We start from the raw sequence: 56,100 nt of genomic DNA, 5'->3' as shown, positions 1-56,100 counted from the left end.
TGTGCCGCTGAAAGAGCTGGTGGACGAAGGGCTGTTCCTGCCCGAGCTTTACGAAGCGCTTTCACAAGTCACGGTGACTCTGGCCCCCCTGCGGGAGCGGATCGGCGATATTCCCGCATTGTGCCGCCACTTCCTCGCCAAGATCGGCGAGCAGCCTGGCCTCCGCTCGCTAGGCATCACCGATGGCGCGCTGTCTTTGCTGGCGGCGTACGACTGGCCGGGCAACGTCCGCCAATTGCAAGCGGTGCTGTTTCGCGCGGCGGTGTTCTGTGATGGGGATGCATTGACGGGGGAAGATTTTCCACAGCTTCTCAACATCGTTGGCCCCAGCCAATCCACAGCGCCATCCACACCGATACCAAACCATTCGGGCGTCATGCTCTACACAGCGGATGGAAACCTTCGTCCATTGGACGAGATCGAGGCGGACGTGATCCGGCTGGCGATCGGCCTGTATCGCGGCCGGATGACTGAAGTGGCGCGGCGGCTGGGAATCGGCCGATCGACGCTGTATCGCAAGCTCAGCGAGCTGGGCATCGATAACGCCGCATGACGGAGCCGCATGAAAAGGCGGGCCCGGTTTCCCAGGCCCGCCTGCCTCGTTCAATCTCCGACGTAAACCTCCGGCGCACGGTAACCTTTCTTGGCCATGTGCTCTACGTAGGTGATACGCTCATGACGCAGTTCGCTGCCGTATTCGTCCCATGCGTCGCGCTTGTCTTCCGTATCGCTGGCATGACGCAGATCGCTGGCAAGCTCTTTGCGGGTTTCGTTGACATTTGTGCGGTAATCGAACCAGCGGCTGTTCTGGATCCCGCCGATCGGTGAGCGCAGGATGCGTGCCTCTTCCCGATGGGCCACGGCTTCCTCGTACATCACAGGCAACGCGAACGCCGTCGTCGGCACGGCAACCAGAGCCAGAGCGGCGAGCATGGTGTTCTTGTTCATGGTCGATCTCCTTCACGATGCTGCCGGGCGTTCGGACCCGGCGCTTGAAGGGACAAACGGCGCAGGCGGCAAATCCCTCCCGAGAAGTCGATCAGCCGGGCCTCCGAATGGATAGGTTGAGGCTGTTCATGCGCGGGAAATCGAAGCTTCATCGGGGGTTTAGGTAAAGTGATGCCCTCACCCGTTCGTTTCGGGTGAAATCGAGGCGCGTCAATGCGAGAACTCGTGTCTCGACTTCGCTCGATACGAACGGAGGTGGCTCTTACGCTCTAGACGCGCCGATCTTCCTTAGCGCAGGGCCTCAAGGCAGTTGCACAAAGTCCGTCAGCGCCGCATCCCGCAATCCGCGCCAGACCCGGATGGCCTGCACCGTCTCGAACACATCATGCACGCGCAGCAGATGCACGCCGGCATCCAACGCCTTGAGCGCCAGGGTCAGCGAGCCGCCCAGCCGTTGCCGGGCCGAAGCCTCGTTCGAAAGCGCGCCGATCATGCGCTTGCGGCTTGCCCCTATCAGTAGCGGGTGGCCCAAGGCGTGGAACAGGGGCAGCGCATTCATCAGCGCCAAGTTGCTGGCGATCGTTTTGCCGAAGCCGATGCCGGGATCGAGGATGATCCGCTCCGGCGCGATGCCGGCGGCGATCGCCGCGTCCCGGCGATCGGCCAGCCAGTCGAACACGTCCAGCACCACGTCGGCGTAGTCCGCCCCGGCGTGAAGATCCTCGCCCTCGCCCGGAGCATGCATCAGGACTACGGGCACTGCGGCAGCGGCGGCGAACGACAAGCTGCGGGGATCGTGGCGCAAGGCAGAGACATCGTTGATCAGGTGCGCGCCCGCCGCCAGCGCCGCTTCCATCACCGCGGGGCGGCGGGTGTCCACGCTGATCGCCGCGCCCATGCCCGCCAGGCTCTGGACAGTGGGCACCACGCGCTTGATCTCATCACCCTCCCATACCGCCGCCGCGCCAGGCCTAGTGGACTCCCCACCGACATCGATGATCGCCGCCCCAGCCTCCAGCATCGCCGCGCCATGCTCGGCAGCGACCTGCGGATTATCCAGAAACTCTCCCCCGTCCGAGAAGCTGTCAGGCGTGACGTTGAGGATGCCCATCACGTGGGGCTGATCCAGCCGGACCGTGCGCGAACCCAGCACCAGCGGCGCATGAACCTTACGCAAGGCCGACCACTGCGCTTCGGCTTGTGGGGCCAGGTGATCCGGCAACCGGGCAAGCGCCTCTGGCATGTCAGCCGCAGCCACGCGCTCCCGGCTGACCACCCGTGCACCGTCCCGCACGATCAATGCGAAGCGGCTGGCCCACACCAGCGATCCGCCAAGCCGCACTGCCTCGCCATGTTCGGTCTGCGGACTGTCGACCAGGGCGATCGGGCGGATATAGACCCGGCTCACGAAGCGATCACGGTTCGGTGGAAAGCAGATAGAGCTGGCGAATGGCGTCCAGCGGCTTCCACCCGCCCTGATGCTCCAGATGCCAGAACGTCCAGCCATTGCAGGAAGGTGCACCCTGCACCCCAGCGCCGACGCTATGGATCGAGCCGGTCAGCGTGCCGTTCAGCAGCGAACCATCCGCGCGCACCGAGGCCGAGAATCGGCGCTTCTTGTCGGTCAGCACTGTGCCGGGCGCGATCCAGCCTGTCTCCACCAGCGTGCCGAACGCCACCTTGGGCGCGGCGCGCTTGCTTTGCATGATCTTCAGCGCGCTTTCGTCCAGCGGCAGCGCCGCCTCGATCCGCTCCAGCGCGGCGTCACGATAGAGGCCTTCGCGTTCGCAGCCGATCCACTCCCGTCCGAGCCGCTTGGCGACCGCGCCGGTGGTGCCGGTGCCAAAGAAGGGATCGAGCACCACGTCGCCCTTCTTGGTGGTGGCCAGCATCACGCGATACAGCAGCGATTCCGGCTTTTGCGTCGGATGCACCTTGTGCCCGCCTTTTCGCAGCCGTTCCTGCCCGCCGCAGATCGGCAGCACCCAGTCAGAGCGCATCTGCAACTCGTCGTTCAGGGTCTTCATCGCGGTATAGTTGAAGGTGTACTTCGCCTTCTCGCCCATCGACGCCCAGATCAGCGTTTCGTGCGCGTTGGTAAAGCGCGTGCCCTTGAAGTTGGGCATGGGATTGGCCTTGCGCCAGACGATGTCGTTCAGGATCCAGAACCCCGCGTCCTGAAGGCTCGCGCCGACGCGGAAGATGTTGTGGTATGATCCGATCACCCACAGCGAACCGTCCGGCTTGAGGATACGGCGTGCCTCGGCCAGCCAGGCGCGGGTGAAGGCATCGTAGGTGGCGAAGCTGTCAAACTTGTCCCAGTGATCGGTCACCGCGTCGACATGGCTGCCGTCCGGGCGCGAAAGATCACCGCCGAGCTGCAGGTTATAAGGCGGATCGGCAAAGATCATGTCGATCGACGCATCGGGCAAGGACCGCATCGCCGCGATGCAGTCACCATCCAGAATCTGGCCTAGCGGCAGCAGTTCCTTGGGCACGGGCGCTGGTGCCCTGGCCCTGATCCGCTCCTTGGTGAGTAACTGCCCCATGCCTGCTCCATCGCACCCGTCAGCGCCTAGGGTGAGTCTTTCTGGAGTCCGCGTCAAGAGGCGACTCGCCAAAATTAGGCGAGTCGCTTGGCGGGAGTGGGCGTCTGAGAGCGCTTATCGAGTCTGCTCAGAGGGTTAGATCGACGCCGGTCAGCTTCTCCGAAACGTCCCAAAGCCGTCGCGCAGTCTCCGGATCGCGAGCCACAACCGTCGCCTTTGCCGGGCCTGACGGTCCCGCCATTTCGAACCGCTGCTGCGGGCCGTAATAATCGCCGCCCTGCGCGTCGGGCCAGGTGGCGCCTTGCAAAGCGGGCCACGCGCCTTGCTCGGCATCGTTGAGGAACACACCCGCCAGGGGCCATAAGCCGCGCAGCACCACCGGCAGATGCCGCGACAATTCCGTGGCCGCGACCCCGGGATGGCAGGCGATGGCGCGCACCGGAATGGAGGCCGCTCGCAGCCGGCGGTCCAGCTCAAAGGCAAACACCAGGTTCATCAGTTTGCTGGCCGCATAGCGATCGGAGCGGTTGTATGATTGGTGGGCGTCGAGATCGACCCAGTCGATCCGGCCCCGCTTGTGCGCCACGCTGGAGGTGACCACCACGCGGGAGCCTGGCGTCTCGGCCAGTTTGTTCACCAGCAGCAGGGAAAGCGCGTGGCAGGCCAGATGGTTGACGCCGAACTGCAGCTCATGCCCCTGCGCCGTGCGCTGCAAGGGTGGCAGCATGACCCCGGCATTGTTGAGCAGCACATCGACCCGCGGCTCGCGCGCGATCACCTCTGCGGCTGCCTTCACGCTGTCGAGGTCAGACTGGTCCAGCTTCACGAATCCCAGGTCGGCCCTGGGCACATTGTCGCGGATGCGGACCATGGCCGCGCGGGCCTTGTCTTCGTCCCGACAAGCCAGCAGGACACGCGCGCCGCGCTCTGCCAGCACTTTGGCGGCGGCAAAACCGATCCCCGTGTTCGCCCCGGTCACGACCATGCATTTCCCGGCTTGGTCCGGCACATTCGCTTGCGTAAAATCGGTCACACCGTGGGCTCCAATTGAAGGCTGAGCTGCGCGACGGGGGCGAAGCTGCGACGGTGATGTGGGGTCGCCCCATGGGCTCGCAAGGCGGCCAGATGCTGCGGCGTGCCGTAACCCGCGTTGCGATCCCAACCGTAATGTGGGTGGGCCGCGGCCAAATCACGCATCAGGCGATCGCGATGTTCCTTGGCAATGATCGAGGCTGCGGAGATACAAGGCTCGATTGCATCGCCGCCCACGATCGGGCGTGCTTGCCAGCACCATTCGGGGCGCCGACCGGCGGGCGTCAAATTCCCGTCGATCAGCACTTCGCGCGGGGATGAGCCCAGCTTCTCGCACAAGCCCTGCACCGCCAGCGTCATCGCCAGCATCGTCGCACCAAAAATGTTGAGGCGATCGATGTCCTCCACGTCCACCACGCCCACGGCCCACTGGCAGCGGCGCTTGATCGTGGCTTCCAGCACGGCGCGGCGTTCGCGCGTCAGCTTCTTGGAATCGTCCAGCCCCGATGGGCGCGGCTTGCACAGCACCACGGCGGCGGCCACCACCGGCCCTGCCAATGGCCCGCGACCGGCTTCATCGACGCCGATCACGTAGTCGCAGATTGTTTCAAAAGGTTGCGCGGGAACAGGTTGGGGAGAATGCGTTATTAACGGCATGATCGACTTCGGTGGCTCCGTTCGCCTGCTCGCCCTGTTATCGCCCCTCGCCGTCGCAGTCGCAAGCTGCGCCGGCGCCGCACCGGGGGAAAAGCGCGACGGCAGTGAGGCGAGCGTGAAGGACGGATTGCGCACCCAAGTCCTTGCCCAGTTCAAAGAGCCTTGGGCGATGGAGTTCGATCAAGGCACGGGCATCCTGTTGGTGACGGAGCGTGGCGGCACCATGAAGTTCCGCACGCCCGATGGCAAGATCGGGACCGTCTCTGGCCTCCCCAAGGTCGCCTATGGCGGACAAGGCGGCTTGGGCGATGTCGTATTCGCGCCCGGCCAAGCCGGGTCCGGCAAGACTTTGGATGGCCGCACGATCTATCTCAGCTGGGCAGAGGCCGGAGATGGTGACACGCGCGGGGCGGTGGTTGGCCGGGGCGCACTCGCTTGCGCCACGCCGCTCTCGTGCCAGTTGAATGGGCTGAAAGTGATCTGGCGGCAAACCCCGAAGGTCACCGGCCAGGGGCACTATTCGCATCGCATCGCCTTTTCGCCGGATGGCAAGTACCTGTTCGTCAGCTCGGGTGAGCGTCAGAAATTCACCCCGGCTCAGGACCTGACCGGCAACCTGGGCAAAGTGCTTCGCCTCAACCTTGATGGCACTCCCGCCGCCGGAAACCCTTTCGCGAACCGCGGCGCGCCGTCCGACCAGATCTGGAGCTATGGCCACCGCAATCTGCTGGGCCTCGCTTTCGATCCCCAGGGGCGCCTGTGGGACATGGAACATGGGCCTGCGGGCGGTGACGAGTTGAACATCATCAAGCCGGGCCAGAATTATGGCTGGCCTCTTGTCTCCAACGGCGATCACTATGACGGGCGCGCGATACCCCGTCATTCCACGCGCCCGGACCTGGCCGCGCCCGCGATCAGCTGGAACCCCGTGATCGCGCCAGGCAACTTCATGTTCTACACCGGGACGATGTTTCCGCAGTGGCGCGGCCAGGCGCTGGTCGGCGGGATGAAGCCCAATGTCCTGGTGCGCGTGGCGATCGAGGGGGAAAAGGCGCGCGAAGTAGCGCGTACGCCCATGCCGCACCGCATCCGCGATCTCGCGCAGGCGCCCGATGGGTCGCTTTGGGTGCTGGAGGACGGCAAGGAGAGCGGCGCTGGCCGGCTCCTGCGCCTGACGCCTGTCGACGCACGATAGAAAGCGCGATTAAGGTCGACATTTTCGCCCCCCGCCCCTATCGGCGCGCGGCCATGTCCGAAGCCGCGATCATCCCGCTCGACAATGTCGACCCCGCCCTCGTCGAGGAACTGCTCGACCGCGCCTTCGAGCCGGGCCGACACGCGCGCACCGCTTATAAGGTGCGTGACGGTATGGACTGGCTTCCCGCGCTCAGCTTCGCGGCGCTGGACAAGCGCGAGATGCTGGTGGGCACGATCCAGTGCTGGCCCGTGGCGCTGACCGCGCCGGACGGGCGGCCGCATCCCATGATCATGGTCGGCCCCGTCGCCGTCCTGCCCGAAAAGCAAGGTGAAGGTTTTGGCAAGGCGCTGGTCACCGCCAGCCTTTCCGGCATCGATTCGCGCGCGCCGCTGCCGCAAGTGATGATCGGGGACGCGGAATATTACGGCGAGTGGGGCTTCGTTGCCGATCATACGTCCGGCTGGGAACTGCCCGGCCCGTTCGAGGCGCACCGCCTGCTGGTTCGGTGTGACAATCCCGCCGTGCTTCCCGGAGCCGGCACGCTGGGGCCCTGGACGCGATAAACCGGGCGGCGGAGGAAAAGCCCTCTCCGCCCCTCTCGCCCCCTCTCGCCATTGTTGCGCGCGCTCCTATCTGGCATCGCGAAAGCCATGCCCTACGAACCGCCCCCCGAACTCGCCACTTTGTCCCTCGCCCAGATCGCCGAGCTGGTGGAATCGCGCAAGCTGCCGCCGCTCGACAGTTGGTCTCCAGCAGACCAGGGCGATAGCGAGATGCGCATCGCCGCGGATGGCCGCTGGTTCCACCAGGGTGGGGAAATCCGCCGCCCGGCCATGGTCCGCGCCTTCGCTTCACTGCTCACCCGTGATCCGGAGGGACAGCATTGGCTGGTCACCCCGGTTCAGAAGCTGTCGATCGCGGTGGAGGACGCCGCGTTCATCGCGGTGGACGTGCGGCAGGATGGGGACGCCCTGGCGTTTCGCCTGAACACCGATGATCTCGTGATCGCCGGCCCGGACCATCCGATCCACGTACGTGGCGACGCCGACAATCCCGCGATCTATCTGAGCGTGCGCCACGGCACCGAAGCGCGCCTCAACCGCAGCACCTGGGCGCAGTTGGCGGAAATCGCGCTGGCGGGCGATGGCACGTCCGTATCCAGCCAGGGGCAGAGCTTCCCGCTTCTTCCGGCATGAGCGATCTGTTCGACAGGGTTTCGGCGCTGTTCCATCAGGGGCAGGTGGATGGCGAGCCGCATATCTGGACCGATCCGCGCATCACCAAGTTCGACAGTTTTCGCCCGGCGGCGGTGCTGATGGCGATGACGGAGCGAGAGCGCCCCGGCTTCCTGTTCCTCCACCGCCCCTCGACAATGCGCGCTCATCCAGGACAAATCGCCTTTCCGGGTGGTCGGCTCGATCCGGGTGAAACCGCCGTGGAAGCCGCCTTGCGAGAAGCCTGGGAAGAGCTGGGCATCGCCCCACGCGATGTGCGCGTGATCGGCACCACGGACATCTATCGCACCGGCACCGGCTACGAGATCACGCCGGTCCTGGCCGTGATCCCGCCCGATCTTGAGATCGTGCCAAACCCCGCCGAAGTGGCCCAATGGTTCGAAGCTCCGGTCGACTTCGTGCTGGACCGCGAAAACCAGGTACAGAAAACCATCGAGGTGGGCGGCAAGGTGCATCCCTTCATCGAAATCGACTGGCAGGGCCACGCCATCTGGGGCGTCACCGCCGCGATCGTTCACAACCTGTCGCAAAGGCTGCGCTGGCATGGCTGAGCTTCCGTCCGTCGACTGGACCCGGCGAGAGGATCTGCGCGCCCTGTTCGCGGCGCTGGGCGATGGCAATGGCCGCTACGTCGGCGGGGCAGTGCGCGATACGCTGCTGGGCCTGCTGGTAAAGGACATCGACGTGGCGACGCCGCTCCCTCCGGCCGAGGTGATCGCGCGCCTCGATCAGGCCGGTATCCGCAACATCCCCACGGGGATCGAGCATGGCACCGTCACGGCGCTGCTGGCGGGCGGGCCGGTAGAGATCACCACCTTGCGGCATGACGTCTCCACCGATGGCCGCCGCGCCACCGTCGCCTTCGCCACCGACTGGCGCGAGGATGCCGCCCGGCGCGACTTCACGATCAACGCGCTCTACGTCGATCCGGTGACGCTGGCGATTTCGGACTGGTTCGGCGGACTGGATGATCTGGCGGCGCGGCGAGTGCGCTTCATCGGCGATGCCCGCCAGCGCATCCGGGAGGATCACTTGCGGATCCTGCGCTATTTCCGCTTTCAGGCGCGGTTCGGCAGCGAACCCGCTGATGCCGAAGCGGAAGAAGCCTGCGCCGAACTGGCCTCTACGCTGAAAGGTCTTTCGCGGGAGCGGATCGGGATGGAGATGATGAACCTCCTTGGCCTGCCGCAGCCCGCGCCCACTATCGCTCGCATGGCCGAGCTTGGCGTGCTGTCTCAGATCCTTCCCGAAGCCCAGCCCGAGACTTTGGCCGACCTGGTGGTTCAGGAGCAGACCCAAGGCGTTGCGCCTGATCCCCTGCGTCGTCTGGCCGCGCTGCTGCCGCCCGATCGGTCGCTGGCCGAACATATCGCCTCTCGATTTCGCCTCTCTTCGGCGCAGAAAAAGCGTCTGGCGCTGGCCGCCGCCCGTTCCGACGAGCCGGATGATGCGCGCGCGCTGGCCTATCGGCTGGGGCCGAGTGAGGCACTGGATCGGCTGCTCCTCGCGGGACAGTCGATCGCACCGCTGGACAACTGGGAGGTTCCGGTCTTTCCCCTGAAGGGCGGGGAGATCGTCGCGCACGGGATCGACGCCGGGCCGCAAGTCGCCCGAACCTTACGCGCCTTGGAAGACCGATGGATCGCGGAGGGCTTCCCCCCTCGCGAGCGGGTGCTGGCGATGTTGGACGAGGTTGCGCCACAGCCGCTGCAAAATCGTCCCTGACTTACTACTTCGGGATGATCAGCAAGCAGTCAGCTTGCCCTTGCTAGGAACCTTGGGTGGACTTCCCCGGACTGATACAATTCCTGACGCAGCAGCCGCTGCTGACATTGGCCTTCGTGTCGATATTCGTGACCGCGGTGGGCGGCGTACTGCGCGGCGCCTCGCCGGTTCTGGGCGGCTTCGTGCGCGGCGTGGGCAACCTCGGCCTCGTCGCGGCATTGCTGCTGACGATCGCCCAGGTGACGCGCTTTACCAGTGGAAACGATTTGGCGCTGCCGCAGATCGGCATGCCGGAGCAATCGGTTCAGGGCGGTGAGACGCGCGTGGCGATGGACCGCGATGGCCACTTCTGGCTGCGCGCCACGATCAACGGCGTGCCCAGCCGCTTCCTCATCGACACCGGCGCGACCCTGACGGCGATCTCCCCCGCCCTGGCCGAGGCGGCGCAACTGAAGGAGAAACCTTTTCCGCAAGCGATCATGATGCGCACCGCCAATGGCACCGTGCAGGCCCAGCTGACCTCGATCGACGAGCTGCGCTTTGGTAGCGTCGTCGCGCGCGATCTGGATGCCGTGGTCGCCCCGGGGCTGGGCGATGCCAACGTGATCGGCATGAACCTGCTTTCTCGCCTGGCCAGCTGGCGCGTGGAGGGCCGCACGCTGATCCTGGTGCCTCACCATCCGCAGGATGAGAACAGCTAGTATCGTTGACGAGGGCTGCGATGGCTAGGTTGGGCGAGTGATCGGGCGTCCATTTCCACCCAAAGGTCACATTTCCGTCACCCCGGACTTGATCCGGGGGCCCTCTACCTTGCAACCGCCGAAGAACGAAGCGGGGTCCCGGGTCAAGCCCGGGACGACGAGACTGGGGACTGGTAACTAACGCCCAGACCGCGCCATTCTGAGCCGCTCTGTGCGATACTGATTGCGGACGTTCAGCCGTCTGCGCATGCTCATACAATGAACCACGCCAGCCGTCTCTCGCTCGTCGCTGCCACCGGTATTGTGTTACTGTCCGGGTGCGATCTGAACCGGCGACCCACCCTGTCCAAAGAGGAGGTGAGCGTTTGTCTCGGTCGAGGCGGGCGCGAGAGTCGAGCACCATTCGGCTCGCCGATCTGCCAAGTATCTTATGGAGATGCAGGCAAGGCGTGCAGCGCGAAGGCCGATTGTCTCGGTCAGTGCTTGAGCGATGCCCCTGAGCACGCAGGTTCGATCAGCATCGGCACCCCTGTTGCAGGAAAGTGCGAGGCTGAAAGCAGCACTTTTGGCTGCTACGGAAGGGTTGAGGGCGGAAAGCTGGCAGATGCATATGCCTGCGTTGACTGACATGAAGGTCAGCTATCCGTGCTTCACACCCGAAAGCGGACGGCCGCAGTCCACCAATCCCGGCCACCTCAACCGGCACAGCCCGCCGCCCGGCCTAGAACTTGTTATCCCTGGGGAAGCCCTGAGGCGGCAATCGACCGGCTGCGCCACGTGCGACCTTCCAGGGCATGAGGTCCTTCTCGACCCGGGTCCGCCCGCTGTCGCCACCCATGGTCCAGGAAAGGCCGTCTTCCAGCTTCAACGTCACCGCGTCAGACATGCCGCCATCGCGATAGCGCTGCAGGGTGACGCCTTGGCCCTTCGCCATGATCGGCAGCTCTTCCAGGCTGAAGACCAACAGCTTGCGGTTATCCCCCACCACCGCAACGTGATCATGGGCGCTTGGGATTTCCCGCACGAGCGCTAGGCGCACGCCGGGCTTGGTGCTCATCACCGCCTTGCCGCGCCGGGTATCGGCGAGCAGCTCGTCCGTCTCCGCCGCGAAGCCGCGCCCCAGGTTGGAGGCGAGCAGCAGCTGTCCCTTGGGCCGATGCACCAGCAGTGCCACGACGTGCGCATCGGGATCGATGTCCAGCATCGTGCGGACCGGTTCGCCAAAGCCGCGCGCCCCCGGCAGCTTATCAGCGCCCAAGGTGTAGAACCGGCCGTTGTCCGCCGCGATCAGCAGCTTGTCAGTCGTCTGCGCGTGGAGCGCAAAGGCCGGCCCATCGCCTTCCTTGAACTTGAAATCGCTATCCAGCGCCACATGCCCGCGTGCGGCCCTGATCCATCCCCGCTGCGAGAGAACCACGGTGACCGGCTCCTTCTCGATCATGGCATCCATGCTGAACGCCACCGTCGGCGTTGCCTGGGCGATCGTGGTGCGGCGACGGCCGAGTGCGGTGTCCTCGGCATAATCCTTGCGCAGATTGGCCAAGTCGCGCTTAAGGCGCGTGCGCTGACGGGCCGGGCTGTCCAACAGGGCTTGCAATTCGCCCTGCTCCTTCAGCAGGTCCTCATGCTCCCGCCGAAGCTCCATCTCCTCCAGCTTGCGCAACGAGCGCAGCCGCATGTTCAAGATCGCCTCGGCCTGACGGTCTGTCAGCTCGAACTCCGCCATCATCACCGGCTTGGGCTCATCCTCCGTGCGGATGATCTCGATGATCCGATCGAGATTGAGGTAGGCGATGATGTAGCCGGCGACCAGTTCCAACCGCGCGGCGATCTTTTCCAGCCGATGCCGGGTACGGCGCAGCAGGATGTCGATCTGGCTGTACACCCACTCCTGCAACAGCAGCTTCAGGCCCATCACTCCGGGCGTGCGATGCGCGTCCAGCACGTTGAGGTTCAGCGTGAAGCGGGTTTCCATGTCGGTCAGCCGGTACAGGCTTTCCTTCAGCAATTCGGGATCGACGTTGCGGCTCTTGGGCACGAGGACGATGCGGATCGCCTCGTCGCTTTCATCGCGCACATCTTCCAGGATCGGCAGCTTGCGGTCGCCGATCAGGTTGGCGATCTGCTCGATCAGCTTGGCCTTGGGCAACATGTAAGGAATTTCGCTGATGATGAGCTGCCACTGGCCGCTGCCCAACTTCTCGATCCCGGTCGGTTCCCAGCCATCTCCCACGCGTCCGGCGGAGAAGCGCCCGCGCACGCGGAACGCGCCCTTGCCGCTTTCATAGGCCGATGAGATCAGCTCGGGGCTATCCACCACCAAGCCGCCGGTCGCGAAATCGGGCCCCTTGAACACCTGCATCAGGTCTGCATGCGTGGCTTCGGGCCGCTCGATCAGCAGCAAGGTGGCATCGATGATCTCGGCCACGTTGTGGCTGGGGATCGACGTTGCCATGCCCACCGCGATGCCGGTGGCCCCGTTCGCCAGAAGATTGGGGAAGATGCCGGGGAAGATCTCCGGCTCCTCATCCTCGCCGTTGTAGGTGGGGATGTACTTGACCGTGCCTTCGTCCAACCCGGCCATCAGCTGGATCGCGGTCTTGGTCAGGCGCGCTTCGGTGTAGCGATAGGCAGCGGCGTTATCGCCATCGATATTGCCGAAATTGCCCTGGCCCTGAACCAGCGGATAGCGCAGCGAAAAGTCCTGCGCCAGGCGCACCATCGCATCATAGACGGAGGCGTCGCCGTGCGGGTGGTACTTGCCGATGACGTCGCCCACCACACGGGCGCTCTTCTTATAGGCCTGCCCCGGATCGAGCTTCAGCTGGCGCATGGCCCACAACAACCGCCGATGCACCGGCTTCAGCCCATCGCGCAGGTCCGGCAGCGAACGCGCCGTGATGGTGGACAGCGCATAGACCAGATAGCGTTCGGATAACGCCGCATCGAACGGCGCATCGACGATGGCGTCGAAGGGATCTTTATCGTCGGACTTGCTCACCATTGCTGGAACGCCCTAGCAACGCCGTGAGCCGAGCGGAACTCCCGGAACAGAAGTTTTGCGCCGTTCATTCTCCCAGCACGCACATAAGCAGGAGATTACGAACATGGCTAAAAAGGTCCTCATCCTCGCAACCGACGGCTTCGAGCAGTCGGAATTGACCAAGCCGAAGCAGGCGCTGGAAGACGCCGGCATCGAAACCACAGTCGCCAGCCCCAACGACGGCGAGATCAAGGGCTGGGACATGACCGACTGGGGCGATAGCGTGAAGGTGGACAAGACGCTCGATCAGGTGAACGCCGCCGATTATGACGCGCTGCTGCTGCCGGGTGGGCAGATCAATCCGGATAAGCTGCGGATGGAAGAGAAGGCCGTGTCGCTGGTGAAAGACTTTGCCGATAGCGGCAAACCCGTCGCCGCGATCTGCCATGGGCCCTGGATGCTGGTCGAAGCCGATGTAGTGAAAGGCAAGACCATCACCAGCTGGCCCTCGATCCGCACCGATCTGCGCAACGCCGGCGCGAACGTGGTGGATCAGGAAGTGGCGATCGATGGCCAGTTCATCACCAGCCGCAAGCCGGATGACATTCCGGCATTCAGCAAGGCTTTGATCGAGGCAGTGAACGCGCCCGTAACCGCGTGATCCGGTATCGTCCCGGGCCCGGCCCGGGACGATCTACCCCGCCCGTCCTGTCAACCGAACTGCATATCGCGCGCGATGGTGGGGATCTTCACCGTCAAACCATCAAGCTCACCCGACAATTCGATCTGGCATGCTAGGCGACTGGTGCGCGTGACACCCGCCGCCAGGTCCAGCATGTCCTCTTCATCCGCAGAAGCCGGGGAAAGTTTCTCGAACCAGTCGGGCGATACGATCACGTGGCAGGTGGAGCAGGCCATCTGGCCTTCACACGTTCCTTCCAGGGGCATCCCGGCAGCCTGCGCCACCTCTAGCAGGCGTGCGCCTTGCCCGGCTTGCGCGGTGATCAGATCACCCTTGGTCGTGACGAAACGGACGTTCAAGACATCACACTCCCTGCGCCGCGGCTGCGGCCTCTATACGTGCGCAGGCATCCTCTATTTCCCGGTAACTACTATATCTCCCAAATCCGAGACGAACAGAGGATTTCGCCTCTTTCGGATTTAGGCCCAGCGCGGTCAGCACATGGCTGGGCCGGCCAGAGCCGCTGGCACATGCCGAACCAGCGGAAAACGCGATATCGCGCAAGTCCGACATCAGCCGGGCGACATCCAGGCCGTCCAGCCGGATATTGAGGTTGCCCCGCCAGCGTCGATCAGGCGAACCATTAAGCGTCCACCGGCTCAGCAGTTCCCGCGCGCGGTGCCAGAGGGCATCGATGTGCGCCGCGTCCGCCTCTGCGCGATCACGCGCCAGCACGGCCGCTGCGCCAAAGCCCGCGCACAGCGCCGGGCTGAGAGTGCCAGACCGCAAGCCCTGCTCCTGCCCGCCACCGTGGATCAACGGCGTAAGGGCAATCCCGTCCCGCACCCAAAGCGCCCCGATCCCCTTGGGGCCATAGAGCTTATGCGCCGAGAGAGCGATCATGTCAGCCGAGGCGGGCGGCGCGATCTTGCCTGCACCCTGCACGGCATCGCACAGGAACAGAGCCCCTTCCCGATGCGCGGCGGCGGCGAGCGTATCGATCGGCTGGACTGTTCCGATCTCGTTATTCACCTGCATCACCGCGACCAGATCGAGGCCCTTAAGGTCGGCCGCGCCGTCCACCACCCCGTCGCGATCGACCGGCAGGATGCGGGCGTCGGGCTGCACCCAGCGCGCGGTATCGAGCACTGCGGCATGTTCGATAGCCGACACCGCCAGCCGCTTCGCGCCCGAGCCTAGGATTGCCAGGTTCAACGCTTCGGTCGCACTGCCGGTGAAGATCACTCGCCCACCCGGCGGCAGAAGTCCGGCCACTTGCTCGCGCGCGAATTCGACGGCGGCGGCGGCGGCGCGACCGGGCCGATGGGGGCTGTGGGGATTGGCGAAACCCGCAGCTTCGGGGCCACCAAGCCAGGGCAGCATCGCGTCCCGCGCCTCGGGAGCGATCGGAGTGGTGGCCTGATAATCGAGATAGATCATGCCGCGGCTCGGCCCCGCGCCATGTCCGCCCACGCGGTTACGAAACGCGCGATATTCTCCCGCGTCGTCTCTGGCCCGATGCTGACGCGGACCACCTCTGACGCGCCTGCGACCTCCATCGCCGTCAGCACATGGCTGGCCTTCAGGCTGCCTGACGAGCATGCGCTGCCCGCAGAAACCGCGATCCCCTGGCTGTCGAAGCGGATCAGTTGGACGGCGGCGGGGACGCCGGGCATGCGATAAGCCCCGATCGTAGGCAGACGAGGCGACGCGCCGGCAATAACCTCGCCACCTGCCTGGACGATGGCCTGCTCGAGCTCCGCCCGCAACGCGGCAGCGCTCACCAGCCACTCGGCACCTGTATCCAGCGCGGCGACCATGGCCAGAGCGCCGGGCAGGTTCTCGGTGCCGGGCCGATAGCCACGCTCTTGCCCACCCGTCGGGCGCAGCATCGCCCAATCCTTAACCAGCAAAGCGCCCATACCGATCGGGCCGCCGAACTTGTGCGCCGAAATCGCGATCAGGTCCGCATCGGGAAGATCAAGTTTCCCCGCACTTTGGGCGCAATCCGCCAGCAGCAGGCCGCCCGCGTTCCGCACCATCGGCGCAATCGCGTCCAAAGGCTGGATCACGCCGGTCTCGTTATTGACCTGTTGTACCGCCACCAGTCCGGGCCGGGCAGCAGCCAGCGGCTCGACCAGCCCGTCTCGTCCGACCGGCAGGCGATCCGCATCGGGGGTCAGCCGCAGGACCGCATCATGCTCCACCGCACTGGTCGCGGCCACCTCCATCACGCAGCGCTGGAGCGCGATGGCCAAGGCCTCGCTCGCGCCCGAAGTGAAGACGACTTCCCCGCTCCAGCAGAAGGCGCTTTTCAGCCGCTCTCGCGCATCTTCCAAGGCCGCCCGCGCCGCGCGACCGGGGCCGTGCGGGCTGGAGGGATTGGCCCATATCCGCACGCCTTCCAGCCACGCATCGCGGGCTTGCGGCTGCAGCGGCGCGGAGGCCGCATGGTCGAGATAAAGGCGCTCGCTGGTCATCCTGCGTCTAAGTTGTTTTCTGAGGCAATAATTCTATATAGCGCCAGTTCATCGTTTCGCACCCGCCGCAAGCCCGTTCTTCGGGCATTGGCAGGTGACATGCAAAGTCAGGTCCATACACAGCAATGCCCGCAGTCATTTTTCCTGGTCCCGAAGGCCGGCTCGAAGGTCGTTTCCAGCCCGCCACCCGTCCCCGCGCACCGGTGGCGATGATTCTGCATCCCCATCCGCAAGCGGGCGGGACCATGAACGACCGTATCACCCAGCACCTCTACAAGACGTTCGTCAACCGCGGCTTCGCCACTCTGCGCTTCAACTTTCGCGGCGTGGGCCGCAGCCAGGGCAGCTTTGACAACGGCATAGGCGAACTGTCTGACGCGGCCGCCGCGCTCGATTGGGTTCAGTCGATCCATCCCGAAGCATCCACGACCTGGATCGCAGGATTCAGCTTCGGCGCGCTGATCGGCATGCAGTTGCTGATGCGCCGGCCGGAGATTCGCGGCTTCATCTCGGTCGCCCCGCCGGCCAACATGTACGATTTCAGCTTCCTGGCGCCTTGCCCGGCCTCTGGCATCATCGTGCAAGGAACCGCTGACACGGTGGCGACGCCCAACGCGGTGCAGAAGCTGGTCGACAAGCTGCGCACGCAAAAGCACATCACCATCCACCATGATGAGATCCCGCGGGCCAACCACTTCTTCGAGAACGAGATGCCCGACATGATGCGCTCGGTCGACAACTACCTCGACATGCGCCTTGCGCCGGATTGCCCGATCAAGTGACGCCATAAGCGACGCTGCCAGGCCGGCGGCGTCGCTTATCGAAAACGCAAGGTGTCGCCGCTAACACGAAGCGGTGACCTGCGATCCACGCGCCCTTCCTGCCCGAATGCCGCTGCTGGACGCCATGCGCGCGCTGGCCGCTTTGCTGGTTCTGCTGTTCCACGTCGACGTCATCTTCGGCGGGCTGCCGCTGTTCCGCCATACCGAGCTGGCGGTGGATTTCTTCTTCATGCTCAGCGGCTTCGTCCTGACCGCCAGTGTCGAGGGCAAGCAACGCGACGGTAGCGCCGCCACTGGCTTCATCGTCGCCCGGATCGGGCGACTTTGGCCGATGATGGCGCTGGGATCGGTGATCGGCCTTGGCACCGCCTGGATGCGCGGCGTTGACTCGCAAGCGCTGGCCCTTTCCTTCACGCTCGCCCTGCTCCTGCTGCCGTCGATGGTGGTGCGCAGCCCGATTTTCCCGCTCAATGGCCCGCAATGGTCGCTGCTGCTGGAGTTGATCGCCAACGTCGCCCATGCGCTGGAGCTGCGGCGACTGCCGGCGCGGATGCTGCTGCTGCTATCCACCTCGGCCTGGCTGATGCTGTTCGCGATCGCCGGAATGAAGGGGGAGATGACCTTCGGGCCGATGTATCCGGGGTGGCAGCTGGGCATACTGCGGATCGGCTATGCCTATACGCTGGGCTGCGTCATCGCGCGCCTGGCCCCCGCGATCATCGCTCGGATACGCGCGCCATGGTGGTTGCCGCTTGCCTTGCTGGCCGTTTTGCTGATCGGACCGGGACGCGCTCCTGCCCCGAACGGATTGCTGGATATGGCGGTTCTGCTGGCCTTCGGGCCGGTTCTGATCATCGCCATCGCTGCCGATCCACCCGAAGGCCTGCACCCGGCGATGCGCCGGGCCGGTGCCGCATCCTGGCCGCTCTACGCGCTGCATGTCCCGTTGATGGATGGGGCGAACACGCTGGCCGTAAAAGGTGTGTTGCCCCCGTCCCTGGCCCCCGTGGCGGCAATCGTCCTGACACTGGTGGCCGCGATGGTCTTGGCAAACAGCCGCATCGCGAAAGGGTTCACGCGATCCAAGCGGCAACCATCGCGCGCCGCCCCTACCCCTGCAAATTCCAGCGGCCAACCCGGCTATACCTGATCCACACCAGCGACTATGAGCGCTGGCATGTCAGACGCCATCTCCCCGCTCGCCACCCCCTTCCCCGATCTGCCCGCCATCGCTGGCGTCACCCCGCGCATCGCCCGCGCCGGATACAAGAACTGGGGCCGCTGCGACCTGACCTATGTCGAGCTGGCGGAAGGCACCACGGTTGCGGGCGTATTCACGCGCAACGTCTGCTGCTCCAGCGAAGTGGAGCTTGGCCGCCAGAACATCGTCCAGGGGCAAGCGCGCGCCTTGATCGTCAACGCGGGCAATTCCAACGCCTTCACAGGGTATCGCGGGCGCGAGGCGGTGGAGCAGATCATGGCGCAAGTGGCCGATCATCTCGGCTGCGCGAAGGAGCAGGTCTTCGTCTCGTCGACCGGTGTGATCGGCGTGCCGCTACCCAAGGACAAGGCGCGCGAAGGCGTGGCGAACGCGCTGGCCGTGCCGTCCTGCAGCTGGGAGGATGCCGCGCGCACCATCTCCACCACCGACACGTTTCCCAAGGGTGCCACCGCGACGGCGATGATCGGTGGCGTGAAAGTGACGATCAGCGCCATCATCAAGGGTTCGGGAATGATCGCGCCGGACATGGCGACGATGCTTGGCTATCTGTTCACCGACGCGGCCGTGACGCCGGGCTTCCTTCAGGAGTGCCTCTCCGCCGCAAACACGCGCACATTCTCGTGCATCACGGTCGATAGCGACACCTCAACCAGCGATACCGTGCTGGCCTTTGCTACCGGGCACGCGGGCAACGCGCCGCTCTCCAGCGTCGATGATGCGGGTGCCGATGCCTTCGCCGCCGCGATGCATGACGTGTGCCGCCAGCTCGCCCACCTCGTCGTGCGCGATGGCGAAGGCGCCAGCAAGTTCATCGCCGTCACGGTTTCGGGCGCGGTGTCGGATGAAAGCGCGCACCGCGTCGGCCTGGCCATCGCCAACTCGCCTTTGGTGAAGACCGCCATCGCGGGTGAGGATGCCAACTGGGGCCGCGTCGTCATGGCTGTGGGCAAGGCCGGCGAACCCGCCGATCGAGACAAGCTTTCGATAGGCTTCGGCGGCGTCTGGGCCGCGCGAGACGGGCTGCCGCTGGCCGACTATGACGAGGCCCCGGTGGCCGCGCATCTCAAAGGGCAAGACGTGACCGTGGAGGTCGATCTGGGCTTGGGCGAAGGGCGCGCCCAGGTGTGGACCTGCGACCTGACGCATGGCTACATCTCGATCAACGCCGATTATCGGAGCTGACGCGATGCTGACGATCTGGGGCCGGCTGAACTCGCACAACGTCAAGAAAGTCGCGTGGCTGGCCGATGAGATCGGCTTGGACTCTCAGCGTATCGATGTGGGCGGTCCGTTCGGGATGGATGCGAATTATCTCGCAAAGAACCCGAACGCGCTGATCCCCACGATCGAGGACGGCAAGGTAACGCTGTGGGAATCGAACGCGATCCTGCGCTATCTGGCGGCGGAGTACGGCGGTGACCGATGGTGGCCCGCCGATGCTGCAACGCGCGCCATCGCCGATCGCTGGCTGGACTGGCAGTTCACGTATGCGGACGCGCAGCGCGATGCCTTCAAGCAGCTGGTGCGCACGCCCGAGGATCAGCGTGACCCGGCCCGCATCGCTGCGTCGGTTGGCAATTGTTTACCGCTGTTGGCCATCGTGGAGCGCTATCTGGGCGAGACGCCATGGCTTTCGGGCGCGGATTTCGGCATCGGCGATATCCCTATGGGCGTCTATGCCTACACATGGTTCAACCTGCCGATCGAGCGCCCCGAGTTTCCCGCGATCGCCGACTGGTACCAACGGCTGAGCATTCGAGCCGCCTTCCGCGCGCAAGTGGCGATCCCGCTGACATGAACAAGCCCGATATCACCCCAGCCTTCACCGCCCAGGTCGAGGCGATCATGCGCCACGCCTCGCAAACCGCGATCGTGCCCCGTTATCGCACGCTGGCAGAGGGGCAGATCATCAGCAAGGCAGCGGACGACGTCGTCACCATCGCCGATACCGAGAGCGAGACGCTGTTGAGCGGCATGCTCGCCGATTTGCTGCCCGAAGCGCAGGTGGTCGGAGAGGAAGCGACCTTCGCCGACGCCGCCGTGTTCGAGCGACTGCGCGATGGCCTGTGCTGGATCATCGATCCGCTGGACGGCACCAACAACTTCGCGGCGGGCAAGCCTCCGTTCGGAGTGTTGGTGGCGCTGGCCGATAGCGGGCAGGCGATCGGTGGCTGGATACTGGATTGCCTGACGGGCCGATTCTGCCATGCCGCACGGGGCGGCGGCGCGTTCATCGACGGTGAACGCATGACTGCAGCGGCGAGTGGTGAACAACCGCCCGTCGTGGCGCTTTCCACCGTTTATCTGGAGCCGGTCGAGCGAGCCCTGGTACTGGAACACATCGCGCCGCATTATCGCATGGTGGACATCCCGCGTTGCGCGGCGGAGCAGTATCCCCGGCTGGTGCTGGGCACCAACGATGTATCAGTGTTCAATCGCACCTTGCCCTGGGATCATGCCGCCGGTGTCCTGTTTCTCAACGAGGCCGGCGGTCGCGCCGCACGGCCGGACGGCAGCGCCTATCGGGTGGACGAGTGGGAACGGCGCGGCATGATCGGCGCGGCCACGCCCGCCTTGTGGGACGACCTGGCTGAGCGCTTGGCGAACCTGCCGGGAAGCTGACCAAGGTAGAAGAACATCCCTAAATTCGTCACTCTCGCGACGGTGGGAATGGAGAGGTTCAGGGTTCAGGCTTAAATCACGGCATGCAATCAAGAACACCCGCCCCCTTGTAACCGGAGGAGACGGGTGTCGTTTTAGACCTTAAAGCTCGCTTTCCAGCCAGCCCTTCAGCGCGCTCTTGGGTGCAGCGCCAAGCTTTTGGGCGACCGGCTTGCCATCCTTGAACAGCACCATCAGCGGGATCGACTGCACGCCGATGCGGCCCGGAACGTCGGTGTTGGCCATGATGTCCATCTTGGCGATCGTCACCTTGTCGCCCAGTTCCTCGCTGATCTCTTCCAGCGACGGGCCAATCATCTTGCACGGACCGCACCATTCCGCCCAGAAGTCGACCAGAACGGGCTTGTCGGACTTCAGGACGTCGGCTTCGAAGCTGTCGTCGGTCACGGCAACGGTGGGCATTGTATGTTCTCCAATAGAAATGTCGGGCAGCAATTTAGGAACGAACGGCCGTGAGGCAAAGATGCCGCGGCTAAACCTTTACTCCGATGTCGCCAAGGCCGGCTTGTGGCTTTCGAGCCAGTCCGCTGGAATGGCGATGAGGCGAGGCGTAGCGGTGTAGAGCACCGCCGCCTCCACCGTGCGCCCGGGATAGATCGCCGCCAGCGCGGCGGCATAGGCGGCCATTTGTCGCAAGGTCGCCACGGGCACGTCATCCAACGACGCCGGCGGCCGTCGCGCCGTCTTGTAGTCGATGATGCGGATGGCCTTGTCGTCCACCAGCAGACGATCGACGGTTCCGGCAATCACCTGCCCGCCGACGATCGCGGAAAACGGCACTTCGGCCAGACTGCTCGGGCCGAACAGCGCCGCCCATTGCGGGTCCGCCACGATGCCCAGCGTTGCGCGGACCATGTCCTGGCGGTCCTCCCCGCTGAACTCCGCCGCATTGCGCTCAAGCCACTGCATCGCCGCGGCCTCCTGCCGATCGACCGCGATCTCGGGGAGCCGTTCGAGCAGGCGATGCATCAGGCTGCCCCGGCGAGCCGCGTCCAGCGCCGCTCCGGGTGGCAGTGGCGGATCGGGCGCGGCCTCTTCCCCCAAAGCAGACGGGGCGAGCGGACGTGGCGGCAAAGGCTCTGCCGGCGGCGGGCGCAGCAACAGCGGCGGCACCGGATCGGGCAAAGGCAACTGCGGAAAGTCGCCGTGGGGCTGCGACGACATGGGCTGCGGCGGCGTGCCCCAATCCCGGCGGCTATCCCAGATCGGATCGGCCACGGCGGCGTCCGCCGGATACAGCGCCTCCAGCCGCGCATACCAGCTGTTCGGCGCGGCCTGGCCCTTGTCCTTGGGGCCCAGCGCGCCGCCGATGAACAGGGCTTCCTCCGCCCGGGTCATGGCCACGTAGAGCAGCCGCCAATGCTCCTGCATCTCGGCGATCTTTACACGCTCAAGCTCGGCGGCGATCCGGCCGATCTTCTCGTCCTTGCGCAGCGGCGGCAGCGGGATCAAGCGGGCGGCATCGAAGGGATCGGGCAAGTCCAGCCCGCGATCGCGGCTTTCGTCCGGGTTGCCGGTGGCATCGGCCAGAATGACGATCGGCGCCTGCAATCCCTTCGACCCGTGGACGGTCATCACCCGCACCAGCCCGGTGGCGTTATCCGCCTCGCGCTTCAACTCGCCATCGCCGGCATCGAACCACGCCAGGAAGCCCACGACGCTGGGGGTGGCGGTCAGGGTGTAGGCCATTGCGGCGTTCACAAGTTCGTCGATCGGATCGTTGGCCTCCGCCCCCAGCCGCGCCACCAGCTTGCGCCGCCCCTGCCAGGGTCCGGACAGCAGCCATTGCAACAGCACATGCGGCGGCTCGAAATCAGCCAGATCCAACAGGCCGAACAGCCGCGCCACGCTCTCGCGTACGAGCGGATCGGGCGAGGCCCGCAGATGCGCCCACAACGCGCGGCGTGGGCCAGGCGGGCGGTAGCCGTGCTCCAGCAGCATCTCCTGGCTCCACCCCATCAACGGAGAGACCAGGAGATTCGCCAGGTTGAGATCGTCCAGCGGTTGCGCGGCAAAGCGCAGCGCGGCCACCAGGTCCTTCACGGCCAGCGGCGCACCCAGCCGCAAGCGGTCTACGCCGGCCACGGGTACGCCCAAGGCGTGCAGCCGCGCCACGATTAGCCCAGCCAGTTCCTTGCGCTTGCGGACCAGCACCATGATGTCGCCCGCTTCGGCCCGGCGCTGCCGATCCTTGTGCAGGCGAAAGCCAGGCCCGGAAGGATCGACCCATGCCTTCACCTGCTGCGCGATCCGGTCTGCCAGCTGCCGATCCGGGCGCGAAAGCCACGTCTCCGCGCCTTCCTCGGGCTCATCCTCCGGCTCGTCCGATGCGGCTCCGATCGGCTGCCATAGCGTGACCACGCCGGGCCTGTCCTGGCCGACATGGCGCTCTGCTGGACGGTCCAGCCCCACCCCGTCGTGCCCGATCGCCTGAAGTGCCTTGTCAACGAAATCGAGCACGACTTGCGCCGTGCGAAAGCTGCGATCAAGGCCCAGGTCCTGCAGCTCGCGCGGACGGCGGCCCTCCGGCTCCCAGTCCCCATCCAAAGCCGCCGCGCGCATGGTGGCACGCACGCGATCGGCGGCATGGCGGAAATTCTCGGGGCTGGTGCCCTGGAAACGGAAGATCGCCTGCTTGTAATCTCCCACTACGAACAGCGTGCTCAGGCGATCGGCACGCTGGCCCTCGCCCGCCCAGAACTCCTCGGCCATGGCGAAGACGATGTCCCACTGCGCCGTGTTGGTGTCCTGCGCTTCGTCCACCAGGATATGATCGAAGCGCCGGTCCAGCTTGTAGCGTATCCAGTCCGACAGTTCGCGCCGCCCCAGCAACGCCGCGGCTTGGCGGATCTGGTCGTCGAAGTCGATCAGCCCTTCACGCTTCTTCGCCTCGTCCCAGGCCAGCGCGAAAGCCCGGCCAAGGCGCAGCGCCGGCACCAGCCGCTCCGCCAGATCGAGCATCGCCGCGGCCTGGCTGACCTCCGCCAAACCGGCGATCACGCGTGAGCAATACGTCGGGTACTCGGCATCCAGCTTTTCCAGCGAGGTGGTGGAGCGGGGCTCGCCCTTCTTGGTGAGGAACACGTCGGCCAGCGCAGCCAGACCTTCACGCCGCTGCGTCAAGGAGCCCGCCAGCCATGCGCCGATGGCTTCGGCGGCCTTTTGGCCCTTCGCGGCCTTCCATCCGCGATTGACGTCCAGGCATTGCCGCAGGGACGCAATATCAAAGGCATCGTCGCCCAGCTTGGCGGCCAGCCAGTCTTCATCAGCATCGCCGGGCAGGCCCAGCAGCCGCAGCACGTGGGGCCGCATCGGCTCCTGCCAACTGCCTGGCCCGAACCACGCCTCCCGTGCCGACGCGCAGCGCAGGAGGAACGCTTGCACCGCATCCGGTCCCAACCGCAGCGAGAGGTCGGACACGGCGGTCAGCAGTTGCGGATCACCCAGCGGGTCCGCCTCGGCACTGACCAGCAGGTCGGCCAAGACCTGCCGGGCGAGCAAGACCCGCTCACGATCCTCCATCGGCCGCGTGCCGGGCAGCAACCCGGACTCCAGCGGAAACGCCGCCAGCAACCACTGCGAGAATGCATGGATCGTATCGATCCGCAGCCCCCCGCCCGGCGAATCGAGAACGGCGGCAAACAACGTGCGCGCATGCCGCAATGCGTCCGGCCGGAAATCCGCCCCGATCGCCTGCAGTTCCGCTGCAAGCTCCGTATCGCTGAGGCGGACCCAGCGGGCCAGCTTCTCATTGATGCGCGCCGCCATCTCGGTCGCACCCGCCTTGGTGAAAGTGAGGCACAGGATCTGCGACGGGTCGACGCCCGGCTGCAGCAGCAGGCGCAGCACGCGTGATGAGAGCACTTGCGTCTTGCCGGTTCCGGCCGAAGCCGAAAGCCAGACCGTGTCCTGCGGCTCCACCGCCAGCATCTGGCTGCCGTGCAGCTTGTGCGGCGTGCTCATGCCGAGTCCTGCGTCCGGCTGCCCAGCTGCGCGATCCATTCGTCCAGGCGCATCAGCTGATCGTAGTCGGCATAGCCGGGAAGGTCGGGATTGAGCCGCGCGGTGAACGGCTCGTCACCCAAGATCCAGCGGTCCAGTGCGTCATCGAGATACCGCGCAGTTTCGGCCAGGAAACGATCGCGCGGGATGCCAGACTTCTTCGTGCCTTCCAGCACCGGCTCCGCCCAGTAACCGAAGCGATCCTGCCCCGGGCGCTTGGCGAGTGACCAGTATTCGAAACGCTCCGCCTCGCCCGCGATGTCCTTGAAGCCACCCCGGCTGGCGATCAGGCCGATCAGCCCCAACTGCAGCGCGAACCCCTCCTCCACGCGGCGGGCGGAGGGCGGCTGGCCGGTCTTGTAATCTACCACCGCCAGGCTGCCATCGGCGCAACGGTCGATCCGGTCGGCCCGGCCATGAAGCCGCACGCCGCGCCAGTCGATCGCGCCATCCGCCTCGGTGGCCAGGCCCACGCGCCCTTCGCCGCGCTGGCTGGCGATCTCTTCGCCGATCCAGTCGAGCCCGGCCAGCAGGCGCGGCCGCCACAGGGCGCGCATCAAGGGGTGCGCGCTCATCTCGTCCATCACGGTCTCGGCGGTGACGCGCAGCATCCCGGCCGGCTCGCCCGCCTTGTGCCAGCGATCGAGAATGGCGTGCACCGCCGTTCCCTTCCAGGCAGCGCTGGGCTCTGCATCCAGGCCGTCCAGCGACCGCAGCCGCAGGATCGCGTTGGCGTAGAACTGGTAAGGATCGCCGCGCAGTCGATCGAGCCCGGTGACGGAAAGCGCCACCTTGCGCTGCACATCATCGGGCATCGGCTGCGGCCGGGGATAGGGCGGCGCCGGTGGTGGATCATCCAGCATGCGGGCCAACCGGACGGCATCCTGCTCGGCCATATCCCGCGCCGCCTTGTCGCCCAGCATGGCTTTCACGCGCAGCACGAAGCGCGAGGGGATGACCGGCGAACCCTCGTCCCGCCGCGCCCAGCTCAGCACCACTTCCGGCGCACCCAGCGCGGCGGCAAGGTCGTGGGCGGACAGGCCGATGCGAAAATCGGCGCCTGGCACGCCCAGCGCGCGCAGCAGCGCAGGCGGTAGCAACGCGTCGGGCGTGGGGCTCGCAGGCCAGATGCCCTCTACCAGCCCGCCGCAGATGACCAGATCGGCGCGGCTCATGCGCGCTTCCAACAGGCCATAGATCGAAACGCGGGGATGACCGCCCCATGGCGGCCTGACCGAAACGCGGTCCATCGCATCGCGCAGCACCGAATGGACGTCCGCCGGATCGAGGCGCGTGTTGACCTGCCGCGCCGCCTCGCGCAGTTCCTCCACGAATTGCGCCAAGGCGCGGCCATCCGGGCGGCTCCAAAGGCCTTCACCGCAAAGCGCTTCTCCGGCGGCGGCCAGCGCGTCGATCAGTTGGGCTAGCGGGGTTTGCGCGCTCAGTGCCATCAGCGGCGCAAGCACGGCCTCCACCCCCGCCCACCACGCGAGCAGATCGGATGCTTCGGCTTTGGCCCGCAGCGGTGCGAGCCCCGGTCCGGGACGCGGCCCCCTGAGCGCGAGGTCGAGCGTCCGCGCATTCTCCAACCAGGCTGCGCGCCCTTCCCCCGCAGCCACCAGAGGATGCGTCAGCAAGGCGATCAGCGGCACCGGTGCTGCCTGCTCGGCAATGACTTCGGCCAGCAGCAGCAACACGCGCGCTGCCGCCGTCTGGGGCAGGGGACGGCCCGCCGTATCGTCCGCGACAATGCCCCACCGCGCCAGTTGCGCGACGATGCGGCCTGCCAGGTTACGGTCCGGCGTGATCAGCGCAACGCGCCGCTCGGGCACTTCCAGAGCTTCCCGGATCAACACGGCGATCGCGCTTGCCTCACCCGCGGGAGTAGCGCTTTCCATTAGCCGAACCCCAGCCAGGCGTCGCTCTTTCGCCTCAAGGCGGTTCCAACGCGCTGATGGCTCCGCGGGCAGGAACAAGTTGGAGATTGCCCTGCTGCGCTCTGGCGGCGCGGCGGCGAGGCCCGCACGGTGCCAGGGCTGTACCTCGTCCCGCGCGATGCCCATGCGGTTCAGCAGCAGCTTGAGATGATACTGCGGATGCGCCACGGCATCGCCCCGGCCGAACGGCGGATCGCCCGGCTCGGCAGGACTGCCGGCGGTGCCCAACGCTGCCCAGACTTCCGTGTCTAGCGAAAGGTCCAGGTCCGGCAAAATCACTGCACCGCGCGGCAATTGAGAGACCACGCGCAGCAACCGCGCCAGGGCGGGCGAGGCACTGGTGACGCCCGCCGCCACGATCGGGCTGGCCGGGGCGGCCCCGCTCCAGCGCAGGGCAGCATGGTCGAACAAGCGATTGCGCCGCTCCGGCCCGTCCACTTCGCCCCGCGCGGCGAGATCGGCGATCCAGTATTGCTGCACCATCAGGAACGTGCGCGTGGCATCGCGCCAATGCTCGGCCAGTTCGCCGACGATGCCGATAACCTCATCCGACATGAGATCGACCGGCGCGATGCCTTCCACGGCCAGACGATCCATCGTCCGCCCGATCTCGAACGCGCGGCGCAGCAACGCCGGCCCCTCGCCCGCAGCATCGCCCTCCACGGTGCGCAAGTGATCGGCCAGGCGGAGCCAGCGGCGCGTCGGATCGGCGGCGGGCGGAACATCGGCCGCGCCCAGGGGATCGAGCAGCGGGCCCAGCGTCTCGTCCAGATCGATATCCCCCACCACCGCCATGCGCGGCAGCAGCATTCCCGCGCCGGAGTGCCGGATCATCGCCTCGGTCACCGTGCGCACCGCGCGGCGACTGGGCAGCAGCAAGGTCAGGCGCGCTAGGCCGAAATCGGGCTCTGCGTAGCGCGGCACAAGGCCAGCGACGAGCGCATCGGCAAAGCCGCGATGCGCCGCGATGGAATATATCTGGGGCGCGCCGCGATCAGGCAAAAACCAGCCCCGTACCGGGCTCAATGCCGATCGTGGTCATCCGTGACATCGGGCCAATCCAACTGATCAAAAGCGATCACGCACGCGTCAGCCACGCCTCGGTCGGAGCAATCGCGCCTGGATCACCCACTTCGAACCACACACCGGTATGCGACACCCCGTAGAGCCGCCCTTCCTCGATCGCGCGATTCCACAGGACATTGGTGGAGAATGCGCCCTCCGGCGCATCCCTCAACAGCCGATGCGAGACCAACTGGATGCCCGAGTAAATGAACGGCGCGATCCGCCCCGAACGACGCCGCGCAACCCGGCCCATGCCGTCCAAGTGGAAATCGCCCTTGCCCTTGTAGTTCAGCGCGCGCGCATGCGGCACCAGCAGCAGCAGCGCGTCCATCCGCTCGGCATCCCAGGCGGCGGAGAGCTCGGTGAAGGCGTTGCGCGGCCCATCAACCCAGATGTTGTCGCTGTTCAGCGCGAAAAAGGGATCGGGCAGCATCTCCTTGGCATTCACCATGCCGCCGCCGGTTTCCAGCAGCAGTTCGCGCTCATCCGAGACGATCGTGGTCGGAGCCTTGCTCCGGCGGCCGCGTAGATGGGCTTCCAGCGCATCCGCCAGGTAGTGGACGTTGACCACCGCCTTGCTCACACCAGCCGCGCCCAGTTGATCCAGCGCATAGTCGATCAGCGGTTTGCCGGCGACGCGCACCAGAGGCTTGGGCTGCGTCGCGGTCAGCGGACGCATCCGCTTGCCGATCCCGGCGGCAAGGACCATCGCGGTGTCGCTGGCGAGCGGCGCGCTCATGCCGCGAACGCTCCGCCGTCGGCCTGGCGCAAGGTTGCGGGCACGTTAGCCGCGAACCATTCCTCCACGCGCGCGAGCGCCGGGTGGGACAAGTCACGTTCCAGCTGCCGCCAAACGCGCGGGATCAAGTCGAGGTAGCGCCGCTTGCCGTCGCGCTTCCACAGCCGCACGAAAATGCCCACGATCTTGATGTTCCTTTGTGCGCCCAGCCGCGCATAATCTGCGAGGAAAGTTTCCCGGTCAGCGCCGGTTGCCGCCAAGTAGCGCTCGATCATCGCCGTCTCTACTTCCGCCGAAACATCGCGCCGCGCATCCTGCAGCAGAGAGACCAGATCATAGGCCGGATGGCCCACCAGCGCGTCTTGGAAATCCAGCAGCCCCTGCCGGTTCAGCGCGCCCAGCAACATGATGTTTTCCGCATGATAATCGCGCAGAACGGTTACACCGGGGCGCTGGCGGGGCAGCAGGTCGGCCAGGGTAGCCTCCCACGCCGCGGTATATCCCGCCGCATCGGCATAGAGATTCTGCGCAGGACAGTACCACTCGGTGAACAGACGCACTTCGCGCAGGTATTCGCTCAAGGAATAGTCCAGGAACGGTCCCGGCGGCAGCCGGTGAAGCTGCACCAACGCATCGATCGCGCCGCCATAGACCTCGATCTCGTCGGCAGGGTGCGTATCCAGATAGTCGCGCATGCGGTCGGTGCCGAAATCCTCCAGAAGGACCAGACCCTTGGCGGCATCCTCGGCCAGGATATGCGGTGCACGCATCCCGTTGTCATCCAGCCAGTGCGCCGCACGCAGGAACGGTGCGGGGTCCTCGTTCGGGGGCGGCGCGTCCATTAGCAGGCTGGTGCGGCCATCGCGCCGAATGCGGAAGTAGCGGCGGAACGAGGCATCCCCGGGCAGAGGCTCGATCGCCGCGTCGGACCAGCCGGCCCGAGCGAGGAATGCGTGAACGCCGCCGGGCAGACTCACGGTGCTGGGGGGATCGATTGCATCAGCCATGGCAGGCGCTCTAGCCAATCGCCCCCACCCTCGACAACGGCGATCCTGCCGCCGCCCCCATCTTCTTGTTCAGGACGCAGCGTAATCGACAGACAACCAGCCTCGTGCGCGAAGCCGCCCGCCTGTTCGGGCCACTCGGCGATCAGCGCCGCGCCCTGGCGATAGTCATCCAGGCCGATCTCTTCCACCTCAGCCGGATCGGCCAGGCGATAGAAGTCCGCGTGCACCACCGGCAAACGGACCGATGGCGGCTCGTACAGTTCAATGATCGCGAAACTGGGTGACGGCACCTCGCCCGCATGCCCCAACCCGGCGATCACGGCGCGCGCCAGCGTGGTCTTGCCCGCGCCCAACCCACCGGAGAGCGCCACCACATCGTCAGGCCGCAAGACGGCGGCGATGGCCGCGCCCAGGCGCTCCATGGCCGTGAGGTCGCCCAAGAGCAGCTTCACGGCAGTTCAACGACCGCCGCCGTGCCCTGCCCTCGCTCCGACAAGAGACGCAACGTGCCACCGTGGGCCTGGATCAACTGGCGCGCCAGTGGCAGGCCCAACCCCTGCCGTCGTTCGATCGTAGTGCCGTCGTCACTGATCTTCACGCCATCAAGCGCGCTGGCGAGCACGTCCTTGGCCATGCCGGGGCCGTTGTCTGATACCACCACTTGCGCCACGCTGCGGCCGTTCTGCCGCTCCCGCGCGACCTGGACCAGAATCCGCCCGCCCTCTGGTGTCGCGGCGATGGCATTGTCCAGCAGGTGGCCGAACGCCCGGGCCAGGCGGCGGCGATCACCCTTGATCGTGCCCATCAGGTTGCTGCCTTGCAGGTCCAGCGTCAGCCCGGCGCGGCTGATGCGGGTCGAGCGTTCCTCCACCAGCGTGCGGATCAGCGGCATCAGCTCCACGTCTTCGCGCGCGAGGGGGAGCAACCCAGCCTCGCTTTGCGACAAGTCCAGGATCGTCTCGATCTGCTCGCCCAGCCGCTCCGCCGAATCAATGATGGCCTGCACATATTCGGTGCCGGATTCGCTCAGCTGGCCGCCGACACCCGCCTGCAGCAGTTCGGCAAACCCACCGATCGACGTTAGCGGCGTGCGCAGTTGGTAACTCATGTTGGCCAAGAACCGCGTCTTCACCGCGTCCGCCTCTTCCAGCGCCATGTTGCGATCGCGCAACGCGGCCTCGGCATTTTGCGAATCGCTGATGTCCAGCACCGTCAGCAGGCCATTGCCGTCCGGCAGCGGCACGCCGGTGAACGCCAGCGTCCGGCCATCCTCCAGCACGATCCGCCCATCGGTCTGCGCGCGGTCCAGCGTGGCGGCGCGCACCACGTCGCCCACCATCTTGACTTGTGCCGGCGTCTTGAGCCGAGGGGAAATCTTGCCCAGCAGCGCCTCGACATGCGGGTGCGTGTCCAGGAAATCGCTTTCCAGGCCCCAGTCCGCAGCAAAGCGCCGGTTCCACAATTGCATCCGCCCATCCGGCGCGAAGACGGCGATGGATTCGAACAAGCTGTCGAACGTGGCGGTGCGCGTGCGCAGCAGCGTGTCGCGCACGGCGGACAGGCGCAATTGCTCGGTGCGATCTTCGGCGATCAGCAAAAGGCCGCCATCGGGCACCGGCTGCGCCACGATGCGCAAGTGCGTGCCATCGGCCAGCGGCCAGGCCTCTTCCTGCGTCTCGTTGGCCGAGAACCAGCCCGCCCGCTCGCGCCGCCAAGCTGGAAAATCGCGCACTTCGGGAACGCGGCCCTTATCACGCGCGGCATCCAGCAAACGCTCAAACGCGGGCGGATCGGCCATTGCGGCGGGCGCGATCTTGAACAAGCTCTGGAACGGACGATTGGCGAAGGTCAGGCGGCGCTTGGCATCGAACTGGGCGACACCGGCCGAAAGCTGATCCAGCATCGATCGCTGCGCCTCGCGGAAGGCGCGGAAGGCGCGCGCCATCTCCTCCAGATCCTCGACATCCACCGCATAGCCCGCCACGCCCTCGCTGCCGAGCGGCAGATCGTGAACGCGATAGGCGCGGCGCTGGTTGTCGATCGTTACCGAGACCAGCCGCTCGATCGGCGTGCCCTTGACGGCGGCCTGCATCGCGACTTGCGCAGCGGTGAGGCCGTCCACCATCTCGATGAGTTCGACGCCATCCTTGACCACCTGGGTCGCATTGTCGCCCGCCACGGCGGCCACGTAGGCGGAATTCACCAGCCGCAGCGAGCCGTTGGGCCGGCGGAACCACATCGGCATCGGCGCGGCCTCGATCAGCGAGACGAGCGCGGTAAAATCCCCCCGCGCCTGCGCGGCTTCCTGGCGCAAGGTGACCAGTTCGCTCTCGCTGTCGCTGAAATCGAAAACCCAGACGAGCGCCGCGCCGCCGGGCGATACCTGCGGGTCCGCCAAGTGCCCGCGCAACGCCAGGCTGCGATTGGAGCCCATCGGCGTGGCGACCATCCGGAAGGGCGTGGCGGTCTTTTGCGTGCGCAGCACCGCTTGCGTCAGGTGTGCCAGCGCCTCAGGGTCAAGCCCGCGATCGCCGCCGTCCAGTTCGCTGAGATATTGCGGTACGCCATCCAGCCCCAGCCATTGTGCCAGGCGCGGCGAGGCCTCTATCCGGCCATCGGTGCGGACCAGCAGTGGTAGCGCCGGCGATTCCTCCACCATGCGCGCCAGGCGACGGGCGGAGCGCTGGTTCGCCTCGGCCTTGCGCTGGCGCAGGCGCGAGACAACGATCGCCCAAGCCGCCGCCAGCGTCCATGCCGCCATCAGCAAACCGAGCAGCACAGGTAGGATACGGTCCTGGTCCATCAGCTTCCGGCTATGGAGCGCGCATCAGGCTATGACAATGGGTTGGATGGCCCTTGCCATGCGCTAACCCGGAGTTCGGTCTGCGCATAGGCCGGTCAAAGCCACTAAAGCACAGCGCCAGTGCGCTTCGGCTTGGCCCAACACTGACCTTTAAATCGGGCGCGGAGGGGGACAGCGTGGCTGCCCCCCATCACACCTCAGTACCGGTAGTGATCGGCCTTGAACGGGCCCTGCTGCGGCACGCCGATATAGTCTGCCTGCTTCTGGCTCAGCACAGTCAGCTTGACGCCCAGCTTCTCCAGATGAAGGGCGGCCACCTTCTCGTCCAGGTGCTTGGGCAGCACGTAGACGCTGTTCTGGTACTGCTCGGACTTGGTCCAAAGCTCGATCTGCGCGAGCGTCTGGTTGGTGAAGCTGGCCGACATCACGAAGCTGGGGTGGCCGGTGGCGCAGCCCAGGTTCACCAGGCGGCCCTTGGCCAGGATCAGGATCTGCTTGCCATCGGGGAATTCCACCAGGTCGGTGCCCGGCTTCACTTCGGTCCACTTGTAGTTGTCGAGCGCGGAGATCTGGATCTCGCTGTCGAAGTGGCCGATGTTGCACACGATGCTCATCGGCTTCATCGCCTTCATGTGCTCGGCGGTGATCACCGCTTCGTTGCCGGTGGCGGTCACGAAGATGTCGGCGCGGGTGACCGCCTCCTCCATGGTGACGACTTCATAGCCTTCCATCGCCGCCTGCAGTGCGCAGATCGGATCGACCTCGGTCACCATCACGCGGGCGCCGCCATTGCGCAGCGAAGCCGCCGAGCCCTTGCCGACGTCCCCGAAACCGGCGACGCAGGCGACCTTGCCGGCCAGCATCACGTCCGTGGCGCGACGGATCGCATCGACCAGCGATTCCTTGCAGCCATAGAGATTGTCGAACTTCGACTTGGTGACGCTGTCGTTCACGTTGATCGCGGGGAACGGCAGCTTGCCTTCCTTGGCCAGGCTGTAGAGGCGGTGGACGCCGGTGGTGGTCTCTTCCGAGACGCCCTTGATCGCCTTCACCGAAGCGGTGAGGTAGCCCGGCTTCGCCTTGAGGAAGGCGTTGAGCGCACGGACGAATTCGATCTCTTCGGCATTGCCAGGCTCGAACAGCTTTTCGCCGGCCTCTACCCGCGCACCCCAAAGCGCGAACATGGTGGCGTCGCCGCCGTCGTCGAGGATCAGGTTAGCCGTCAGGTCCGCATCGCCTTCGGTCGACCAGTCGAAGATCTTGCCGACGTAATCCCAGTAATCGGCCAGGCTCTCACCCTTGATCGCGTAGACCGGGATACCGCTCGCGGCGATGGCGGCGGCGGCGTGGTCCTGGGTGGAGTAGATGTTGCAGGTGGCCCAGCGGACCTCGGCGCCCAGCGCCACCAGTGTCTCGATCAGGACCGCGGTCTGGATCGTCATGTGCAGCGAGCCGGTGATGCGCGCGCCCTTCAGCGGCTGCGACGCGCCGAACTCGGCGCGCAGAGCCATCAGGCCCGGCATCTCCGTCTCGGCGATCGCGATCTCGGCGCGGCCGTAGTCCGCAAGGCCGATATCGGCGATGGCATAGTCTTTGGTCAGCTCGAGAGTGGCCACGGGAAACTCCTGCAAGGTCTGGCGACGCGCCAAACAAGCGCGCCTTGGATGTGCCGTCCCTTAGCCGCCCAAGCTCATCGAGGCAAATATAAAGCTTTCTTTATATGCAGTGCGATCAATAGACCGCGTCTGTCCGCCGGGGGATGTGTCGATAGGGCAGGATCTGGTCGGCGACTTCCACCAGCGTCCCTGTCCCCTGCACCAGCGCCAGCCCGTGCGTCACCGCTTTAAGGTCGGCGCAGCCCAGCCAGGGGTGGCCGGAGCCGAACTCGCTGGAAATCCCGTAGCTCACCCGATCGAATGCACGGCCGACATTGGCGTTGCCATACCGCTGCGCCAACCGGCTCCACACCGTGTTGGAGGCCCAACCCAGATCGGAGCGGTGCGCTTGCCAGAACGCCGCGTAGTCCTGCCGAAAATCGGATGTGGTGGCGCTGCATTGCGCACCGGTGACCCGCAGCATCATGTCCAGGCGGTAGAGTTTCTCCGCATTGGTCATGGCCGGTGCGGCTACGGCGGGCACTGCGAAAGAAATTGCGAGCGCCGTGCCGAGGCCGGAAATGGCCATCCGCTTGGTCAAATTACGCATAAAACCAGACCTCTACCCGAATCCCCCGTGATGATGGAGGATCGCCCAACCATGGTTGCCAAGAGTTTAACGGTCCACCTAAGCGCAGATTAACCGCGCCGTCCCGTTGTAGAGGCGCAACAGCACCGTATATCTGCGCCGAACCGATTCATCCCCAAGGAAGGATATTTACCCATGACCATCGCCGTTGGAGACAAGCTGCCTGACGTAAAGCTGACCAAGGCTACCGCCGATGGCCCCGATCAGGTCCAGTCCTCAGAGTATTTCGCGGGCAAGCGCGTCGCGCTGTTCTCGGTCCCGGGCGCGTTCACGCCGACCTGCTCGGCCAAGCATCTGCCGGGCTTCGTGGAAAAGGCTGCCGACCTGAAGGCCAAGGGCATCGACGAGATCGCCTGCACCGCCGTGAACGACGCGTTCGTGATGGGCGCCTGGGGCAAGGCTTCGGGCAGCGATGACGTGACGATGCTGGCAGACGGCAATGCCGATCTGGCCGAAGCGGTCGGCCTCACCATGGATGGCAGCGGCTTTGGCATGGGCAAGCGCGGCCAGCGCTTTTCGATGGTCATCAACGACGGCGTGGTCGAGCAGCTGAACGTGGAAGAGCCTGGCAAGTTCGAGGTCAGCTCTGCCGAATACATGCTCGGCAAGCTCTAAGTTATACGCTGCGGGCGGCCACACGGGTCGCCCGTTTCGTTTTTGAAGACAGCAATTGCAGGGATTTGATATGGCGCGTTCGGTGATCGTGACGGGCGGCTTCGGGATTTTGGGCCAAGCCGTTTCCGAGGCATTCGCACAGCTTGGCGACAAGGTGGCCCGGATCGACTTTGCGGCCCAGCCCCATCAGCCCGTCGCAGGTGCTCTGGATATCGGCGGGATCGACCTGACCGATGCCGCGGCGACAAAGGACGCGCTGGCAAAGATCGTCGCCGCACACGGCGGGATCGATGTGTTGGTGAACGTCGCAGGCGGCTTCACCTGGGAGACGCTGGAAGACGGTGCGATCGAAAGCTTCACCAAGATGCATTCGATCAACCTGGTCACCAATGCCACGATCACCCAACTGGCCCTGCCCGAGCTGAAGAATTCCAGCGCCGGACGCATCGTGAATATCGGTGCTGGCGGCGCGGTGAAGGGGGCAATGGGCATGGCGTCCTACGCCGCCTCCAAGTCCGGCGTCCATCGCCTGACGGAAGCATTGGCGGAAGAACTCGCCGGCTCCAGCGTGACGGTGAACGCGATCCTGCCCAGCATCATCGACACGCCGACCAACCGCGCCGACATGCCCGACGCCGATACTTCGACGTGGGTGAAGCCAGAAGCGGTGGCCAAGGTGATCGTGCTTCTGGCCTCTACGGATGCCGGAGCGGTCAGCGGCGCGTTGGTGCCGGTATCACGCGGGGGCTAACCCTGCGCGGAAGCCATACGGCGGCGCCATCGTCTCTATAGATGCGCCGCCAACCGCTGTTCGGCCGGTCCAGCTCATTACTGAGAGCGACGGAGTGGCTGGGCCGCAGCACGAACGCGGCGGGACGGTACAGTCTCTCGATCGCCCGAAGACGATAGCTGCCGTTCAGCGTCGCACCATAGCGCTGCCATTCCTCATCCGTGTAGCGATAGTATCGGCCATCCAGCGAAACCCGCCAGCGCGGATAGCCAGCGTCGATCAAAACGCCCGCGAATTCCGGCTCGGTGATGATAGTGCCGGCAGCATCCGTTTGCGCCAGCCGCGCTACCGCTGTCATCGGCAGATTATCCGAGAAACGGGTGGGGCGGATGGCGGGTGCCAGTACCGCTACGGCAGCGACGCCGAGCACTGGCAGCCATGACGCTCGACCGAACTTCTCCGGCGTCCGCCCGCGCCCGGCAATGACCGGGATCGTCGCCACCGCCCAGAACAGGACAAACCGGTAGGCGCTGATCGTCAACACCAGCAACGCCAGCATCACCGCCAGATCGGGCCAGGATACCGCGCGCCGATCGCGCCACGCCGCAAAGGCCGCCACTAGCGTCACCAGCAGGATCGGCACTGCGTTCTCGCGGTTCGCTTCTATCCACAAGGGCAGCCATTCACTCGCACCAACCGAAATGCTGGCCTGCGCATTGCGCGCCGATACCGCCAGGATACCCGCCCCATCCGGCGTCGCGAACACGCTGAGCGCAGTGATCGGGACAAGCATTGTCGCTGCCAGCGGGCGTGGCTGCGTCCTGTCTCGAAGCCAAACCGCCCAGCCCGCCATAGCATGGGCGGCCAACGCGACTATCCCGATACTGATAGAAGGGTGCAGGTTCTGCCACGCGACCAGCAGGATGGTGCCCAGCATCACTGTTTGCCAGGCGCGTAATTCCAGCTTCAGCAGAGCCAGCAGCAAGCCAAAGCACAAAGCCCCGAAGCTCTGCGGCCGGATGCTGGCAGCAGGTAAGGCGGCGCCAAAGGCCAGCAACAACGCGAGAGTGAGCGGCATCGCCCTTGCGCCCGAACGACGGCAGCCTGCGGCCACAGCCCAGAAGCCACCGCACCAGCACAACGCATCGAACAGACGAAGCCCCGTCCAACCCCAAGCCTGACGAACAGCCGCGAACGCCGCCTGCCCCAACCAGGCAACCGCGTTCAACGGCTCTCCCAGATGGGTCACCGCAAACGGCTCTTGAGACACCGGCGCACGGGCAGCGAGGATCATCTCTCCCAGCTTCAACTGCCAGAAGATATCGACATCCCAGACTTCCCGCCACAGCAGGACGCCCAGCATCAGCGCGGGCACGATCGCCAGCAGCCAGCCGTGGCGCGCCGAGACCGCGTTACGCCTTTGCGCCATCTGCCCGCCCCGGTTTCAAGAATCGTCCTTCATGCGCTTGCCTTGCACGCAAGATCGCCGACGTTTCCAGCCCTTCCCGCGCCGGTCCGCTCAAAAACCTGGGGGATGCCAGCCGGTTTTCAGTAACCCATCAGCTTCAGAACTTCGGTGCGGCTACGCTCATCGTCCAGGAACGTCCCCATCATCCGGCTGGTGATCATGCTGACGCCCGGCGTCCGCACGCCGCGCGCCGTCATGCAGGCGTGACTCGCCTCGATCACCACGGCGACACCCAGCGGCTTCAGGTTTTCCCAGATGCATTGCGCAACTTCGGCCGTCAGGCGTTCCTGGATCTGCAACCGCCGCGCGTAGCCATGCAGCACGCGCGCCAGCTTGGAGATGCCGACGACGTGATCGCGCGGCAGATAGGCGATCGCCGCCTTGCCGATGATCGGCGCCATGTGGTGTTCGCAGTGCGACTGGAACGGAATGTCCTTCAGCAGGACGACTTCGTTGTAGCCGCCAACTTCCTCGAACACGCGTTCCAGATGAATGGCGGGATCGTCGGCGTAGCCTTGGCAGTATTCCTTCCACGCACGGGCGACACGCTTGGGCGTATCGAGCAGACCCTCGCGGTTCGGATCGTCGCCCGACCAACGAATGAGTGTGCGGATCGCATCTTGCACTTCCTCGGGAACGGCGGGCTTTCCGGTGGGCTTATCTTCATCGGGTCCGACCAGACTGCTCATGCTGTTTCCCTTCGTGTGAACTTATTCTTTACCCGCGATAACGTCCGGCGCAATCCGGGCTTTCGCAATAATCCGCGCCTCCGAAACAAGCCGCGCTTTTCGATCGGTTCAAAAACGTCGCTGGGGCGCTCGGGATCGAGCAGCGCACTGTCAGCCAGCGCGCGTTCCGCCTCGTTCAACTCGGGCAATTCCAAAGGGCGCACATGCTTGCCGGTGCGCGGCAGGGCCAGAAGCATAGCCGCCATGGAGCCGTGCTTTTCCAACAGTGGCCCCACGTCATCCTCTGGGATGCCGGCATGTTCGGCGATCAGGGAGTGGCGCAGGCCGATGATCTTGGGGCCGACATCGCGATTGGCGGGGCGGGTAACGTCAATGAAGACATCACATTCGCTATCGAGACCCATAGAGCGATTGTTCATGTTGGCAGAGCCGATGCGCAAGATCTCATCGTCGATAATCGTGAGCTTGGCATGCACGTAGATGGGGTCGCCACCGGTAGTATAGGGCACGAATATGTGGAACCGGCCAGCATGGTCCACCTCCCGCACCGCGCGAACCAGCCGGGCGCGTGCCGAATCCATCGCCACTTGTTCCAGCCAGCCATCGGCGGTGATCGGATTGACGATGCAGAATTCTGGCGGATCGGGCTCAGCCAGGCGCTGGCAGATCGCTTCGGCGATGCGGCGGGAAGCGAAGTATTGCGTCTCGGCATAGATGAAGCGCTTTGCCCGGCCGATCTGTTCGACGAACAGGTTCTCGATCTCGGACACCTGGGGGCAATCGCCCCACTCCGCGCGCGTGCGGGCGATGCCGATCTCGACATTCTCGAACTCGGCCTGAAGGCGATCGGGCCATGGGCTTTCCTCTTGGGGTTTGCACGGCGCCAGCTCTTCCCCGCCCGCCACTTTCCAGCGATCACGACCCAACTCGCCCAGGGCCAGCGCGACATCACCCTCCATCATCATCGTCGCATCGTGCCACGGACCATAGTTTCGCCCGGTCGGCCGCTTGCGTCGCTTATCATCGTGGATGTGTTCGCGAGTGTCCCAGCGGTCTGACGTCATGTCGATACCGCCGCACACCGCCACGCGATCATCCAACACGACGATCTTCTGGTGATGGCTACAGCCCACGGGATGAGCTGAATCGAACTTGAAATCGATCGAAGGGTTTCGCGCCCAGCGCAGAAGGTCGATCACCATGGTGCCGCGGAACATCGACTTGATTAGCGCGACATTCCATTTCAGCAGTCTGATCTCCAGCTCCGGTGTCTGGCGAGCGAGCCACAGCATGAAGGACCCGAGGCGCGCGGGAAAGCGATGCCGCTTGCCGATCGTCCACCACCGTCGACCGGCGGAGAGCAGGATGCGGGTGTCAAAGTCCCAGCCGATCATAAAAACTCGCTGCCGCGTGCTGCGCATGGCGTCGCGCATCAGCTCGAAATAGTCCGCGGCATCGATCACGACGTGCGCGCGAGTGGCCATGGCGTAGCGCCATACCGTTGGCGACGAACCCTCGTCTTCGTTTGCTTCGCTCATACCCACCCGTCCTCCTAACTCGCTCAAAGCCATTGGTGGCGGCAATGTTCCCTTTGCAGAGGCGGCACAGACCCTCGGGGCAAGTTGGCAATCCGTATGAATTCCTCACCTCCCCGCATCTCAGCCACAGTACAACGCGCTGTTCATGTTGCCTCAAGGCGGTGACTTTAAGTCTGCAGGTAATCCGCACCAATAATGGTGTGACCGCGTTGAAGTCTCGGCGGAACGACCTGAGACCATCCGCGTTATTCGATGCAAGATTCAGAGTTACCAAGGAGACCGTAATGAAGAAATCACTTATCGCAGCCGCTCTGGCAGCTTCGGCCATGGTGCCCATGTCGGCCTTCGCTCAAGCGGCGTCTGCTCCGGCTGCGGCCGCGCCGGCTGCTACCGCTGCGCCTACAGTGGGTGCGAAGGTTTATGACACCGCGGGGGCCGAAGTCGGCACAGTGGAAAAGGTCGATGGCGCGAACGCAGTCGTCTTCACCGGCACGAAGCGCGCTACCCTGCCCGGCACCGCCTTTGCGAAGAATGACAAGGGTCTGGTGATCGCGATGACGCAGGCGCAGCTAAATGCCGCCGTCACCGCTGCCGAAAGCAAGACGGCCGGCGCGATGGACGCGGCGCTGGTGGCTGATGCCCCGATCAAGAGCAAGGACGGCGTTGCAGTCGGCACCGTGCAAAAGGTTGAAGGTGATAACGTGACGGTCGCTCTGACTGACGGCAATCCGGTGACGATCACCAAGCAATACCTGACCGTGGGCGCCAACAATGCCCTGACGCTGACCATGAACGCGACCGAGTTCAAGTCCGCCGTGACGGCTGCCACCCAGAGCGCGGCCACGGCGCCGGCCAGCGCCGATGCTTCGGCCAACACCACCGCCAAGGCGGGTGCCACGCCGGACGCAACGGAAAACTAAGCGATCTATATTCGCTGACATGAAGGGCCGGGGTGCGTGGCGCATCCCGGCCCTTTTTCGTGTCTGACGGCGCTGGCTAGATAAAGCCGCTTTGCAGAATCTGGCTCAGGCGCTCTGCGAGCGGATAGTCTAGCGGCGGCATTGCCAACGTGCCGATCATGGCGGGTTCCATCCACGCCAATTGCGCCGCTGCCAAAGGCTTCGGCTCGCCGTCCCAGATACGGCAACAGAACAACAGGATCGTGATCGAGCGACCGGCATTCCCGGCCGCGCCAGTGGCGAACGTCACGGGCGTGAGATTCTCGGGCCTCACGATCAGGTCCAATTCCTCTGCAATTTCGCGAACCAGGGCGGCTTCGAAGCTCTCACCCGATTCGAGCTTGCCGCCGGGAAACTCCCATAGTCCGCCGTGCGCATCGGCTTCCGGCCGCTGCTGAAGGAGAACTTTGCCCTCTGCATTAAGTAAAGAGACTGCGGCGACCATAACGGTTGGCGGCCGGATCTCGGCCGCTTCGCAACTACTTAACGGAGTCTTCACGTTAGGGTGTCACCTTGAGGCAAATTGGGGAAGTTTTGAGGCGGCAATGCGAATAGGGTTGTATTTGAAAGCCTTGCTGCACGACAGCCGTGGCACATCTGCAGTGGAATACGGCCTGATCTTGGGAATCGTGGTGCTGGGCATCTTTCTGGCCGTGAGCGGCGTGGCCAGCGAAACCCTTAAGATGTGGTCTTACGTCGAAGCTAAAGCCGCCAAAGCGCACCAGGGCAATTAAACATATTTTCAGTTTTCTCCCGTAGTCACCAAGTTGTCCGGGGGGCGAGCGCTTAACGGACCGGGTAAGTTAGAGACGTTCACATCCCAGGAGATTGCACATGAAGTTCCTCAACAAGTTCCGCCGCGACGAAAAGGGCGCCACCGCTATCGAGTACGGCCTGATCGCCGCTCTGATTGCCGTCGCCGCCATCACCGCGATGTCGGGCCTTGGTTCTTCGCTGACCTCGACCTTCAACAAGACCTCGTCGACGCTGCAGGCGAAGAACTAAGCCTCAGCTTAGTCTGACAAGATCTAGGGCGGCAGGGAAACCTGCCGCCCTTTTTCGTGCGCGTTACTGCAATCAGTACGTGACCAGCTTCACCTTTTGGCCCGGCGTCAATCGGGCATCCTGCTGCAAGCCGTTCAGCACCAGGAAGCGGTCCAAGGGCGCGTCGGAGTAAGCCATGCGCGACGATAGCGATCGCACGGTATCGCCCGCTTTCACGGTCACCACCGACAGCCGGCGTGGCTTCACCGATCCGGCTTGCGCCGCCGTTATCCGCCGCATCGAGCGGAACATGGTGTTGAACGCGCCCGCGCCGCCCGCCTGGGTGATCGTGACGAAGTGGTACGCCTTGCCATTCCCGAAATCGTAGGCAAACACAGCGACGTCCATGGTGCCGCTATTGGTCTGCGCCGTCGCCACGCCATAGCGTGCGGGAAGGCCGTTCACGGTGGTGCTTTCCAGAGATTCGGGCCTGACGCCAGGCTGGCCCGATCCGGTAAGACCCGCAAAGACATTGGCGACATAGGTATCGAGATTGCCGTTGAAGCTGGCGGAAGAGAACTCCGCCTTGCCCGATTGCCCGGTGATCGAAACCGATTTCGCACCGTTGACCAGATAGAAGCCTTCCGGCGCGTCGAACGCCAGGCGCAATTCGGGGTGTGTGAACTTGCGCCCATCGACGATGCCCTGGCGCGGATCATCGTCGTAGGTCAGGCCGTCTATGCCTGCCAGGAACTTGTCCCGGTTGGTCGTGCCAGTGGCGTTGGCTCCGGCCTGAACCAGCGCATCGCGGACGCGGGACGCCGGATCGGGGTGAGTCGAAGCCCACTCCGGTGTCTGGCTGGTGCTGCCGCGCAGTTGCGATTCGAGGGCGTTCTGCCGCGCCAGGCTTTCCAGCACGGTGGACATGGCCCGCGGATCGTAACCCGCTCTACGCAGGTAAGTGATCCCCAGCTTGTCCGCTTCCAGTTCCTGCGTGCGTGAAAAGCGCAAGGTCAGTAATTGCGAACCTTGGGAAAATATCTGCTGGCCGATGCGCCCGAAGCCGCTGTCCCCCAGGATCGCGCCCGAAAGCACGGAGCCCAGCGCGCCCAGGATCGAATTGCGCTGCGCCGCCTTCTGCCGCTTGTTCGAGTGGCGCGCGGCAACATGGCCGACTTCGTGGCCGAGAACACCGGCGAGTTCGGCTTCGTTGTTCATCAGCGCGGTCAGCTGGCGCGTGACGTAGATGTAGCCGCCCGGGATCGCGAAGGCGTTATTCACGGGGGAGTTCAGCAAGGTCACGGTAAAATCGCTGCGGGCGTTGCTGAGGCCGGATTGCAGCGCGATCGTCTTGCCGACCGATTCCACATATGTCGCCTGAGGGCCGGTCAACCGACCGCCGAATTCCGCGGTCAGTTCGGGATTGGCCTTTGCGCCCTGCGCCTTGTCAGATGCGCTGATCGAATCGACGGCTTGCGCCCCGGCCGGTCCAGCCACGCCGGCGAAACCGGCCAGCCCAGCCGTGGACAATGCCAACGCGGAACCCAATGCAAGCTTGCGCCGTGTCGTCTTCATTTTGATCCCCAATTTACCCACAATCTCTCTCGGCAAAACCGCGATTCCGGCTTCGTGTTCCCTCCTAGAGATCGCTCATCCGCGCCAGAGGGTGCCTGGCATTGACCAGCTCGACCAGCCGTGCGCTATCGACATGGGTGTAGATCTGCGTCGTCGAAATGTCCGCATGGCCCAGCAGCATCTGCAAGACCCGCAGATCCGCGCCGCCTTCCAGCAAGTGCGTGGCGAAGGCATGGCGCAATACGTGGGGCGAAACGCGCGTCGGATCGATGTCCGCCCTCGCCGCCAGAGCCCGCAGCAGTTGGAACAATCGCACACGCGTCAGGTGGCCGTCCACGCCATGCGAGGGGAACAAGTGTCGCGAAGTGGACCGGCGCAGCGCCAGCCACCGCGACAGCGCGTGGCGAGCGCGCGTGCTGACGGGCACCATGCGCTGCTGGCCGCCCTTCCCCGCTACATGGAGAAAAGGCGCATCGCGCGGCACCGCATTCACCAGCAACGATACCAGCTCGCTCGCACGCAAGCCTGACCCGTAAAGCAGTTCCAGCAGGCACAGCAGGCGAACGGCATCTGATCGATCGGACGCGGCCTCCTCCTCTGCGCGCGTGAGGAGGCGGGTGACGTCCTCCTGGCTCAACAGGCGCGGCAGGGGTCGCCGGGTCACCGTGGACGGCAGGGCCGGCGATGGGTCATCGTCGCGCAGGCCCTCATCCACCAGGAACCCGTAGAACTGACGCAGTGCCGAGCATCGCCGCGCCAGACTGGCGGGGGCAAGGTCTGCCCAAACCGCGCCGAGGGAGGCCAGGGCGTCTGCCTCGGCCAGCGCCGGATCACCGATCGCAAGTTGCGCTGCCAACAGATCGCGGCGGTATGCCTCAAGGGTATTGCGCGCCGCGCCGCGCTCGGCCGCGAGCATCGCCAGAAATTGCTCGATCGTGGCGCTGACCGCAGCCTTTTCCTTGCGCGGTACGCCCATTCCGGGCCTAGGCGCGGGCGACCGCTTCGGCAGCGATCATCCTCGCTTCGGCATCGAGCCCCACGGTCCGCAGCGCCGAGACGATATGGTAGAGATACCGCGGCGTCATTTGCGACCATTGCGTGCCCTGCATTCCCAGCCCGGCGAGCAATGCGACCGTGACGACATCGTTCTGGCGCGCCGCATCGTCAATCGTGCGGCTCCACCGCGTGGCGCTGCCCAGGTTGAGGCCAAGGCTGGAGGAATAGCTGCCCGCCGTGCCAGACCCGATCCGCCCGAGCCCGGCCAAGCCCGCTACCAACAAGCCGGATCGGTGCTTGCCATCGCTATCGTCGCCATCGACGAACGAACTGATATCGCCACTGCTCACTTCGTCTGATCTGTTAGGCGCAGCGCAAACCAGCATACCCCAGCCCTGGCTACCGGCGTTCACCACGTTTGCCCAACGCATCGCATTGGCGTCCAGCCCCGCCGCCAGCATCGAGGCGATCAGCGGCCCGGCGCTGTCCACCATCTGCTCGCTGGCAGGCAGGCGCGCGGCGGCGTACGCCGTTAGCACCTTGCGTGAATAATCGTTGGGCGCGTCCTTCACTCCGTCCCACAAGGAGCGTATCGCGGAGAGCCGGCCGGCCGGATCGTCCAGCACGTAAGCGTCGCGCAATTTTTCCGCGCGATCGGACCATTCGCCCGTGACATCCGGCTCGGCATAAAGCTGGCCATAGAGGTCGACCATCGCCGCGCTGGACAGGACGCCGGTGGCTGCCGCGCCGTCTGCCGCCGCCGCCCGTCGCGTCAGCCCCACCATCGGAGCCAGCGCCGTCAACGGAGCGAAGCGCGGGCCGGCGTTCTTCATCAAAGCCTCTGGCGGATTGAGGCCCACGGCATTGGCAAGGCCATAGCGCCACGGCGTCATATCATCGACGCCGTCCCACTCGATCGTCACAGCCTTGCGCGAACGTCCCGCCGCCCCGGCATACTTTTCCGCCAGGAGGAGATCGATGCGCGACATCGTGCCGCGATAGCGGTAGCGCTCCAGCTGGGCGAGCGCCGCGGCCCCGTTGCCGCGAAACGCGCTGCAAATCTGCTTGGCTACGTTCCACGGCGCATCGTCGCGCAGCGACCCTTGCGTGGCGAGCATCGGGCAAGCGCCGGTGAAATCACCGTTCGCGCCATAAACATCCAGTGCCACGCCAACGACGTCGGGCGTGTAGTTGCCCGCGTCCATGTCCTGCAGCACGGCGCGGGCGGCTTCCACCTCACCCATGCGCAGCAGCAGTCCGACGCGCAGCGCCAGAAATTCCTGCGGATTCATGCCGCGTGGCGCATCGAGGCGCGATGCCAGCGCGCGGCGCAGCAGGATATGTCCCCAGCGCGAAACCATGTCGCCGCGATTGGCGGCGATCGCCAGGCGGACGAGGCGCCCGTTCTGTCCCGCCAGCACGGCCCCATCGAGGCCGCCTTCGCTGGTGTCGATCACGCCGACCTGCGTCATCGCACGACGCGCGCCGTTGGGCATGTCGAAATCGGGCTTGAGGCCCAGCAGATCCTGGAAATCCTCAGGCGTCATCCGCGCCAGCTCTTCCAGGGAGGGCAAGCGCTTCAGCGTGCCTTCTCCCGTCGGATCGGCGATGCCCGCTGCCGTCGAACCGCCGGGGATGGTTTCGCCCGGCAAAGCCTGCACTACGGGCGTGGACGTAGCGGTGGCTGAAGGCGAAGCGGCTGACGATGCCGTAGATGTCGGCGCTGCGGCACTCGCCTGCGGGCGGGGTGCGGGCCGCGCCTTGGCGGCAGGAGGTGGCGCGCTGGCCGGTTCGTTGAAGCCGGGCGGCAGCAGCGATTCCGGAGCACCTTGGGCCAAAGCCAAAGCCGAAGTCAGCGCGAGCGCCGCGCCGGTGAGCAGAACGGAACGCCTCATTTGCCGGCCCTTGGCACCGGCAGCGGCTGAACGATATCGCGCATCGGCTGGCGGCCGCCATCGGTCCAGGCATAGCCAAGCAGCGCGACCATCGGGATTACCAGCGTCAACATCGCCACTCGCCTTATCTTGCGCTGCGCCCGTATCTCGCGCTGCCCATTGCGACCCGTCACCAGACTTCCTCAAGGATGCTTGCGCGCCGACCTAGCGCAACTATAGGGGCCGCTGCAATGGACACATCGCCGCCCCGACTTTCCGATCAGCAGATCGCCGAACTGGCGCGGCGGATCGATCGTCCGGTCGTTCTGGTCGGGATGATGGGCGTTGGCAAGTCCAGCGTCGGCCGGCGGGTGGCCGGATTGCTGGGCTGGCCGTTCGTCGATGCCGATGACGAGATCGAGCGTTCAGCCCGGATGACTATCCCCGAGATTTTCGCCGCTTACGGGGAAGATTATTTCCGCGATGGCGAACGCCGCGTGATCACACGATTGCTGACCGAAGGCGCGAAGCACACCGTGATCGCCACCGGCGGCGGCGCGTTCTGCAATGCCGCCACGCGCGATCTGATCCTGTCCCGCGCGATCACCGTGTGGCTGGATAGCGATGTCGATACCCTGGTCGAGCGGACCGCCCGCACCGACAAACGCCCGCTGCTGCGTGACGGCAATCCTAGGGAGATACTCCATCGCCTGCGCGAAGATCGGCGGCCGCATTACTCGCTGGCCCCGATACACGTGATCAGCGCCAGCGGCCCGCATACCCAAACCGTCCACCGCGTTCTGGAAGGCATCGCACAATGGCTTTGATCGCTGTCGATATCGCTGGCCGTCCTTATCAGGTTCACGTGGGAGACGGGCTACTGCCCAACCTGGCGCAGTATTGCCAGGACCGCCTGCGCAAACGCGTCGTTCCCATCATCACCGATGCCAATGTCCATAAACACTGGGGCGCCGTGGTGGAGCAAGCCTTGCGCGATGCCGGGCATGAGCCTGCATGGCGCATCCTGCCTCCGGGTGAGCAGACGAAGAGCTGGGCCGAGCTGGCCGCCACGGTCGATTGGCTGTTAGCTCTTGAGGTGGAGCGCAACGATCACATCATCGCGCTGGGCGGCGGCGTGATCGGAGACCTGACGGGATTTTGCGCCTCGATCCTGAAGCGCGGCTGCCACTTCATCCAGATCCCCACCACGTTGCTGGCGCAAGTCGATTCCAGCGTCGGCGGCAAGACCGCGATCAACACTTCCGCGGGCAAGAACCTGGTCGGCGCGTTCCATCAACCATCGCTGGTGCTGGCCGATCTCGACCTGCTGGCCACCCTGCCGCGCCGCGAGCTGCGGGCGGGCTATGCCGAAGTGGTGAAGTATGGCCTGCTGGGCGATGCGGCCTTCTTCGACTGGTGTGAGAAAAACGGCGCGGCCATGCTGGCGGGAGACCAGGCGCTACGCGAAGAAGCGGTGGCGCATAACGTGGCAGCCAAGGCCCGCATCGTGGCCGAGGATGAATTCGAACGCAGCGGCACGCGCGCGCTGCTGAACCTTGGGCATACGTTCGGCCACGCCCTGGAGGCGGAAACCGGCTTTTCGGATCGCATGCTGCACGGTGAAGCGGTGGCGATGGGCATGGTCCTGGCGGCCCGCTATTCCGCACGCACAGGACTGATGCCCGAGACGGAAGCGGAGCGTGTCGCCAGCCACATCGCGGCGATCGGGCTGCCTGCCGATCTCGCATCGCTCGGCTTGAATTGCGACGGCAAGGTTCTCGTCGGGCATATGCTGCATGACAAGAAGATGGATGCGGGCACCCTGCCCTTCGTGCTGATGAAAGGCATTGGCGTGGCCTTCTTAGACAAGCAGGTCGACCTGCAGGATGTCTCCGCATTCCTCGATCAGCAGATGCGCGTCTCCGCCACCGCCTGAGCTCGCACTGCAACCATCCGCCGCCTTGTTGCGTTGATATTTGGCATGGACTTCTCGCAATAAGAAGCCGTCTTCCATGACCGAGCCCGTCGCCATCGGCGAGACTGATCGCCTGATTTCTTCCGACAAGGTGGAGGGCACCCGCGTCTACAATCCGCGCGGCGATCGTCTGGGCTTCATCCGCAACTTCATGGTCAACAAGCGGAGCGGCCAGGTCGAATATGCGGTGATGGAATTCGGCGGCATCCTGGGCATCGGCAATGAGTATTACCCGCTGCCGTGGGACCTGCTTTCCTACGACGCTAAGCAGGGCGGATACGTTGTCGATCTGGAAAAGGACAAGCTGGAAGGCGCGCCACGGTACAACGATGGCGATCCCACTTGGGACGAAATCTACGCCCGGCAAGTCTACGGGCACTACGGCATGACTTACCCGCTGTTTTAGAGTGATCTGACAAGTTTGCCACCGGGGGCGGCGTTGCGCCATCCCGTATCGGAGGCGCACGGGGCGGCAGGTTCATCGGGGCCTGCCGCCTTTTTGCTGGCCCCGCCTCTTTCACCAGTCCACGCCGCGTCACGCAGGAGCGGGACAGCCTTGATCGTGACAGCGGGATGGCAACGCCCTAGACCCTCCTCTTCCAAGAAGGGTCCACCCGGTTCATGACCACCGCAGAAGCCACACCGCCCGTCGATCTCGACCCCATTCGGGACAAATCCGACCGGGCCTTTCTGGGCCATCCCAAAGGCCTGGGTTTCCTCTCCTTCGTAGAGGGGTGTGAACGTTTCTCGTATTATTCCATGCAGACGCTGCTGGTGCTCTACATGGTCAAGTACCTGCTGCTGCCGGAGAAGATCGGCAACGTCGTCGGGCTCCAAGCGCTTCAGAACGGCTGGTACGGCGGCATGCAGGGCCAGCCCCTCGCCTCCGCGCTGTTCGGCGATTATACCGCCTTGGTCTACCTGACGCCGATTCTGGGCGGGATCATCGCCGATCGCTGGCTGGGCCGCCGGGCCACCTTGATCGCGGGCAGCATCGTGATGGCACTGGGCCACTTCCTGATGGCGTTTGAGGGTGCCTTCCTGTTCGCGCTTCTTTCGCTGGTGGTCGGCGTCGGCCTTTTCAAGGGCAACATCGCGACCCAGGTGGGCGAGCTCTACGGCCCGAAGGACTTGCGCCGCGCCACGGCGTTCCAATTGTTCTACATCGCGATACAAGTCAGCGTCATCGCCGCTCCGCTCGTGTCCGGCACACTGGGCGAGAAGCTGGGCTGGCACTACGGCTTTGGCTGTGCGGGTATCGTCATGGTGGCGGGCCTGGTGTTGTACCTCTACGCCCGCCCCTGGTTGCCGGAAGACAACCGCCCCGCCAAGGGCACCGCCGCCCCGCGCGAGAAATTGCAGCGCAGCGAAGTGCCGCGCCTGATCGTGCTGCTGTGCCTGATTCCGGTGCTGGCCGTGGCGCTGCTGGTCAACCAGGAGATTTTCAACGCCTACCTGGTCTGGGCGGACGAAAAATTCCAGCTCACTTTCGCGGGCTATACCGTGCCGACAAGCTGGATGGTGACACTGGACGCCACCACCAGCTTCACCCTCCTCGTCGCCGTTACCGCTTTCTGGAAATGGTACTCCGCCCGCACCGGCCGCGAGCCGGACGAACTGGGCAAGATGATCATCGGCAGCGTCTTCACCGTCGCGGGCGCCCTGTGCCTGGTGATCGCGGCCGCTACCGGGGGCGACGGCAAGATCGGCCTGTTCTGGCCGGTCATGTTCCACATCCTGAACTCGATCGGCTTCGGCCACACCCTGCCGGTCAGCCTAGCCTTGTTCACCAAGGTCGCCCCCAAGGCGATGGCGGGCACGGTCGTCGGACTCTACTACCTGGCCTTCTTCGCCTCGAACAAGATCGTGGGCACGGTAGGCGGTTGGTACTCCACCATGGACACGGTGCAGTTCTGGCTGCTCCACGTCGGCGCGGCGACAGTCGGGCTGGTCGCGTTCGTGATCCTTAAGTTCTCGCTGGGGAAGCTGCTGGCCGATCCTGGGGCGATTTAGAGACCGCCCCCCCCTCGCCTCCGCTTTTTATGAGCGAGGCGGGGTGGATCAGAACAGGCGAGAGCCGTTGGGCACCGGGCGGTCGGGTGAGAACAGCACGACTCTGCCCGCTTCATCGGCGAAACCCAGGGTCAGCGCTTCGGACAACGCCCGGCCAATCTGGCGGGGTGGGAAGTTGACCACGCCGGCCACTTGCCGCCCGATCAGTTCCTCAGGCGTGTAGAGCGCGGCCATCTGGCCCACGCTGCGCCGCTCGCCGATGCCGGGGCCAAAGTCGATCCGCAGCTTCAGGCTGGGCTTGCGCGCGCCTTCGTAAACTTCCGCGGCGATGATCGTCCCAACGCGAATATCAATCTTCAGAAAATCGGCGAAGGCTATTTCGTCCGCCGCTCCGGCAGACGCATCATGCTCAAGATGCATCAGCGCGGGGCGTCGATATAGATCCGCAAGCGCTTGGTCCGCTCCTGGGTCAAGCCGGTGATGCAGGCGCTTTGCTGCATCGGCCACATCGAACCGCTATCCGGCCCCCGTCGGCCATTTTCGGCCACGCATTGCGCATCGCGATAGGCCAGCCACTTGCGCTGCGCGTCCAGCAACAAGTTGAAGTCGGCACGTGACCTGCTGCGGGCGATGTCGGACGCACGCTTCCAGGTGGCGTTCAACGCCTTGTCCGCCGCTTCGCGCTGTTGCCCCGCGCAGATGTTCATGTCCGCCTGGGTCATGGCATTCCGGCAGTCAGGTGCAGGAGTCGCTGCGGCAAGGATGAGCGCCAGGATCACTCTGCCGCTTCCAGTTTCGCGCAACCCTTGGGCATGCGCTGCGCCTCGACTTCGGCCGGGGTCAGGTCGATCGCCATGGGCTTCAGGCCAAGCCGGGCGAACATCGCCATGTCGTTGTCGTCGCCCGCATTGGGCGCGGTCAGCAGCTTGTCGCCGGTGAAGATCGAGTTCGCGCCAGCCAGGAAGCACATCGCCTGCGTCATTTCCGACATGGACTCACGTCCGGCGGAAAGGCGGACCATCGATCCCGGCATCGTGATCCGCGCCACCGCCACGGTGCGCACGAATTCCACATCGTCGATTTTGGCGAGCGGCGTATCGGCCAGCATGTCGCCCAGCACCGTGCCCTTCACCGGCACCAGCGCGTTGATCGGCACCGACTGCGGATGATCCGGCAAAGTCGCCAAGGTATGGATGAATCCGACGCGATCGGCGCGCGTCTCTCCCATGCCCACGATGCCGCCCGAGCAGACGTTGATCCCGGCCATGCGTACGTTTGATAGGGTATCGAGCCGATCGTCCATCGTGCGCGTGGTGATCACCTGATCGTAGCGCTCTGGCGAAGTGTCGATGTTGTGGTTGTAGTAATCGAGCCCGGCTTCGCTCAGCATGTCCGCCTGAGCGGGCGTCAGCATGCCCAGCGTCATGCAGGTTTCCATGCCCATGGAGCGCACGCCCTGCACCATCTCGATGATGGCAGGCATGTCGCGGTCCTTGGGATTGCGCCAGGCGGCACCCATGCAGAACCGCGTGGAACCGGCATCTCTCGCCTGGGCGGCGCGTTGCAGCACCTGCTGCACTTCCAGCAGCTTGGTCGCCTTGACGCCGCTATTGGCCGAGACGGACTGCGAGCAATAGCCGCAATCCTCCACACAGCCGCCGGTCTTGATCGAAAGCAGCGTGGATAGCTGGACCTCCGCCGGATCGAAGCTGCGCCGATGCACCTCGGCGGCGCGATAGACCAACTCGGTGAACGGGAGATCGAAAAGCCCCGCGATCTCTTCGCGAGTCCAGTCGGTACGTGCGTCGGTCATGCTTACTCCGCAGCCTGCAGTTCATCGCCCGCCGGCGGCATGTTGTGGCCCAGCAGGCGCAGCACATCGGCGGCGCACTCTACCACGTTCGAGCCTGGGCCATAGATACCCTGCACACCGGCGTTGCGCAGGTACTCATAGTCCTGCGGCGGAATAACGCCACCCGCGATCACCTTGATATCATTGCGGCCTTGCTCACGCAGGCGCTGGATCAGTTCGGGGATGAGCGTCTTGTGCCCGGCGGCGAGGCTGGATGCACCGACCACATCGACATCGTGCTCCAGCGCCAGCACCACCGTTTCTTCCGGCGTCTGGAACAGTGGACCCGATACGATATCGAAGCCCATGTCGCCAAAGGCCGAGGCGATCACGTTCGCGCCGCGATCGTGGCCGTCCTGGCCCATCTTGGCAACCATCAGCTTGGGCTTGCGACCCAGGCGGCGCTCGACCGCGGCCACACCATCCACCACCTGCTGCCAACGGCTGTCGCCCGCATAAGGCGCGGAATAGACTCCCTTCACCGGGGTCGGTTGCGTGCCATAGCGCGCGAAGCTCTCTTCCATGGCAGACGAGATTTCGCCCAGCGTCGCGCGCGCCCGGGCGCACTCCACGGCGAGCGCCAGCAGGTTGTTTTCCAGGCTCGAAGGCTTGGCCGCACCCTCACGCAAGGCCTTGAGTGCCGCCTCGCAGGCTTCGTTGTCACGCTCAGCTTTGGTCTTGGCGATGCGGGCGATCTGCCCTTCGCGGACCTTGGCGTTGTCGACCTCCAAGGTTTCGAGCAAGTCCTCGCTGGCCAATCGATATTTGTTGACGCCGACGATCACGTCATCGCCACGATCGACCCGCGCCTGACGAGCGGCGGCGGCGGTCTCGATCATCGCCTTCGGCCATCCGGCCGCAACCGCCTTGGCCATGCCGCCTTCGGACTGCACGCGCTCAATGATTTCCCACGCCTGATCGACCAGTTCCTGCGTCAGCGCCTCGATGTAGTAGGAGCCGCCCAGGGGATCGACCACCTTGGTCATCCCGGTCTCTTCCTGGATGATGATCTGGGTGTTACGGGCGATCCGGGCCGAGAAGTCGGTCGGCAGCGCGATCGCCTCGTCCAGCGCATTCGTATGCAGCGACTGGGTGCCGCCCAGCATCGAGGCCATGGCCTCGATCGTGGTGCGAACCACGTTGTTGTAGGGGTCCTGCTCCTGCAGCGATACGCCGGACGTCTGGCAATGGGTGCGCAGCATCTTGGAGCGTTCATCCTGCGCGCCCAGTTGCGTCATCGCCCGATGCCACAGCACGCGCGCGGCGCGCAGCTTGGCAATCTCCATGAAAAAGTTCATGCCGATGGCGAAGAAGAAGCTGAGGCGCCCGGCGAACTTGTCGATATCGAGGCCCGATGCGACGCCGTATTTCACGTATTCCATGCCGTCGGCGATGGTGAAGGCCAGTTCCTGCACCTGCGTCGCGCCGGCTTCCTGCATGTGATAGCCGGAAATCGAGATCGAGTTGAACTTGGGCATCTCGCGGCTGGTGTAGCCAAAGATGTCCGAGATGATCCGCATGCTCGGCTCGGGCGGATAGATGTAAGTGTTGCGGACCATGAACTCCTTGAGGATGTCGTTCTGGATGGTCCCGTCGAGCAGCTTGCGATCAACGCCCTGCTCCTCCCCCGCGACGATGAAGAACGCCAGGATCGGAATCACCGCGCCGTTCATCGTCATCGACACGGACATCTTGTCGAGCGGGATGCCGTCGAACAGGATCTTCATGTCCTCAAGCGTGTCGATCGCGACGCCCGCCTTGCCCACGTCACCCGTCACGCGGGGATGGTCGGAATCGTAGCCGCGGTGCGTCGCCAGGTCGAACGCGACCGAAAGGCCCTTCTGGCCCGCCGCCAGGTTGCGCTTGTAGAACGCGTTCGATTCCTCGGCGGTCGAGAAGCCCGCGTATTGGCGGATCGTCCAGGGGCGGCCCGCGTACATCGATGCGCGCACACCGCGCGTGAACGGCGCGAAGCCTGGCAGACCAGGATCGGCGGTCACGTCCTCGGCGGTGTAGAGCGGCTTGACGGCGATCCCCTCAGGCGTCTGCCAGATCAGGTCCTTGCCCTTGACCTCCTTGTCGGCCGCCGCCTGCCATTTCGCGAGGTCGGCCTGCACCGACGGCTCCGGCAACCGGCGCGCGTCCGGCGCGGCGCCGCTGTCTTCACCGGGATTGGTTTCGATCGTGGGCTTGTCGCTCATCATCCATTCCTCACATGCGGGCGGGCGAGAGGCCTGCCTCGCCGCTGTCTCTAACGCCGCCTGGCGGTCACCCGATCAAACCGGCCGGAGCAAGGTCAACCTCGCTCCCACGCCAAATCAGTGCGCTTCCTTCGGGGTTTCCATGATCTCGGTCAGCTGGCCACCCATGTCCTTGGGGTGGACGAAGAAGATCAGGGTACCGTGCGCGCCGATGCGCGGTTCGCCCAACACGCGCTTGCCCTGCCCTTCGAACCACGCCTTGGCTTCAAGGATATCAGGCACTTCGTAGCAGATGTGATGTTGCCCGCCGAGTGGGTTCTTCTCCAGCCACTTGCCCACCGCGCTGTCCGGCGTGGTGGGTTGCAACAGCTCCACCTGCGTGCCTGCCGTGCCGTTCTCACCCGGCGTGTTGACGAAACACACGCGCACTTGCTGGCTTTCCAGCACGAAAGGCTCGGTGATGTCGGTCGCGCCCATGACATCGCGGTAGTGCGCGATCGCGGCATCGAGGTCCGGCGTGGCAACGCCGATGTGATTCATGCGCCCCAGCTTCATGCCGCGGCAGCCTTCACGTTCTCGATCACCATGGCGATACCCTGGCCGCCGCCGATGCACATCGTGATCAGGCCATAGCGCTTTCCGGTGCGCTGCAGCTCGTACATGCACTTCACCGTCAGCATCGTGCCAGTCGCGCCGACCGGGTGGCCGATCGAGATGCCCGAGCCATTGGGGTTTGTCTTTTCCGGATCAAAGCCCAGTGCGCGCGAGACGGCGCAAGCTTGTGCGGCGAACGCCTCGTTGCTCTCGATCACGTCGATCTGCTCCAGCGTCAGGCCGGCGCGCTTGAGCGCTACCGGAACGGCGCGGATCGGACCTTCGCCCATGTACTCAGGCTCAACGCCGGCATGACCCCAGGCGACGATGCGAGCGAACGGTTTGAGGCCGCGCTTTTCCACTTCGGCGCCGGTGGCCAGGACCACCATGGCAGCGCCATCGTTGATACCGGACGCATTGCCCGCCGTGATCGAGCCGTCCTTCTTGAAAGCGGCGCGCATTCCGGCCAGCACCTCGATCGAGGTGTCACCCTTCACATGCTCGTCGGTGTCGAAGGTGGCCGTCCCCTTGCGGGTCTTGATCTCCACCGGCAGGATCTGGTCCTTGAACCGGCCTTCCGCGATCGCCTTGGCGGCGCGCTGGTGGCTGGTGACGGACAGTGCGTCCATCTCCCCGCGGCCGACCTGATGACGCTCGGCTACGTTCTCTGCCGTCACACCCATGTGATAGCCGCCGATCGCATCGGACAGGCCCAGCGTCAGCGCGTCTTCCTGGGTGTTCGCGCCCATCTTCTTGCCCCAGCGCACACCGTGGTCATGATAAGGCACGTTGCTCATCGATTCCGCGCCGCCGGCCAACGTGATGTCCGCCTCGCCCAACTGCATCAGCCGCGCGGCGGAGACGATCGCCTCAACCCCCGAACCGCAGAGGCGGTTCAGAGTGAGCGCCGGAACCTCAGCCGGGATGCCCGACTTCAGCGCAATCACGCGGCTCAGCATCTCGTCACGCGCGCTGGTCGGCATGACCTGGCCAACAATGACATGGCCCACATCGGCGGGCGCGACGCCAGAGCGCTCGATCGCTTCGATCGCGACCAAGGTACCCAGGTCCGCCGGCAAGAACGACTTGAGCGAGCCGCCGAAATCCCCAACCGGCGTACGCACGCCACTGACGATGTAGATGTCTTCCATGAATGGGTCCTCTAGCTTCCCCCCTGCGGCATTGGCGACACCGCGATGGAGGGGCAAATCGATCGGTCGTCTAGCACGACACGTAGGGACTGTCCGCCCGGCGTTTAGGCCAGCCGCTTACAGCGGGATATTGTCGTGTTTTTTCCAGGGGTTTTCGAGTGTCTTGTTGCGCAGTTTGCGCAAGGACAGGGCGATGCGGCGGCGGGTGGAGTG

At 65.0% G+C, this 56,100-nt stretch carries 53 protein-coding genes (1 of these 53 only partly in view); 22 read left to right on the top strand and 31 right to left on the bottom strand.

Annotation, left to right across the window (positions count from 1 at the left end):
* Window positions 1-553 carry the end of a sigma-54-dependent transcriptional regulator gene (locus tag GGR39_RS12330; RefSeq protein WP_183617430.1) on the top strand. Its footprint begins 872 nt before the window's first position, so only the last 553 of its 1,425 coding nucleotides appear in the window; its start codon lies beyond the left edge, outside the window; the stop codon is at window positions 551-553.
* Window positions 554-603: 50 nt separating this feature from the next.
* On the opposite strand, the gene GGR39_RS12325 is transcribed toward GGR39_RS12330, so the two are convergent.
* The 5 genes from GGR39_RS12325 to GGR39_RS12305 form a co-directional block, all read right to left on the bottom strand.
* The gene (locus GGR39_RS12325; protein ID WP_183617429.1) at window positions 604-948 is read right to left on the bottom strand and encodes a hypothetical protein; all 345 of its coding nucleotides are present in this window, start codon (window positions 946-948) and stop codon (window positions 604-606) included.
* Window positions 949-1,249: 301 nt separating this feature from the next.
* Window positions 1,250-2,356 carry a dihydropteroate synthase gene (gene folP, locus GGR39_RS12320; protein ID WP_343055879.1) on the bottom strand — a complete coding sequence of 369 codons (1,107 nt, stop codon included), beginning with the start codon at window positions 2,354-2,356 and terminating at the stop codon, window positions 1,250-1,252.
* A gap of 7 nt (window positions 2,357-2,363) precedes the next feature.
* Window positions 2,364-3,497 (bottom strand): site-specific DNA-methyltransferase, encoded by a 1,134-nt coding sequence (locus GGR39_RS12315; RefSeq protein ID WP_183617427.1) that lies wholly within the window; start codon window positions 3,495-3,497, stop codon window positions 2,364-2,366.
* Window positions 3,498-3,624: 127 nt separating this feature from the next.
* Window positions 3,625-4,530 carry an oxidoreductase gene (locus GGR39_RS12310; RefSeq protein WP_183617426.1) on the bottom strand — a complete coding sequence of 302 codons (906 nt, stop codon included), beginning with the start codon at window positions 4,528-4,530 and terminating at the stop codon, window positions 3,625-3,627.
* Window positions 4,527-5,120: a ribonuclease HII gene (locus tag GGR39_RS12305; protein WP_343055878.1), complete on the bottom strand. Its 594-nt coding sequence runs from the start codon at window positions 5,118-5,120 to the stop codon at window positions 4,527-4,529. Before GGR39_RS12305 ends, GGR39_RS12310 begins: the two co-directional genes overlap by 4 nt.
* A gap of 64 nt (window positions 5,121-5,184) precedes the next feature.
* Here GGR39_RS12305 and GGR39_RS12300 point away from each other — a divergent pair, with 64 nt between their 5' ends.
* The 6 genes from GGR39_RS12300 to GGR39_RS12275 all read left to right on the top strand — a co-directional run bounded on the left by GGR39_RS12300 (window position 5,185) and on the right by GGR39_RS12275 (window position 10,045).
* Complete coding sequence (locus GGR39_RS12300; RefSeq protein ID WP_183617424.1) at window positions 5,185-6,381, top strand: PQQ-dependent sugar dehydrogenase; 1,197 nt, start codon at window positions 5,185-5,187, stop codon at window positions 6,379-6,381.
* Window positions 6,382-6,434: 53 nt separating this feature from the next.
* Window positions 6,435-6,947 carry a GNAT family N-acetyltransferase gene (locus GGR39_RS12295; RefSeq protein WP_058737972.1) on the top strand — a complete coding sequence of 171 codons (513 nt, stop codon included), beginning with the start codon at window positions 6,435-6,437 and terminating at the stop codon, window positions 6,945-6,947.
* 87 nt (window positions 6,948-7,034) lie between these two features.
* Window positions 7,035-7,580, top strand: a complete 546-nt coding sequence (locus GGR39_RS12290; protein WP_183617423.1) for a DUF1285 domain-containing protein — start codon at window positions 7,035-7,037, stop codon at window positions 7,578-7,580.
* Entirely contained in the window at window positions 7,577-8,170 is a 594-nt protein-coding gene (locus GGR39_RS12285) for an NUDIX hydrolase (protein WP_183617422.1), read from the top strand. Before GGR39_RS12290 ends, GGR39_RS12285 begins: the two co-directional genes overlap by 4 nt.
* Window positions 8,163-9,344, top strand: coding sequence for a CCA tRNA nucleotidyltransferase (locus tag GGR39_RS12280; RefSeq protein WP_183617421.1), 1,182 nt, complete (start codon window positions 8,163-8,165; stop codon window positions 9,342-9,344). Before GGR39_RS12285 ends, GGR39_RS12280 begins: the two co-directional genes overlap by 8 nt.
* Window positions 9,345-9,400: 56 nt before the next feature.
* Window positions 9,401-10,045, top strand: coding sequence for a TIGR02281 family clan AA aspartic protease (locus GGR39_RS12275; RefSeq protein WP_183617420.1), 645 nt, complete (start codon window positions 9,401-9,403; stop codon window positions 10,043-10,045).
* Window positions 10,046-10,766: 721 nt separating this feature from the next.
* Here GGR39_RS12275 and parC read toward each other — a convergent pair.
* Entirely contained in the window at window positions 10,767-13,049 is a 2,283-nt protein-coding gene (gene parC, locus GGR39_RS12270; protein WP_183617419.1) for a DNA topoisomerase IV subunit A, read from the bottom strand.
* A 103-nt stretch (window positions 13,050-13,152) separates the two neighbouring features.
* Here parC and GGR39_RS12265 point away from each other — a divergent pair, with 103 nt between their 5' ends.
* Entirely contained in the window at window positions 13,153-13,689 is a 537-nt protein-coding gene (locus GGR39_RS12265) for a type 1 glutamine amidotransferase domain-containing protein (RefSeq protein ID WP_183617418.1), read from the top strand.
* 50 nt (window positions 13,690-13,739) lie between these two features.
* On the opposite strand, the gene GGR39_RS12260 is transcribed toward GGR39_RS12265, so the two are convergent.
* Genes GGR39_RS12260 through GGR39_RS12250 form a run of 3 tightly spaced genes read right to left on the bottom strand, consistent with a single transcriptional unit; the run spans window position 13,740 to window position 16,190 of the window.
* Window positions 13,740-14,069, bottom strand: coding sequence for a 2Fe-2S iron-sulfur cluster-binding protein (locus GGR39_RS12260; RefSeq protein ID WP_183617417.1), 330 nt, complete (start codon window positions 14,067-14,069; stop codon window positions 13,740-13,742).
* A 4-nt stretch (window positions 14,070-14,073) separates the two neighbouring features.
* On the bottom strand, window positions 14,074-15,150 hold the full coding sequence (locus tag GGR39_RS12255; RefSeq protein ID WP_183617416.1) for a cysteine desulfurase family protein: 1,077 nt from the start codon (window positions 15,148-15,150) through the stop codon (window positions 14,074-14,076).
* Window positions 15,147-16,190 (bottom strand): cysteine desulfurase family protein, encoded by a 1,044-nt coding sequence (locus GGR39_RS12250; RefSeq protein WP_183617415.1) that lies wholly within the window; start codon window positions 16,188-16,190, stop codon window positions 15,147-15,149. The genes GGR39_RS12255 and GGR39_RS12250 overlap by 4 nt, the downstream gene beginning before the upstream one ends.
* Before the next feature lie 125 nt (window positions 16,191-16,315).
* On the opposite strand from GGR39_RS12250, the gene GGR39_RS12245 reads away from it, so the two are divergent.
* The 5 genes from GGR39_RS12245 (at window position 16,316) to GGR39_RS12225 (ending at window position 20,816) form a co-directional block, all read left to right on the top strand.
* Complete coding sequence (locus GGR39_RS12245) at window positions 16,316-16,972, top strand: alpha/beta hydrolase (RefSeq protein WP_058737981.1); 657 nt, start codon at window positions 16,316-16,318, stop codon at window positions 16,970-16,972.
* A 106-nt stretch (window positions 16,973-17,078) separates the two neighbouring features.
* Complete coding sequence (locus tag GGR39_RS12240; RefSeq protein WP_221226119.1) at window positions 17,079-18,122, top strand: acyltransferase family protein; 1,044 nt, start codon at window positions 17,079-17,081, stop codon at window positions 18,120-18,122.
* Between the two features lie 27 nt (window positions 18,123-18,149).
* Window positions 18,150-19,376, top strand: a complete 1,227-nt coding sequence (argJ, locus tag GGR39_RS12235) for a bifunctional glutamate N-acetyltransferase/amino-acid acetyltransferase ArgJ (protein WP_183617413.1) — start codon at window positions 18,150-18,152, stop codon at window positions 19,374-19,376.
* Window positions 19,377-19,380: 4 nt separating this feature from the next.
* Window positions 19,381-19,992: a glutathione S-transferase family protein gene (locus GGR39_RS12230; protein ID WP_183617412.1), complete on the top strand. Its 612-nt coding sequence runs from the start codon at window positions 19,381-19,383 to the stop codon at window positions 19,990-19,992.
* The gene (locus GGR39_RS12225; protein WP_183617411.1) at window positions 19,989-20,816 is read left to right on the top strand and encodes an inositol monophosphatase family protein; all 828 of its coding nucleotides are present in this window, start codon (window positions 19,989-19,991) and stop codon (window positions 20,814-20,816) included. The genes GGR39_RS12230 and GGR39_RS12225 overlap by 4 nt, the downstream gene beginning before the upstream one ends.
* 141 nt (window positions 20,817-20,957) lie before the next feature.
* Here the strand turns inward: GGR39_RS12225 and trxA are convergent, their stop codons facing one another.
* The 9 genes from trxA to GGR39_RS12180 all read right to left on the bottom strand — a co-directional run bounded on the left by trxA (window position 20,958) and on the right by GGR39_RS12180 (window position 34,634).
* Window positions 20,958-21,278: a thioredoxin gene (gene trxA, locus GGR39_RS12220; protein ID WP_058737986.1), complete on the bottom strand. Its 321-nt coding sequence runs from the start codon at window positions 21,276-21,278 to the stop codon at window positions 20,958-20,960.
* A 78-nt stretch (window positions 21,279-21,356) separates the two neighbouring features.
* Window positions 21,357-24,839, bottom strand: coding sequence for a double-strand break repair helicase AddA (gene addA, locus GGR39_RS12215; protein WP_183617410.1), 3,483 nt, complete (start codon window positions 24,837-24,839; stop codon window positions 21,357-21,359).
* A complete protein-coding gene (addB, locus tag GGR39_RS12210; protein ID WP_183617540.1) occupies window positions 24,836-27,817 on the bottom strand; it encodes a double-strand break repair protein AddB in 2,982 nt (993 codons plus the stop codon). Before addB ends, addA begins: the two co-directional genes overlap by 4 nt.
* A 76-nt stretch (window positions 27,818-27,893) precedes the next feature.
* Complete coding sequence (locus GGR39_RS12205) at window positions 27,894-28,619, bottom strand: nucleotidyltransferase family protein (RefSeq protein WP_183617409.1); 726 nt, start codon at window positions 28,617-28,619, stop codon at window positions 27,894-27,896.
* Window positions 28,616-29,626 (bottom strand): aminoglycoside phosphotransferase family protein, encoded by a 1,011-nt coding sequence (locus GGR39_RS12200; protein WP_183617408.1) that lies wholly within the window; start codon window positions 29,624-29,626, stop codon window positions 28,616-28,618. The genes GGR39_RS12205 and GGR39_RS12200 overlap by 4 nt, the downstream gene beginning before the upstream one ends.
* Window positions 29,593-30,048, bottom strand: coding sequence for a tRNA (adenosine(37)-N6)-threonylcarbamoyltransferase complex ATPase subunit type 1 TsaE (gene tsaE / locus GGR39_RS12195; protein WP_221226124.1), 456 nt, complete (start codon window positions 30,046-30,048; stop codon window positions 29,593-29,595). Before tsaE ends, GGR39_RS12200 begins: the two co-directional genes overlap by 34 nt.
* 26 nt (window positions 30,049-30,074) lie before the next feature.
* Window positions 30,075-32,429 carry a sensor histidine kinase gene (locus GGR39_RS12190; RefSeq protein WP_183617406.1) on the bottom strand — a complete coding sequence of 785 codons (2,355 nt, stop codon included), beginning with the start codon at window positions 32,427-32,429 and terminating at the stop codon, window positions 30,075-30,077.
* 197 nt (window positions 32,430-32,626) lie between these two features.
* A complete protein-coding gene (gene ahcY, locus GGR39_RS12185) occupies window positions 32,627-34,045 on the bottom strand; it encodes an adenosylhomocysteinase (protein WP_183617405.1) in 1,419 nt (472 codons plus the stop codon).
* A 115-nt stretch (window positions 34,046-34,160) separates the two neighbouring features.
* Window positions 34,161-34,634, bottom strand: a complete 474-nt coding sequence (locus GGR39_RS12180) for an S-adenosyl-L-homocysteine hydrolase (RefSeq protein WP_183617404.1) — start codon at window positions 34,632-34,634, stop codon at window positions 34,161-34,163.
* 174 nt (window positions 34,635-34,808) lie between these two features.
* On the opposite strand from GGR39_RS12180, the gene GGR39_RS12175 reads away from it, so the two are divergent.
* Entirely contained in the window at window positions 34,809-35,288 is a 480-nt protein-coding gene (locus GGR39_RS12175; protein WP_183617403.1) for a peroxiredoxin, read from the top strand.
* Window positions 35,289-35,358: 70 nt separating this feature from the next.
* Window positions 35,359-36,039 carry an SDR family NAD(P)-dependent oxidoreductase gene (locus tag GGR39_RS12170; protein ID WP_183617402.1) on the top strand — a complete coding sequence of 227 codons (681 nt, stop codon included), beginning with the start codon at window positions 35,359-35,361 and terminating at the stop codon, window positions 36,037-36,039.
* On the opposite strand, the gene GGR39_RS12165 is transcribed toward GGR39_RS12170, so the two are convergent.
* The 3 genes from GGR39_RS12165 to GGR39_RS12155 all read right to left on the bottom strand — a co-directional run bounded on the left by GGR39_RS12165 (window position 36,002) and on the right by GGR39_RS12155 (window position 39,713).
* Window positions 36,002-37,447, bottom strand: a complete 1,446-nt coding sequence (locus GGR39_RS12165; RefSeq protein WP_183617401.1) for a hypothetical protein — start codon at window positions 37,445-37,447, stop codon at window positions 36,002-36,004. The genes GGR39_RS12170 and GGR39_RS12165 overlap by 38 nt on opposite strands.
* 119 nt (window positions 37,448-37,566) lie before the next feature.
* A complete protein-coding gene (gene folE, locus GGR39_RS12160) occupies window positions 37,567-38,175 on the bottom strand; it encodes a GTP cyclohydrolase I FolE (protein ID WP_058737996.1) in 609 nt (202 codons plus the stop codon).
* Window positions 38,172-39,713: a phospholipase D-like domain-containing protein gene (locus GGR39_RS12155; protein ID WP_183617400.1), complete on the bottom strand. Its 1,542-nt coding sequence runs from the start codon at window positions 39,711-39,713 to the stop codon at window positions 38,172-38,174. Before GGR39_RS12155 ends, folE begins: the two co-directional genes overlap by 4 nt.
* A 284-nt stretch (window positions 39,714-39,997) precedes the next feature.
* On the opposite strand from GGR39_RS12155, the gene GGR39_RS12150 reads away from it, so the two are divergent.
* Window positions 39,998-40,633, top strand: coding sequence for a single stranded DNA-binding domain-containing protein (locus tag GGR39_RS12150; RefSeq protein WP_183617399.1), 636 nt, complete (start codon window positions 39,998-40,000; stop codon window positions 40,631-40,633).
* A 76-nt stretch (window positions 40,634-40,709) separates the two neighbouring features.
* Here GGR39_RS12150 and GGR39_RS12145 read toward each other — a convergent pair whose 3' ends face one another.
* On the bottom strand, window positions 40,710-41,171 hold the full coding sequence (locus GGR39_RS12145) for a (deoxy)nucleoside triphosphate pyrophosphohydrolase (RefSeq protein WP_343055877.1): 462 nt from the start codon (window positions 41,169-41,171) through the stop codon (window positions 40,710-40,712).
* Window positions 41,172-41,235: 64 nt separating this feature from the next.
* Here GGR39_RS12145 and GGR39_RS12140 point away from each other — a divergent pair, with 64 nt between their 5' ends.
* Together GGR39_RS12140 and GGR39_RS12135 are read left to right on the top strand one after the other, a co-directional pair.
* A complete protein-coding gene (locus GGR39_RS12140; RefSeq protein ID WP_246388671.1) occupies window positions 41,236-41,406 on the top strand; it encodes a Flp family type IVb pilin in 171 nt (56 codons plus the stop codon).
* Window positions 41,407-41,506: 100 nt separating this feature from the next.
* Complete coding sequence (locus GGR39_RS12135; protein ID WP_183617396.1) at window positions 41,507-41,677, top strand: Flp family type IVb pilin; 171 nt, start codon at window positions 41,507-41,509, stop codon at window positions 41,675-41,677.
* Between the two features lie 72 nt (window positions 41,678-41,749).
* Here GGR39_RS12135 and GGR39_RS12130 read toward each other — a convergent pair whose 3' ends face one another.
* The 3 genes from GGR39_RS12130 to GGR39_RS12120 all read right to left on the bottom strand — a co-directional run bounded on the left by GGR39_RS12130 (window position 41,750) and on the right by GGR39_RS12120 (window position 46,122).
* Window positions 41,750-43,231 (bottom strand): M48 family metalloprotease, encoded by a 1,482-nt coding sequence (locus tag GGR39_RS12130; RefSeq protein WP_183617395.1) that lies wholly within the window; start codon window positions 43,229-43,231, stop codon window positions 41,750-41,752.
* 64 nt (window positions 43,232-43,295) lie between these two features.
* Window positions 43,296-44,207 (bottom strand): tyrosine recombinase, encoded by a 912-nt coding sequence (locus GGR39_RS12125; protein ID WP_183617394.1) that lies wholly within the window; start codon window positions 44,205-44,207, stop codon window positions 43,296-43,298.
* Window positions 44,208-44,214: 7 nt separating this feature from the next.
* On the bottom strand, window positions 44,215-46,122 hold the full coding sequence (locus GGR39_RS12120; protein ID WP_183617393.1) for a hypothetical protein: 1,908 nt from the start codon (window positions 46,120-46,122) through the stop codon (window positions 44,215-44,217).
* A gap of 230 nt (window positions 46,123-46,352) precedes the next feature.
* On the opposite strand from GGR39_RS12120, the gene GGR39_RS12115 reads away from it, so the two are divergent.
* The 4 genes from GGR39_RS12115 (at window position 46,353) to GGR39_RS12100 (ending at window position 50,089) form a co-directional block, all read left to right on the top strand.
* The gene (locus tag GGR39_RS12115) at window positions 46,353-46,928 is read left to right on the top strand and encodes a shikimate kinase (RefSeq protein ID WP_246388670.1); all 576 of its coding nucleotides are present in this window, start codon (window positions 46,353-46,355) and stop codon (window positions 46,926-46,928) included.
* Window positions 46,919-48,037 (top strand): 3-dehydroquinate synthase, encoded by a 1,119-nt coding sequence (aroB, locus tag GGR39_RS12110; RefSeq protein ID WP_183617391.1) that lies wholly within the window; start codon window positions 46,919-46,921, stop codon window positions 48,035-48,037. Before GGR39_RS12115 ends, aroB begins: the two co-directional genes overlap by 10 nt.
* Window positions 48,038-48,113: 76 nt before the next feature.
* Complete coding sequence (locus tag GGR39_RS12105; RefSeq protein ID WP_183617390.1) at window positions 48,114-48,482, top strand: PRC-barrel domain-containing protein; 369 nt, start codon at window positions 48,114-48,116, stop codon at window positions 48,480-48,482.
* Window positions 48,483-48,697: 215 nt separating this feature from the next.
* The gene (locus GGR39_RS12100; protein WP_183617389.1) at window positions 48,698-50,089 is read left to right on the top strand and encodes a peptide MFS transporter; all 1,392 of its coding nucleotides are present in this window, start codon (window positions 48,698-48,700) and stop codon (window positions 50,087-50,089) included.
* A gap of 48 nt (window positions 50,090-50,137) precedes the next feature.
* Here the strand turns inward: GGR39_RS12100 and GGR39_RS12095 are convergent, their stop codons facing one another.
* From GGR39_RS12095 to bktB, 6 genes are all read right to left on the bottom strand, one after another.
* On the bottom strand, window positions 50,138-50,509 hold the full coding sequence (locus tag GGR39_RS12095) for a tRNA-binding protein (RefSeq protein ID WP_183617388.1): 372 nt from the start codon (window positions 50,507-50,509) through the stop codon (window positions 50,138-50,140).
* Complete coding sequence (locus GGR39_RS12090) at window positions 50,509-50,868, bottom strand: lysozyme inhibitor LprI family protein (RefSeq protein ID WP_343055876.1); 360 nt, start codon at window positions 50,866-50,868, stop codon at window positions 50,509-50,511. Before GGR39_RS12090 ends, GGR39_RS12095 begins: the two co-directional genes overlap by 1 nt.
* Window positions 50,865-51,902, bottom strand: a complete 1,038-nt coding sequence (gene bioB, locus GGR39_RS12085; RefSeq protein ID WP_058738011.1) for a biotin synthase BioB — start codon at window positions 51,900-51,902, stop codon at window positions 50,865-50,867. The genes GGR39_RS12090 and bioB overlap by 4 nt, the downstream gene beginning before the upstream one ends.
* Before the next feature lie 2 nt (window positions 51,903-51,904).
* A complete protein-coding gene (gene scpA, locus GGR39_RS12080; RefSeq protein WP_425490602.1) occupies window positions 51,905-54,145 on the bottom strand; it encodes a methylmalonyl-CoA mutase in 2,241 nt (746 codons plus the stop codon).
* Window positions 54,146-54,259: 114 nt separating this feature from the next.
* Complete coding sequence (gene mce / locus GGR39_RS12075; RefSeq protein WP_183617386.1) at window positions 54,260-54,697, bottom strand: methylmalonyl-CoA epimerase; 438 nt, start codon at window positions 54,695-54,697, stop codon at window positions 54,260-54,262.
* Window positions 54,694-55,887 (bottom strand): beta-ketothiolase BktB, encoded by a 1,194-nt coding sequence (bktB, locus tag GGR39_RS12070; RefSeq protein WP_183617385.1) that lies wholly within the window; start codon window positions 55,885-55,887, stop codon window positions 54,694-54,696. The genes mce and bktB overlap by 4 nt, the downstream gene beginning before the upstream one ends.
* Window positions 55,888-56,100: the final 213 nt, after the last annotated feature.

It is taken from the genome of Novosphingobium fluoreni (assembly GCF_014196615.1).
Lineage (GTDB): Bacteria > Pseudomonadota > Alphaproteobacteria > Sphingomonadales > Sphingomonadaceae > Novosphingobium > Novosphingobium fluoreni.
The sequence above is the reverse complement of the archived record's forward strand: the minus strand, read 5'-3'. Positions and strand labels throughout refer to the sequence as shown.

Coding starts and splice junctions, on each gene's coding strand:
- GGR39_RS12325 (WP_183617429.1), bottom strand. CDS start 948: ATGAACAAGAACACCATGCTCGCCGCTCTGGCTCTGGTTGCCGTGCCG.
- GGR39_RS12315 (WP_183617427.1), bottom strand. CDS start 3,497: ATGGGGCAGTTACTCACCAAGGAGCGGATCAGGGCCAGGGCACCAGCG.
- GGR39_RS12300 (WP_183617424.1), top strand. CDS start 5,185: ATGATCGACTTCGGTGGCTCCGTTCGCCTGCTCGCCCTGTTATCGCCC.
- GGR39_RS12295 (WP_058737972.1), top strand. CDS start 6,435: ATGTCCGAAGCCGCGATCATCCCGCTCGACAATGTCGACCCCGCCCTC.
- GGR39_RS12290 (WP_183617423.1), top strand. CDS start 7,035: ATGCCCTACGAACCGCCCCCCGAACTCGCCACTTTGTCCCTCGCCCAG.
- GGR39_RS12285 (WP_183617422.1), top strand. CDS start 7,577: ATGAGCGATCTGTTCGACAGGGTTTCGGCGCTGTTCCATCAGGGGCAG.
- GGR39_RS12280 (WP_183617421.1), top strand. CDS start 8,163: ATGGCTGAGCTTCCGTCCGTCGACTGGACCCGGCGAGAGGATCTGCGC.
- parC (WP_183617419.1), bottom strand. CDS start 13,049: ATGGTGAGCAAGTCCGACGATAAAGATCCCTTCGACGCCATCGTCGAT.
- GGR39_RS12265 (WP_183617418.1), top strand. CDS start 13,153: ATGGCTAAAAAGGTCCTCATCCTCGCAACCGACGGCTTCGAGCAGTCG.
- GGR39_RS12255 (WP_183617416.1), bottom strand. CDS start 15,150: ATGATCTATCTCGATTATCAGGCCACCACTCCGATCGCTCCCGAGGCG.
- GGR39_RS12250 (WP_183617415.1), bottom strand. CDS start 16,190: ATGACCAGCGAGCGCCTTTATCTCGACCATGCGGCCTCCGCGCCGCTG.
- GGR39_RS12245 (WP_058737981.1), top strand. CDS start 16,316: ATGCCCGCAGTCATTTTTCCTGGTCCCGAAGGCCGGCTCGAAGGTCGT.
- GGR39_RS12240 (WP_221226119.1), top strand. CDS start 17,079: ATGCCGCTGCTGGACGCCATGCGCGCGCTGGCCGCTTTGCTGGTTCTG.
- argJ (WP_183617413.1), top strand. CDS start 18,150: ATGTCAGACGCCATCTCCCCGCTCGCCACCCCCTTCCCCGATCTGCCC.
- GGR39_RS12230 (WP_183617412.1), top strand. CDS start 19,381: ATGCTGACGATCTGGGGCCGGCTGAACTCGCACAACGTCAAGAAAGTC.
- GGR39_RS12225 (WP_183617411.1), top strand. CDS start 19,989: ATGAACAAGCCCGATATCACCCCAGCCTTCACCGCCCAGGTCGAGGCG.
- trxA (WP_058737986.1), bottom strand. CDS start 21,278: ATGCCCACCGTTGCCGTGACCGACGACAGCTTCGAAGCCGACGTCCTG.
- addA (WP_183617410.1), bottom strand. CDS start 24,839: ATGAGCACGCCGCACAAGCTGCACGGCAGCCAGATGCTGGCGGTGGAG.
- GGR39_RS12205 (WP_183617409.1), bottom strand. CDS start 28,619: ATGAGCGCGCCGCTCGCCAGCGACACCGCGATGGTCCTTGCCGCCGGG.
- GGR39_RS12200 (WP_183617408.1), bottom strand. CDS start 29,626: ATGGCTGATGCAATCGATCCCCCCAGCACCGTGAGTCTGCCCGGCGGC.
- tsaE (WP_221226124.1), bottom strand. CDS start 30,048: ATGGAGCGCCTGGGCGCGGCCATCGCCGCCGTCTTGCGGCCTGACGAT.
- GGR39_RS12190 (WP_183617406.1), bottom strand. CDS start 32,429: ATGGACCAGGACCGTATCCTACCTGTGCTGCTCGGTTTGCTGATGGCG.
- GGR39_RS12180 (WP_183617404.1), bottom strand. CDS start 34,634: ATGCGTAATTTGACCAAGCGGATGGCCATTTCCGGCCTCGGCACGGCG.
- GGR39_RS12175 (WP_183617403.1), top strand. CDS start 34,809: ATGACCATCGCCGTTGGAGACAAGCTGCCTGACGTAAAGCTGACCAAG.
- GGR39_RS12170 (WP_183617402.1), top strand. CDS start 35,359: ATGGCGCGTTCGGTGATCGTGACGGGCGGCTTCGGGATTTTGGGCCAA.
- GGR39_RS12165 (WP_183617401.1), bottom strand. CDS start 37,447: ATGGCGCAAAGGCGTAACGCGGTCTCGGCGCGCCACGGCTGGCTGCTG.
- folE (WP_058737996.1), bottom strand. CDS start 38,175: ATGAGCAGTCTGGTCGGACCCGATGAAGATAAGCCCACCGGAAAGCCC.
- GGR39_RS12155 (WP_183617400.1), bottom strand. CDS start 39,713: ATGAGCGAAGCAAACGAAGACGAGGGTTCGTCGCCAACGGTATGGCGC.
- GGR39_RS12150 (WP_183617399.1), top strand. CDS start 39,998: ATGAAGAAATCACTTATCGCAGCCGCTCTGGCAGCTTCGGCCATGGTG.
- GGR39_RS12135 (WP_183617396.1), top strand. CDS start 41,507: ATGAAGTTCCTCAACAAGTTCCGCCGCGACGAAAAGGGCGCCACCGCT.
- GGR39_RS12130 (WP_183617395.1), bottom strand. CDS start 43,231: ATGAAGACGACACGGCGCAAGCTTGCATTGGGTTCCGCGTTGGCATTG.
- GGR39_RS12125 (WP_183617394.1), bottom strand. CDS start 44,207: ATGGGCGTACCGCGCAAGGAAAAGGCTGCGGTCAGCGCCACGATCGAG.
- GGR39_RS12120 (WP_183617393.1), bottom strand. CDS start 46,122: ATGAGGCGTTCCGTTCTGCTCACCGGCGCGGCGCTCGCGCTGACTTCG.
- GGR39_RS12115 (WP_246388670.1), top strand. CDS start 46,353: ATGGACACATCGCCGCCCCGACTTTCCGATCAGCAGATCGCCGAACTG.
- aroB (WP_183617391.1), top strand. CDS start 46,919: ATGGCTTTGATCGCTGTCGATATCGCTGGCCGTCCTTATCAGGTTCAC.
- GGR39_RS12105 (WP_183617390.1), top strand. CDS start 48,114: ATGACCGAGCCCGTCGCCATCGGCGAGACTGATCGCCTGATTTCTTCC.
- GGR39_RS12100 (WP_183617389.1), top strand. CDS start 48,698: ATGACCACCGCAGAAGCCACACCGCCCGTCGATCTCGACCCCATTCGG.
- GGR39_RS12095 (WP_183617388.1), bottom strand. CDS start 50,509: ATGCATCTTGAGCATGATGCGTCTGCCGGAGCGGCGGACGAAATAGCC.
- bioB (WP_058738011.1), bottom strand. CDS start 51,902: ATGACCGACGCACGTACCGACTGGACTCGCGAAGAGATCGCGGGGCTT.
- scpA (WP_425490602.1), bottom strand. CDS start 54,145: ATGATGAGCGACAAGCCCACGATCGAAACCAATCCCGGTGAAGACAGC.
- mce (WP_183617386.1), bottom strand. CDS start 54,697: ATGAAGCTGGGGCGCATGAATCACATCGGCGTTGCCACGCCGGACCTC.
- bktB (WP_183617385.1), bottom strand. CDS start 55,887: ATGGAAGACATCTACATCGTCAGTGGCGTGCGTACGCCGGTTGGGGAT.